Here is a 57,671-nt window from a genome sequence, read left to right as displayed (position 1 = left end):
ACGAAAAATATCTGCTAAAATTACTTATTCAATAGATAACCAGATTATAGATATCTACTATTATTGTGATGGTTTTGGGTATCCATTAAAAAATAAAATATTAATATAAGGAAATGGTTAATTATGTTTGGTTTATTTAATCTATTCAAAAAAAAGTACATCTATCCTAAACGAACTATTCCTCAATATTCTGGTTACAATCTTTTACTTGCTGAAGAAATAGTACTGTTAAGAGAGTCACTAAAACAGCATGTTTCTCCCCCTCCCCCTGATCTTATTGAGCACACTAGTACACGCTTAGTATGGCGTATTTCTCTTACTGGTAAAGAAGATCAGTATATGAAATATGATAAGCCAAATTATGTTCATGATAACGATTTTTTAGTATATGTTGATACTGAACTGCTTTACTTGCTCTTGCTAAATGATGCACTAATTTCTAATGATAAGACGAATTATTCTTGTAAGCTCAGGAGAGATTTACCAGATGATGACAAATACCCATATGCAGAAGAAGGATTTTCTAAAGGTATTACATGGCCTGTTTCTTTAGCAACTATTAATATGGATGTAGTAGAAAATAAACCTTCAATATCTTTTACAGATGGTATAACTAGAACTATATGGCTTATTGCTAACTATGCCTCATCATTTCCTGTGTATACTAATAGTTTAGACAGTGCTAATAACTTAAATATTATTGCAGGATTAACCGATGAGCCAATATCAGTGTGTGACATGTTTAAAAACACATAATATCTCGTGCTAATCATTAGTATATCCACTGTTTGACAGTGATCTATTTATTTAGATACTATGCCAAAGCATGAATACGCATTTTTTACTTACCTTCTTCAATAAGATCGGCCTAAGTATTAGTATTAAGAATATAACCATAAATAGTTAACACTAGATAATATGAGGCATATCTATGTTTAAGGCGACTAATAGCATCCATTTTAATGGGAATGGGTTAGATACTTCTGCTAAGTTACAAGCAAAGCATTATTCTAATAAATACATCATTTAAAGACTATGCTATGCTAAAACAACAACTTTATATATTTTTTCTTTTATGGTGTTTTATTTTTTCAGTAAATGCACAGTCAATAAATAAGGTATCATGGCCAATAAATTGGTCTCAGCAAGAAATTGGATTAGATATAAAGCTTACTACTCATATTAAAAAAGACTCAAAACTAGTTGCCACCCAGATTCCAGATAAAAGAAGTGAAAAACTCTATGTACTAGATGAGTTTGCACTACTACCTAATATCAAGAGTACCTTATATGCTGATAAAAATAAGCTTGTGCTAGTAAACTATTCATCTAGTGGAAAATATATTGATCACCGTATTGTTGCTGCGACATTAAAAAACTATCCAGATACACCTATATATTCCATACTCAATACCCAAGAAAAAACCATTATGCTATATGCCTACAATAATTTTGGTTCAGATTATGATGAAACTCCAATAAAAATACATTCAGATGGCCACTTTCAAGACCTTATTTCAACTATTAATATGGAGCTAAATGTAACTTCTAATGTTGCTCTTATTGGCTGTAATAGCTATGGTTTAGATGGTTTATATCCTACCCATGAGAGATGGTTATTAGTTTCACCCTATCAACAAATAGCTAAATCAATAACTACTTTAAGGTATGGTTATGATTTTATTGGGTCACACATTACCTTAATAGACGAACCCTATGAATATCCAGGTGACGATACACCATACCTTCTAGCTTTTAAAGGGAACGATACACCAGAAGATATACTGTTTTATCAGTCACAAAATATGTCCCTGCAACAACTAAATCAGCTAAAACAACAGCTTAAACACACTCAATGGTCAGAGCTTATAGATGGTAGAAAGGATGGTAATATTATTTCAGAAACTAAAGCTACTATTCAGCAGATTAATGAACAATTTCAATTAATATACCTTCAATATAATGAAGGTGGTTTTCTGATCACTAGAAATAAAGATACTATTTCATCTGTTACTCATGTACAACGATATGACTTATTTAAAATAAATAATAAATTATATCTTGTAACACACCTATCCTCAGAAGGTGCAAGATATGTTGTTTATGAGATTACTAATAATAGTCTTATACAACTAGAAGATTTTACAATTGCTTGTTGTTAATGTGGTAAATAACTGCCTATTAGACGATGTATTATGATGAGATATTTACTATTTACCCTACTCCTAATTTCCTCCATATCTTATGCTGACACAATCAATTGTAAAGTAGTTGGTGTGAGTGATGGAGACACTATCACTTGCTTAACTACTCAAAAAGAACAAATTAAGGTAAGACTCTATCAAATAGATGCTCCAGAAAAAGGCCAAGACTTTGGCAATCGTTCTAAACAAGCGTTATCTGATCTAATTTTTAATAAAGAAGTCAGTATAAGAACACATGGAAAGGATAAATATAGAAGAATATTAGGAACTATTTATTATAAAACAATAGTATGTAGCTACCCTGCTGCCACAAAATCTAACCCTAGCTGCACTATAAAGAAGGATATTAATCTAAGCATGATCCAATTAGGTATGGCGTGGTACTACCCATTTACTAAGAAAAATGGTAGTTATGATAAAGAACAAGCGATAGCTAAACACAATAAAGTTGGTCTATGGTCTCAAAAAGCCATTGCTCCTTGGGAATTTAGAAAGAGTAAAAAAGTAAAAAATAAATAAAATTGGATGCTCTTTACTTCTCAGCAAGTATTTGTTGTATTTTGTCCATGTCTTGTACACTTGCAATAATTAGCACTATATTATAATTATTAACTTGTCTATTATACTAAAATAGTAGTTTGCACTTTTTACTTTCAATCTTCAACCAGATAGACTTTAGTATTAAGGATATGATTATCTATTCTATTGGATTAAATAGGGAGTACCGATGTTTGAGGCAGCCAATACTAGCCATTTCTATTTGGATGTACAAGGATTAGATACTAAAGCAACATTGCAGGTATTATCATTTAATGGTTTGGAAGCCATCTCCAGTGATTATGCTGTTGAGATCACTTTGGTCTGTGATCATCTTCGCTATGATATCACTCAGTTATTAAGTAAACCTGCTTTTTTATCTTTTGATAGTAATAAAACCACTGGCTGTCATGGCGTTATTCAAAACGTTAAGCGAGCTGCTGTTGGTAAGCATTATGCTACCTTTAAAGTTGTACTTACCCCTACTCTTTCTCATCTCAAAAAACGGGTCAATCAACGGGTATTTCGTAATAAAACTGTTCCAGAGATTATCAGTACGGTATTGTCTGAATATGGTTTAGCGCAAGGTCATGACTTTTCTTTTAAATTGAAAGAGTCTTATCCTATCCGTGAATACTGCACTCAATATGATCAGGACGATTATAGTTTCATTAATCATTTAGCTGAATCTGAGGGTATTTTTTACTTTTTTACACATAGTAAAGAAGGTCATACATTAACTTTTGCGGATGCTAATCCATTTTTTTCTAGTTTGTCTCAAGCAATTAAGTATGTGAGTGATACAGGCTTTGTGGCTGATGAACGGGTGATTAAGTCGTTTGATATTGGTCTATCCAGTTGTACTACTGAAGCTTCTTTTAGAAATTATAATTTTACTAATATGAAGATTCCTGAAGGCAATGCCCAAGGCTTACAAAGTGATAAAGCTAATGAAGCCATAGAACCCCCATTAGAAAGTTATGATTATCCCAGTAGACATGATAATAAACAAAGAGCCGATCAGCTTGCTAAGATTGAAATAGAGCGTTTAAGAGCTACTCAAGTGTTAGCCGAAGCCAATAGTGATGTCATAGGGCTTCATCCAGGGTTGTTTATTACGGTAACAGGGTATCTCTTAAAAGATGTGGAACAGCCTTGGTTAATTCGTGAGATTTGTCATGCAGGGAAACAACCTGCGGTATTGGAAGCCTTTGGTGATATGCATACTGCTAATAGTGCTACTACTAATAGTCAATTATATCGGTATATTAATTATCCCTTTTCTGAAACATTACAATTTCCTTTAGAGGATTTTGCTCAAGGCTATCGAAATGTGTTTGTATTGTCTCCCCAAGATGTACCTTATAGACCTGAGAGGTTATACCCTAAGCCTAAGATATTAGGTGCACAGACAGCTATTGTGTGTGGTCCTACAGGGGAGGAGATTTATTGCGATGAGTATGGCCGCATAAAAATTCAGTGTCACTGGGACAGAGAAGGTAATTACGACGAGCACTCCTCTCATTGGGTAAGAGTAGCCAGTAATTGGGCACATAATTCTTATGGCACCGTTGTCATACCTCGTGTGGGTATGGAGGTTTTAGTGGAATATGAGGAAGGTGACCCTGATTTTCCTCTTGTGGTAGGTGCACTACATAATGGCATTAATAAGGTACCTTATGAGTTACCTGCTAATAAAACCAGATCCGTATTTAAAACAAGTTCTTCTAAAGGTGGTGTAGGTTCTAATGAGTTTAGAATAGAAGATAAGGCAGGTGAAGAACAAATCTTTGTGCAAGCTCAGAAGGACTTTGATCAGCTAACTAAGAATAATCATATAGTGCAAGTCAATAATAACTCACACCTTCAGGTAAACAACGAACATAGTGAAACCATTAAAAAGAACCGTTATCAAAAGCAAGAAAGTGAGGAGCATCATTTAACAGAACTTGACCGCAAAACTCAAATACTGATGAATGACTATAAAACAGTAGGCATCTCAGAACATGAAACCATAGGTACCATTAAAACCGTAGAAGCAGGTATGGAGATCCATCTTAAAAGTGGTCTCCAGACAGTGATAGATGGAGGTCTTAGTCTTACTCTTAAAGCGGCTGGTCAACATATCGTGCTTAATCCAATGGGTATTTGGATGACTCAACCCCAATGGACAGGTGGTATACCTATGATGGGTACACCTTCTGTACCATTACCACCTTTAAGTAACGATAAAGAAGTAGCAGCCACAACATCACCCCCTGTGGTCTTAGCCCAACGCCAAGCATTATTAAAATCACAACCACGTTGTGAGATTTGTGAAAAAATGGCAGCAGAACAGACTAGAGTGAGTGCATAATGACAATAAATACCTATGCATTAATAGATGGCGTAATGCGTCAAACCGCTATAAAAGAGGTGTATAAGGCAAAACAGCCTATACAAGTTATTCCACTTTATATAGGAACATGTTTTCAAGATAATTACGACTTAGGACCAATTCTGGTGGCAGCACTAAATGGCTCGCATCTCATCACGCAAATCCAACAAGATTGGGCAGACAGTGCCACTATTTTACAAACTGATCAATCTTTACAGACTGTAGCAGAACACCTTAAACAATTTATCACGGTAACTGATGATTCAGGTAGTAATGCCTTATTTCGTTTTGCTGATCCATTAACCACATGGTATTGGCTAAACAGCTATCATGGAAATATCCCACTGGATATTTTTGGCCCAATTAAAACATGGCAAGTCAGTAACCCCATACCTGATTGGCAGCAGCCACAAACTGCACAATGGCAAATATTTGCACCTCTACCAGAGGCAACGTTTACTCACATTAGGCTAGACTATTTAAACGAACCACAAGTACAGGCATTAGATCAAGCGGCTGACTTTCGTTTTAAAAATAAACTATACCAATGGTTACAAACTGAGCGTGCAGACATATTACAATCCAAAACAGCTGAGCAAATTAGTCAATGGTTTGAGCTAGCAATGGTTAAAGTAAATACTTATAATCTAACCAATCAACGTACTATTGCACAATGGGTAGACCTGTGTACAGATTATGGACTAGATTTTATCAGTCAGGAAAATAGCCCCTATCAACAATGGCTACAACAAAATAGTCAATACAAAAGTTTACCTATTGATATAAAAATACAACACTTTTATGACTATACTATAGAACTAAGCTAACAGGATTAATAAGGAAATACTAGCATCATGACACAAACAACCTATACCGTAAAAAAAGGTGAATCCTTAGCCCAAATAGCTGCAAAATTTAACCTCTCTGTTAATGACCTTAAACAAGCAAATAACATCCCTGTCAATAACAACCTAATACACCCTGCACAAACACTTATTATTCCTGATAAAACCACCAATCAACTAAATAACCCCTTATCAACAAACCGTAAACAGGCTAGAAAAGACAGCCTTAATACCGCATTCCAACCCGATCCTAAAGGTATAGGCACTTGTCCTATACTAGATAAAATCAGAATCTTTCCTGTACGCTACGCAATAGACGAATCCCCAACTAAAAAAGGAACCTCACAAGGAGCGCATCCAATTCCTGATGATTGGGATTGGCCACTCACCCCTAAAAAATACTTTCCACAAATAAATACCCGTAGCTATACCTTACGTCAACTAAGAGATGGTTGGCTTTATGTTTACGACTGGACAGATGATGAACTCCATGAATACGAAATTAAAGGCGATACCTTTACCTTAATCAATATTTTTGACCGCAATGCCAAAGAAAAACAGCGTGACCCTAAAAAACAAAATGATAACCAACAAAAACCACAACAAGGTGACACAAAAAAATACCTTGAATACCAAGCCCACAGAATATTTTTATCCTATTCAGCGGTGCGCTGTACAGATAGAATAAAAATAAAACTGTGTACACCATTCTTTAGTAAATGGGCAAGACAGCTAGATTTAAATACCTACTGTACAGATCAAGACAGAACACTACCACATACTAAGTCCATTGCTGAACTAGGTAAATATGTTGCAGATATAAAACCAAATGCGTTACACCACAAAAGCTATATAGAAAAAAATCCTTACCCTAATCCTAGCTTTGCCACAACCAGTACACCTACGGTTTCACAAGCCAGTGATGCAGCAGAAACACAACATATAAAACCCATCATAAATGAAACCACCATCCAAGGGGCTATGCCTACTATGGATACAGGTATCTTTGTGGCACTAGATGACCCACTGGCCATAATAGACGACCTTACCATCAACCTAGCAGGCAGATGGGGCGAAGGCTACCAGTTTGAACAAGACAACGCCCATAAAGCAGGTGTAGCAGAACAATGTCTAGGGCTTATAGGGGCAGAACTAAAAGACTTTGTACCCGATAGAATTAGCCATAATGAAAATAAGCCAGAAGAATACTATGAATGCTTAAAAGACATCTATGCCCTACTAGAAAAACAAACCCGTACATGGGAACCTGGCACAGTTAATCCCAATATAGACATTATGAGCGAAAGTGGTCGTTACAAAATTAGACAGCGTGATGAGCTCGCTTGGCAATATGTAGACTTCAAAAAGAAATGGCATTACCGTGTAGAAGAATATCAACCAGAAGATACCAGTACCCACCATACTATAGCACTAGACGATATATTCCCTGCTAGTCAAAATGCACCTACCATACACCTATCCGAAAGATGGCGTGCAAAATACAAAGAATGGGATACCGTAAAAACATGGCGAGAAGACCTTCGCTTTGATGAAATGGTAGACTACCTTATCCAAATAGCCAAAGACAAAAAACGCTATCAAGACCATATACACAAATACCAACCTGACCTTATCGCATGGCTCAATAAACTAGATGGCAATGTAGAATCTGTATTCTTAGACCCCATTGATGAAGACCAAGCAAAAGAACTGCTTGAAACAACAGAAACCATCACCGCCTTCCTAAACCAAACTGCCCAAGGAAAAGAATGGATAAAACTACAATTCAATGATCCCCAAGTATTTATTGGACTAGCCCACTACAACTTTAGCAAAGAACTCTACGAATTTATCAAGAACATTATTGCTGAGATAGAAGCACTTACAGAAAAACAACTAGCACAAAAAATAGCTACTGCGAAACAAGGTCAAACACCCGAACTACAAGGATTACTAGGAGAAAGAGAAGGCATTCTGAGAGCCTTAGACAAAGTCAGTGCAGTTAATCGGGCTAATGAAATTGCCAGTGTTATCTCATTAGACATGGTAAAAAACCATGCCCTCTACAAAACCCTAGATGACGTAACCCACAAGCTCTTTGACACGCTCTATAAAATGAGCAATAACAGCACCAAATACCTCCTACAAGGTATTGCTAACAACACAATGGCTCTCCTAGACAATGTCAGCCTGCTTGCCTATGCTGCTAAAGCAACCATTGTTAACTTAGGCCCCTCTGGAGAAAAAATATACCTCACCCGTAATCAACGCTTTGCCACAGAAATGGCAGATTGGCAAGCAGCGATAAAAGCAAAAAAACAAGAAATTACAAAACTGACCGATAAAAAAGCCATAACCCTTGCCAAACAACAACTCAACCTTTTAGAGTCAACCCCACCGTACAAATGGTATATAGAAATAGGCACAAGCCACCAAGGGGTACCTATTATGAACTATAGACCACTGCTAAATGCCCTACTCAGCAGAGCCAGTGACACCAAAACACTGGCCTTAGTAAAAGAATGGACAACCCAAGGACGCCATATAATCAAAGGCTCCGAACTACCACTGATTGTATTAGCAGCCAACCTCTACAACTTTGGCTCTGTTGCCAAAGAACTACAACAGAGCTATACCCCTGAAAAAATGAAAGAATTTGTAGCATCGGCAGGTTATGCTATAAACACAGCTATGTCTATTTGGGTTTCGCCTGTTGCTAGTTCTATTAGCCCTCATTTATTTAACAAAAAAATAAGGGTTGTTTCCAGAAGCTTAAATTATTGGCTTGCTCGAACCAGTGGTACAAGGGTAGAAATAGCTAATTTAATGTCTAGTTTACGTAGTGGTTTTATGATGATGTCATTAGTAGGTACTGTTGCTGCTGGATTTGAATTATGGGGAGCAGTAGATGAGCTTAAAAACACAACCAGTACAGAAGAACATTACTGGGCTTGGGGTAAAGTTTTTATACTAGGCCTTATGGCAGGTAGTATGGGCATTCAAACATTATTATCATTTACTGCGGTGTGGTTTAAATTTGGTTGGTTTGCTTTACATCCTGGCTTTGCGATAGCTGCTTTAATTTTAGGTGTAATTTATTTAGCCGTATCAACTTATGCTAAATACTATAAACGTGATGGCGTTCGTTTATGGTTACATCGTTGCAGTTGGGGCAAAAATGAAAACTTTTGGCCTGATACTGAAAATGGGCATCTACAAGAATACCATGCGCTTTATAAAGCTGTACTACAACCTACAGTTATTGTAAATCCATTAGCTAAACAATTATTAAGCCCTGATGAGCGAACTAGGGCAATGTTAGGCAATTCCCATGAAAGTATTTGGGTAGGGATTGCACTTCCAGAAAAAATGGAGGGACATAATATTATAATAGATCTACTTTTAGTAGATACTAAAACCCAGAAGAAACTACCCTTATCAACTACATTTTATCAGCAATTAGAACAAACTCGTTATTGGGCAAAAACTTCTAAACCAGATCAGCCATTACAACTACCGAAGTATCCCTTAAAAACAGTTCAAGCAGATACATATTATAGTGCAGACAATAAACATAGACTTTTATATATTTGGTTAGATACAGCAAGTATTGATAAAGATACTCATATTACTTTAGAAGTTAAAATAACTTACCCTAAAATAGTATTTAATAGCCAAAACAATGAGCAGTTAACAGATCACTATCTATATCGGTTAGAACTGAATGATAAAACCTATAATACTCCCTGTAAAATGGTATTAGATGATTATCATCAAAAGTCTATCCCTAAAGAACAACAGTTAGGTACCAGTTTAACTCAAAATAGCCCCCAAATTATTTGGGTACCCACTGTTACAAGTAGTTAATAGGATATTTATGTTATTCAACAAAAAAACTAAACCAGATTATTATAATCAAGTTAAATGGTATCACACACAGTACCCTATGTTGAAAACATGGGATATTTGGGCGGTTAATAATAATCTTATTGTTGCTAGAATCATTTTTAGTTTTATAGTTTTTATATTTTTAATAGTACCTATAACAGGATTTTTCTTTTTAAGAGAACCAGAAGACCCATTTGGTTGGCCATTGCTAATTATTTTTTCTATACCTATACTTCCTATTATTTTATTTTATTTTATTTTGTTTGGAAAATTTTTATTTGTTTATCGTTGTACAGAGTATGGATTAGAATTTTATAGTGGTACAGATCTTAATAGAAAATTTATAATAGGTACTATTATTATTATTGTTGTTGGCGTTATTGTCATATTGTATGCAGCTATTGATACTAATCAACCAGAAGTGCTTTGGTTAGCCTTAATAGGACCTGGAGGTATGGGGTTAGCCGCTTTATCTCGCTTAAAATTTAAGGAAAACTTATCTAAAAAAGTTTTAACTAACCATAAGCAACGATTATGGAAAGAAGTTACTCACATACTCATTGATAAAAAACGTAAAATCATTACGTTACAAAGGCAAAAGAAAAATAATCTCAGTGGTCAATTACAGAATTATAAAACTTTTGTATTTTGTCCTAAAGATCGATTTGATGAATTACTTATCTTCTTTAAAGAGCAAATGCCTAATATCCCATGCATAGAAGAACCTGTAAAAATAGAGTGGCGTAATTAATTCTAAGATTAGCTACCAAGAGGATTTCTCTTGGCAGCTAAATACAATGTCCTAAGTTAATTAAACACTAAAGCATTTGTTCAAATTCATTGATTGCTCTGCATAATGCCTCAATATTTTCAACTGTTGGGCCATAGCCTTTACCTTGAAAAAATATACAAAACAGATCCAAACTTGGGTTATTTACATTAGTATATTCATCATATACTAGTGCTTTTCTCAGTACTTCTCTGTTTTCTACTTGGACTAAATGACATTCAATGTATGTTTTTAGTCTTTCTCGTTGGTCTACGTTCATGAATGCTGCTATTTCATTAGTAGTCACTTTACCATTAACGCTACAACAAGCATCAAAGATTAACTCTAATGTATCCTCATCATCAGGAATAAGACCTGAATCTGCTAAAAATGGATAAATACTTTGTGCAATATGAGCACCTTTAAATTGACACAGTGTGTAGTAAAGTTGATTTGTCATAGTGATTTCCTAATTTGTATAGGATGCATAAAGTACTAAGAAATCAGGCTTATGTGCCTTAATCTCCATAAAGTTTGGAATATAATCACTGATTATTTTCCAAATACTTTCATAGTATTCTTGTACATTTGTACCATCACCATTTTGTTCAACTCGCTCTCTTAAATATCCTGTCTCAATAATATGAGTACTGGATACGCCACAGCTATAATCAACTATTGGCTCACAAATACCATCCGTATCTATTTCTTTTATCTTATTCACTGCCTCGGCAGGAACCGACAAAGTATAAGTATTAGCTACTACCACATTGTCTTGTAAATAAGTAAGGCTATAATTTCTAATGATTACATCAAGGGCCTCTAATTCTTCAGTAGAAGGATCTTGATAGGTTATTCCAGCAAAGCTAATTTTAAAACTATCATTACTAGAATCCTCCTCACAGAAATTTTCCTCAATTCTTAGCAATTTTTTAGCTTGCTCATAGATAGGTGTACGAACACCACATAATAAAATATGTTGTACACGCTCTATAAACAATCTATTTAGCTTATGGCCATATTCTGATAAGTTACCTGCATTGTCTTTAAATAACGCTATAACTTCATCTTCTTCAGGTAAATTACCCTCAAATTGAATATACTCATAAAGACTATCCGCAATAGGTGAGTAGCCAGTTTCTGTTAATGCCACGATGACACGACTCATCATTAAATCTCCAAATAAATAATAGTTAATTTGGAGAAACACAACGCCCCACTGGGAAGTTGTATTTCCCCAGTGGGTGTAGTGTTTGACTTATTAAGCTTTTATATTGATCACAATAAATTCTGCATTAAAAGGATGTGTCACAGAATCATCTCTTAAATTTCCCATATAAGGGCGTATTAAGCTATGAAGCTGTGATAACTTTTCAAAGCTAACTTCTTGTGACTTCCATGATTGCCTAATAAGTCCTTGGTGCAAAATGTACGTTTCATATTCTCTCTTATCCGATGGTTCAACTGCTGTTTGATAAAGAAAGGTATTTATTCCTTCTATTTCTAACAGCGAATCTATCAATTGATTAGGAGCTTCAAATGAAAACGTTACTTTACTAGTAAGGTTATTAGCTAGGTAATCTCGCTCATATTTTTTCAATGAAAAATAAAAGTCATCCAGTACAGCAGTATCTACATAGTCTAACGTTCTATCTAAAAATCGAATTTCAAATTGATCTTCAGTAGAGTTATCTTGTAGATCTTCCCGTATTAGTAGCATAGCACGTACTTTTTCTCTGTATTCCTGAGACACTGCATTTAATAATGCTTCTCTGGTACATTCTAAAAATACATGGTTTAGCTGATTACCTACTTCATTAAAATCAGTACTCTCTTTAAATATCTGTAGGACTGTGTCTTCATCAGGTAATTGTCCCCGATTCTTCACAAAATCATACAAATCATAGGCTAGTAACGAATAACCTGTATTTACAATGTTTGCAATTGCTTTTGACATAATAATCTCCAAGATAATAATAAAATTGAAGATACTCCCACTGGGGAGTATCCCCAATGGGTGTGTTAAAGTTTTTTATTCTTCAGCTAGGTTAATTATCAGATAATCTGGTAAAAAGCTTTCTACATGAGGAATAAATCGGTTGAGCTATCACCATTTTTAATTACACTAAGAAGTTGATCATCATTGGGTAATGAATAACGCAGATCAGCTAAGCTTCGTGCAATTAAATAAGCTAATTTTGTATAATCACTGTTATACACAGTGTTCGATAGATCTAACATATTTTTTCTCCTAAAAAGAAGGAGAAACTTCCACCAGGGAAGTTTCTCCCTGGTGGGTGAGTTGTTTATTAAGCCGCTTTTGCCAGTAGTTGTTTAGCTAATGCCATTTCTACTGACTCACTGTCTGGATTTAAGCAATCTAAACCGCTATCAGGTATATCACCCGATGTACTTTGGGTAACCGCTATTTTTTTGGCCATGAGTTCTAAACAGTTTATCTGTGTCGTATCTCTATAACCTAAAAATAGCACTCTAACAGCCAGTGTTTGCCCTATCCGCCAAGACCTTCGGCTGGCTTGCATCATGGTGTACACACTCCAACCCGTCTGCATGAATACAATGGTAGGAAAGTCCAAAAGATCGAGTCCCGTTTTAACTTGTTCTGGATTGCAGATAAGTATATCAATGCCCTCATCTACTCGTGCCAAAATCCAGTCTTCGCGTTCCTCTGGTTTACACTTTAGGACGCCTACCTTAAAGCCTTCTCGCTCTAATATTGTCTTGAGTCTATGCGTTGTATCTCTGGTCTGTGTGTAGGTCGTATACACAAGAACACGTCGATTATTCGCTTTTTCCTCTCGGCAAATTCGGATCAGTTCCGCTTCTTTGGGCATGATGTCCACTGAAGTAAATAGGCTTTCAACTGTCGCCAATACTTTGTGTGTACCATCATCGTTTGTATCCCTTGGATGCGTTACTTCTTCCTCTCTAAAACAACAATCAGGCCATGCTAATAAGGTATTAAGTACTACACCTAGCAGCGAGGTATCCCCTCGTGCTAATGCTTTTTTCAATAAGGTAGTTAAGGTACCAACAAGGTAGTTATAAGCTTCTTGTTGGTCGTCTGTCATATCTACTTCAACAAACTCCTCGGTATAGTCAGGTAGTATATCTCCACCAATTTCCTTAAGTTTCAAGAAAACAGTGAAAGGTAGTACATACCGTAAAATACCTTTAGGACCAAAACCAGGAGCCTTAGAGGTACGATGGACCATTTTATTGCCCTTCGCTGTCTTGTGGCTTTCCCCTTGTTTTTCAGTAAAGATGTCTTTTAATACACCATGATCACGTTGGAATGCTGTTGAGGCTGTAGCTAGACTACCGCGTTCATTGGGCTTATACCCATCTTCAATCATTCTGCTCGTGATGACTCGAAACAGTAAGTAAAAGAGATCTGCTGCATAGCCTCCCATCAAGGTACCTGTCAGTAAGACAATTTTTCTTACTTTACTGGCAAGTACTCCCATTGCTTGGCCTTGAGCTGAACCTTCGTTCTTGTATTCGTGACCTTCATCCACGATCATTAGATCAAAGTAGCCTTGGGGTAAATAGCGTTTAATAAACTCTGAGGCTTGGTATCCACCCTGCCCAAAACTAAACTCTATTTTGCCCAAAGCACGTTCCATACGTACCGCTTGGCTATCATTAAAGACTAAGTCGCCTTGTTCATCCATTAGGTTAATAAAGTTATGTACATTGTCTACCAACATTTCCGCAATAAATTCAGTACCAAACGTATTGATGAGTTTGTTAGCTGTTGCAGAACCAATAGTAGGAATCTTGCACATTTCTTTAACCAGTTGCTTCCGAAAATCATGTTGCTCGATTTCTTCAGCCTTTGAACCTTTTTGTTTAACCTCGACTTTTTTGCCATTCATTAATGTCCAAAGCTTACTACCACAACTCTCACACTGTTGTTGATTTTTAATGTCATAAAACTCTTCAGGTGTGTAAGGTTGCTCTGTTTTTGGATTAATAATGTGACTAAAACAGTCTGGACAACAGGCTGCTGGTCTTATTTTAGTAAAGGTTTTTTGTGAAGCTTCATCCAAGTAACGTTCAACAAATCGTCCCTTTCTGCATACAGGTTGCCAATGGTAGCCCATACGCATTCTGACACGACCAAGAATATAAAACTCTGGCACATCTTCACTTTTAACCTTTAACGCTTCTCTGGCTTGCAGAAGCTTTGCTAATGTATCAGGACCATTCATTACCCATACTTTGGCATGGGGTACTGTTTCTAGTATTTCACGTCGCCATTTGTAAACTAAATGGGGTGGTGAAATAATTAATGATCGTTTATAACCTTCAGCAAATAATACTGCTGCGATCGTAATAGCCATCATCGACTTCCCAGAACCCATTTCTGCATTGATAATGGCCGCAGGTTCATTACGCTCTATTAAGAGCGCACAAACTGCTTGCACTATCTCTGCTTGGGCAGGAAATGGCTGACGACTCAGGTTATCCATTATCGCTTGGCGAATAGGATTGGCTTTTTCGGGTGTGTACACAGGTGGATTAGATTGTCCTAATGAGTCTAGTAGTTGGCCTTTAAAGGTATTAATAAATACACTAAGGTCTTGTACGAGTCCCTTACCTGGTATGTTTTGTATCGTTTGTAGTGCTGTGTTCATGTTGTTTCTCCAATAAAATAAGAAAAACAGGGCATGAACACAGCTACCCATAGGGTATTGTTCATACCCTGTGGGTTTATAAATGTTGTGTACACTGTACACAGTTTTTTTCATTAACCTATTGCTTCTATATCCCAATGGCTATAGTAAACAATTGATCTAGCATCACTATTTGGAATAGCAACGTTGGTCACTATATAATTATTAAAACCTGGCATAATCAGTGATTTATCATTATATTGTTCCCATCCTGTTTGGCGTTTAGCTTCTGCTAATGACTCTTTTGAATCAAAGTAGAGCCTAATCGTTAGATTGCAATAAGCTAACTTAGTGATACCTGTTAGCATAGGGCCTAATAACACACTACTTTGCTCATCTTCCTCATTAAAACGACCATACATTAACGTTAATACTTGTAACGCTTTAGTATTTTTTGTACTCATTGTGATGCCCTCTCTGCTTTTACATCAGGAGATACATCTATTTTTTCATAAACAATATCAAATACTCTTACCGCACCTTCAGTACAATTAATACCTAGACTATGATTATGATTCAAAGACAGTCTCCAATCAGTCTGCTTTAAAGCTTGTTGATAGGATTCTTCAGAATCAAATTGCACTGTTATGCTACTGTCTGTATCAAACATATAATTAAATGAAATATGTTTAACACCCATAAGTACACATTCATCTGCAACAAACTCACCTTCTAGGTCATGTCCATTAGATAAGGTAACAATAAAATTTTTTTCATTAGCACACATTACATACTCCAAAATAATTAGGGTATGAATGTACCCAAGGGTAATCACATACCCTGTGGGTTGTTAGTTATTTCATTCCTAATGATCTTGCTCTTACACATAGAGCATTATCAAAAAGAATTTTATGTTGATTACAGATGAGGAATTCTCCCTGTCTGTAAGTTTCAATGAGAGTAGGTTTATCCTCTGTATAAGTCCAACCTGTCAACTTAAGGGCTTTCAGGCAATCCTTTTTACTCCAAAAAGTTAAACGTACTCTATGTTTTTTAATATTAATGTATTTAATACCATCTAGTATCATTGCAGGTTTTTTATCCACACCTTCTCTTATACGTCTGTTAAACGTAACTTTAAAAGGCTGTGTCCAAAGCCCCCACGTTAATACTGTTTTAGTATTATCAATCATTTGTTGTAATTCAGACATTTGTCATTCCCTCCGATAAATTGGATAGAAGATCAAAGTCTCTATAAAAAGTCCGCTTAACTCGGATACCTTTCTCATGGATATCTGCAACTACGGTGTTAGCTTCTGCTGGTAAGCGTGCCCAATGAGTATGCTTTAATGCAAGTTTCATGGTTTGCTCACTGTTAAAAGTCACCCTTAGTTGCTTACCGTGTCCAGCTTCATTTGTAACACGAACACGTATAACACCATTAAGAAATATATCTACTAATGATATTTTTCCATCAAGCTCCACTGCATTAGTTAAATGAATACTATTACAGTATTGTGTTGCTATAGTCATTTTCATACCTCTTATTTCATTAAAATAAACATAAAAAAAGGGTATGAATCTCCTCACGGGTATTTTCATACCCGTTGAAGGGATTGCTTTGTAGTGCTTTTTAGTGAATAGCTAGTATTCTGAAGGCAATAACACGGTGGTTATATGCCCATCTTCATCACCATGCCATTCAGTGATAATCCAAATTTTCAAGCCAGTTTCTTGACTAAGGGTATAAGTGGACATAACACGCTCATAGAGGTGCCCATCTACCATCGCCTTAATGGCTCGATCATTTTGCTCGTTATCAGACGCATAACCATCGCCCCAATCACCTTGACCATGCCTTGTAACATAGGGCAATAAATCAAGACCTTGTTGAACAAGCGCATCAATACCTCTGGTCATTAGCAATCTACCTATTGGAAATAAAGTAGATAGACCAATTTCATCATTATTGACGTTTAGTTCTGGCTCTGGTTCTTTTACTGTAGTGATCGTGATGATTTTGCCTTTATAGGGTGAACCATCGGTCATATCCCATGCTTTGATGACTGGTACAAATTTATCTATCAGTGTTCTGATAAATGTTTTACTGCCATCTTGTTCGGTTTTCCACTCTGTGTGTTCTACCTTTTCTTTATGGGTATCACCTTTTACGATCAGTGTTTGGCCTGTTTCAGGTGAGTGAATAGGGCCTGATATTTCACCTGCCGATAGAGCCATTGCAATATGCCAGTCTCTAGGTTTGGTTACAGGTGGTCTTGGTACACTTTGTTTGTATTTCATGTGCAGATTAAAGTCTGGCCACAATCCTTTTAAGTTAGCTATTTCTCTGGCTAGTTCAGCAGAGTCCATAGTGACTTGATAAAAGTGTTGTAGTTCAGCTTTACTACTGGGTACAAGATACGATTCATAAGGCCAATCTTGGGGTAGTTCTTCTGCTTTCATTTCACCCTGGTATATTGCTTTGAATACACCAAGCATTTTTTTACGATCAGCTAAATCAAGATCAGATTTTTTAGTGCGTACACCAAAAATCACCACTTGTTTAAATTGTTTATCAACAGCTTCATAAACTCTCAATTGGGAGAAGTGGTTACAAAGCCAGGTGCTTACTTCATCGTCCAGTTGGTTGTAGGGAATAATGTAGGTCAATATTCCTCCATACTGGAGCATCGGATAGCTCTTTTGATAAAACAGTTTTTCTAACCGTTTTCGCCCTTTGCTTTGGTCATAAATAGCTCCGTTGTAACCAGGAGCCATATCACCATAGGGCGGATTTAAAAATAGGAGTCCAAAACTTGTGTTGCTGATCACTGTATCCATTAGGTCACTGCGTAAACAGTGGTCTACAAGGGTACTAGCATGATCAGCACGTTCACGGTTATATTCCACAGCATAAGCTTCAACGTTTTCACGTCCTAGATGATGCGCTATTTCTGCTATTGCTACACCTTCACCTGCGGTCGGATCGATGATCCTGATGCGTTGGTTTGGGTCTTTAGCAGCTAGTGCATTTAGAATACGCTCAATAGTAGCTTCATCTGTTGGGTAATAACCATTTCTTGCAAAGTTTGCGGCGACTCTTGGAAATATTAATGCCATACAAGCCTCCTTATTAATGCTGTAAGCCAGTATGGTAGGATGGATAAGTGGTTAATCTATTCCGTAGGATAAGATCACCAATAAGTTGTTCGAGCTTTGCTACATCCAGTTTTAGATGCATTCCCCCCACTTGTCCGAAAAGGGTTTTCAGATCCTCACACATTTTATGATCAATCAATAACGGTGTGATTTCTGTTTCCCAATGATCAAGCAGTGGTAATGGGCATAACTCTTTAATGACTGACCAATTATATTGCACAAATTCTTCTATAGGTATTTCACCACAGAGTAGAACTGATGCCGTATGATTAGCTTTGTCAGGCTTAATACAACTTTTATCAAATATCCAGGTATGTAATAAGGTGCCAAACTTGGTTTGTTTGTACGTTCTAGTAGAACGCTTTGTTAGCTCTTTAACATTGCCAACATAAACCCGTGTACGTACATCCTTTATTTTAAAAGTAAGGTATTCCAATCCAAACTCTTTGTCTTTTTTAGCTAAGGTAATGCGCGAATAAAGCTCTTGTAGTGCTGTATCACGTCCCCAAACTGATAAGAAGACTAGGTTATTGTATTTGTCTACCACACAAGCATCACACATGAGATCAGGTATTTCTTCTAATCTGTGGATGTGTTTTTCAGTAGAAGATGGTATTTCTTCTTTTCTGACTGCATTTGTTGTATTCATCATCTGCTCCAATTAGTTATTAATAAATAAAAGGAGCATTTACCCAGAGGCAAATGCCCCTAGAGGGTTAATAAGATGAAATTTAATTTATAGCCGCTTAATTTTGAATAAGCTGCATGATAAATCTTTGTTTATTGCGTAGTCTTCGATGATATGTTTTTACTTCTTTTCTCCACTCACTATTAATACCTGCATTAGCAAGTTTTAAATAGCTAACTGGACAACGGTAGTAATATGGACCTGCTGATTCAGTCATTGCATTGAATCCCCAACTGTTCCAACCTGATGAATAGTCTGGATGTTGAGAAATAATAATACAATGAATCTCTGTGGCCTTATCACCCACTTGTCGATTTCCATAAAAATCACATGCTTTTTTTAAAGTATACTCATTAACGGACCATAGGATGAACTCTCCTCGTTCTTTACGAATACAATGTTTAATTGTACGTACTGAACAATCGTCATCTTCCCAAGGCTTAGTTAATCTTTCTACTAAAGACTGTTTTGAATGTTCACAATATAACCATCCCATGATTTTTCCTCATAGTGTGGTCAGGATAATCCCGTGCTCGTGTCAGGGATACCCTGACGGGATTAATAATTATGAAGTGCTTTGGTTTAGTGGTTAATTACTAAATCCCAAAATTGTGTACGATAGTCAAATTCATAACCAAGTGCATTTAACCGAGCTTTCTGCATACGGATTGTTTCTCGATTACAAGTTGAATCTAGTTTTACACTAGTACCAAGTGGCCATAGTAAACCAAACAGCTTTTCATCATCAGATGAATTATCTGTTGTAGCTTCTACTGTAGACACATTAGTTTGTTTTGAATCTGCTTTATTCTTAGCAGGTTGAGAAGCTGCTTTAGAATGTTTTTTTGAAGTATCTGAAGTAAATGATTTTTCTTCTTCTAACGGATCTTGTGCATTCGTAGAAAAAGCTGCCTCATCTTCAGGTGTTAAGTCATCATTTTCGTTAAGTTCAAAGCTATTTAAATAAGCACGACACTCAACTACAAAACGATTACCATAACTATAATGTGAAGGTTTAATCTTATCTATCACAAATTGGCCTTGATACTTGCCCGATTTATACTGGTCAAGTTCTTTGTCTTTGACAACAAATTCGCCTATTGAGGTAGTAAGTTTTGCTGTATTAAATGGACCAAAACGTCCATCCAATGTAACAATGGTAAGTGTACCTGGGATAGTAATCATTATTAACTCCAATAAATAAAAAATAGATATTGGAGAAACACGAGTCCCAGTATTGAGGAAAGTATTTCCCCAATTTGATGGAATAATTTTTGTAAACACTGTTTACAAAATATATTTGTATGTAGAAAACCCCCATCACTGTAAAAACAGCAACCGCTGACGCTTCCGAGAGCTTTAGTCAGCTTACATTGACCATACAACAACGTTGTATCTGAACCTCAAAGGTCTAGGTTCACTGGGCATATGTCATCAACGATGACGATATGTACCTATTATTCTTAAAGTTATTATGAAATTTGTCAAGCATAAACTAAAAAACCGATCAAATGATCGGCTCTGTAGGTATTAATATTACTTAGTTAACGTCCAGTAATTACAACTTTTAGGTCAGTAATTAACTTATTTAGTTTAATTGGTATGAGTGCTATTACAATATCTTCCAATATTGACCTAATACCTCGCCAAGAGATACATCACATAGCTCTCTCTCATCCTCAAATAAAATATCAACTAGAATACTATCAGGACATTCAGTATACACTTGAGTAATGATACCTTTTCCATATTCTTTGTTAGATACTCTAATTTCAGCACCATTTTTAATCTGTTGCATAACATATTCATACGTTGATACTGGTTCTAAAATAAGATTGAATTGCTCCTCTGGTGTATTACCTGCTTCATCCATATCCTATAATGCTAATTGCTCTAACCAAAATTGTTTAGGCTCAATTTGATCATGTAATATATGTTTTAAATAGAGAGTATCGCTCATTTTTGTATTCCTATTTATTGCAGGAATATACCCCATCAGGGCATATTCCTGGTGGGGTAATGTATAATAATTAAATAAGTATAATTTCAATTCAAACATCAAAATAAACACTACTGGGCTTCATTCCTTTCTCAGTAAGTTGTTTAAAATGTTCTTTAATTATTAAATCTAAAGCTCTAGGCTTTACATTCTCTGCCTCCCAAACATCTAAATCAACTTTACGAAGTCGCTTTATAGCAGGGATTTCATATACATCATCTTCAATTACTAAAGGGGGTAGTTGTCTTAATCTTCTTTTCTGTGCTGAAGATTTTTTAACATCTACTACCTTAGTTTCAGCTGATATATTGGCAGATCCTACATTACCTACAGCTATATATTTGCTACCTATCCAAAGACCTGTTAATAGGCGTTTTAATAAGAGTATGATGGCTTCAATATCTGCACTTGTAATTCGCATGGTGTTTCTCCTTTTCACATAAATAAAAAAAGGGAAATACCCATCCCATAAGGAAAAAGTATTTCCCTTATGGGCAAGCAATTGCAAATTAGCAATTTTATATTTTTAGCTTTGGCTCTGGCTTAACTCTTACCAGTCCTCGTATTGATAAAAAATCATCTGTTGTAAAATTATCAGGTAATATAAAAATACCCTCTGAACACTCCAGAAACTTTTTACCTTTTACTTCAGATTTGGGCTCGTCTGCAAACATTTCACACTCAATAGCACAAATCCTTCTGAATGTAGCATCTAGTCTTTTTCGTTCTTCATCACTAAATGATTGTTTTTTAGTCTTAAAAACACTTAGCAATAAATGTTTAATAAAAAGATAAACCGATTTAATTACTTTCATGATCTTTCCTCTTAAATAAAATATTAAGGAAACACCAATCCCATAAAGGAAAAAGTATTTCCCTTATGGGGTTAAGCAATTACAAAACTATATTTATCATCCAAGAGATAGATGAGCAAATAGGTTTTTAAAATAATGGTTTTGGATTTTATACCCGACTCCATCTACTAAAGCTCCATGAAGCTCTATATCTGAAATCAGTTCCCAATCCTTATCACCTAGAATATCTCTTGCCATTTGACAGGAAATTGCATCAGTAAAACTTATATATATACTTGTTTTACCAATATCATGCTTATCAACATTCACTATGGTGATAGCAATTTTTCTAGGTTCAGTTTGATTAGCTTGCTCTATACATCCTTCAAAACACAAGCTATAAGATGATACGTTATCCATAAGTTTCTCCATATAAAAAACGGAGAAACACCTCACCGCATGGAAACAGGGAAATATTTCCCCGTTTGGGTGAGTAGATAATTTTTGTAAACACTGTTTACAAAATATATTTGTCTTTAGAAAACCCTCATCACTGTATAAAACAGCAACCGCTGACGCTTCCGAGAGCTTTAGTCAGCTTATATTGACCATACAACAACGTTGTACTGAACTTTAAAGGTCTTTAGCTCACTGGGCATATGTCATTAGCAATGACAATATGTAGCTATATTTTTAAAAGAATTAATATATTTGTCAAGCTCAATTCAAAAAAGAGTGAGTTAATAATTCTGTGTACACTGTACACAAAATTATTACTCTAAAAAACTATCCAATAAATTACTTTCTTTTACATTTTTCTTGTTGGAACCACTTTATTCAGTAGCTATTTTATGTTAAAAAGACAATAAGGATTTTTAATAATAGGAATTATCGTCATGATTACACAAGCAAAAGGAACATTACTACAAAGAACACGTAGAATGCTAGGTCGTGGCTATCAATTATTAACTATCCAAGAAATCAAATTAGCCAATGCTCTACAACGTAAGTTTTCATTCGGCTATCCTTTAGTTCGTATCTTAGGCTTTATTGTTAAATTAGCACTGGTTGCTGTTTTACTCTTTTTATTTGCATGGCTTTTAGTTATTGTATTAGCTATAGTTGCTTTTTTTGTTGCAGATTTCTCAAAAGAACGTCAAGAAAAAGAGAGAAAAGCACGAGAAGAAACTTATGGCACTATTGAGCATATGACAAAATACCCTACAATGTATGACAACTAAAAAAAGGCTGAATTGAATTCAGCCTTTTTTTATGATTTAAATTTTTAATTATTTAGGTTTACCTGTGGCAACTGTTTTTACTGCTGCTGTTGCTATTTGCTTTGTAACATTTGCTCCTGAAGCTGCTGCATCTCCTGCTGCACCAGATCCTTTTTCCATTAACCCTCCTACTGCACTACCCACATGATATCCTGCCCACGCCATTGCTGATAAGAAGAACATAGGTAACACAATAAATAATGAACCATTAACAAAATCCATTACCTGTGATTGTACAGTACCATCCATTGCTAAATTGGCTACGGGTATATAAGATTTTGCCATAGATCCCCAACTCTCATTTTTATACAGTGCGGTTAGTAGCGATGAATCCGCCCATCGTGCCAACTCCCACCAGAATGTTAAAAAATGTAAAGTGAACATGCCAAAGGTTATAGTAAATACAGTTTTTAAATTATAGGTACTGATGACCATTAATATAGGTAAAGCAATTATCATGGCCATAATTAAAAATGACTGTATCATGGGTAATGCAGTACGTATGGCATTCATTCTAGGATAGTATTGTGCCTTATCTACCAATAAACCAACGTTACTCACTGAATTATTAATACCATGACCAATACCATTCATATACCCTGGTCTACCACTTGCTCCATAGCCTTTAAATATTTCACCTGTGGACATGGCTTTCTTTTGGTGTTCAGGACTCACCAGTTGTCTTAAGGTAGCATTTTCTATATCTTTGGAACTGGACCAAGTAATCCATCCTTTTAGCCTTGTCCATAAGGTAGGATCTACTGCACTAACTAATCTAGCTCTAAGTCCAATGCCTGAATCAGCCCACCATTGTTTGCAGGTGGGATACCCTGCTCCATTGGCTACCCTTGCCCTACCTGAGTCTCGTGTCTCATTCCAAGGCCAACTTTTACGAGGAACCTTTGAGTAACTGGAGTCATAGTAGCCTGATGTATTGAGTAAGTAGTCAGAACCTATCCATTTCACATCATAGGCTTGTTCATCTGTTAAAGTAGGTTTGTTATGGAACAGTCTAGCTCGTGTTATGCCATAGCAGTCATTAGTAAAGTCATAAACTTCTTGCAATAACATGGGATCTTCAATACGAGTAGTATCCACTTCCATTGAGATTTGTCGTATATCTGGACTACAAGGAATTGAAGCGGTAGCTGCTGCGCTTATCCCTTTGCTGATGGAGTGTACTAAGAACCACCAAATAGGTACACTGGCTGATTGATCACCTATCATTTCAAAGCTTGTAGCATAACCTGTTTCACTCGGTTCAGGTACACTCACACCACAGGCAGTACTTCGACTGGAATCAAATTTCATATGTTCTAATGAAATATTTATGGTAGGCATACAACAAAAGATGATCACGACATAAGCAATAAAGAGTCTGTTTTCAATACGAGCAAGAGCTAATACACCTTTGTTACCCTCATCAGCTCCTTCCCCTCGTGCAGTTATCCATTCTTCTATCAAGATAGCTGCCAGTGGTAAGGCAAAAATACCTGAAGCAAAGAGTGTATTCCAGATACTATTATTGATTATCCAAGCCAGTAAGGTGAGGTAGTATTCTAAAAAACTATTAGTAGTCATTGATTATCCCCCATAGTTTGGAGCCTTCTACAGTAATAATCACTACGAATGCAATAATACCGAGGCGTTTTGTTTTCTCTATACCTGCTTGATTTGCTTTATTTCGATAGGTTTTAAATGTTGAGTACCAAATACTTGCAAGAATGACATAGATAAACAGTCGCCATAAATAGAGGTAAGGTGTTGCTGTTTTCAATGCTGTTTGCCATTGCAGTAGCCCACCAGATAACAATGTACCCAGTGAAGCCACTATGACTGCTGTAAACAACATTAATATACAAAGTCCTGTTAAACTCGTTAGGAGCTTTTTAGATATTTTCCATACGTTATTCATGGTTTACTCCTCTGATATACCAGAGCCTTTTTTGGTAGTATTTAGCTGATTAAAACGGTCTTTATTAGGATCATCGGCTTCAATATTTTTGGAGCTAACCGCATTGAGAGCATGTCGTTCAAGCACTGTTCTTGCTGTGTTATTAGCCAATGTTTGTCTTAAATCCAATTCCATTTTAATCAGTTCCATTTCATCTTTTAGATGTAAGATATTGCCTGATACTGCATCAGCGATTGGTTTCATTTCTTCAATACGTGGATTTTTAGAACCTGCTTGTAGAATACGTAGCAGCATAAAAGCTTTTTCAAGGACTGAAGCTAACGCTGTTTCAGAGGCAATACGTTGCGCTAAGATATTTTGATCGGGGTCGTCTCTTAAGGCTTCAATCACCCCTCTTGTTACAGGGAGCATACTACTGGAAACGAGTTTTAAGTTTTCTGCTGTCAGTGGTTTAGTACCTGATAGAAGCTCTTGCATAAGTTCAAGACGCTTTTCATATTCTTCTTGTACCAGTGGCGTTAAACCTGTACCACCTGTTGAATCACTTGTTTTACAGCCTTCACTACGACAAGTTTGTCGCTCTGATTCACCCAGTACTTGTTGAGCAAACTTTTCAGCATCTTCGGGTGATTGCCATAATGTACAGGCAGCACCTCCTTTACAATCGCCACTACTAATAGATGATTTATCATCTTCATCTCTGCTGTTAATTGCGTTGTAACCTGCTCTTACTGTGTCAGCTGTCACTCGAATAGGCTCTTGATTCTTACCACCTGCGGATAGTCCACCTAACCATGCAAGACCATTATCACCTAGATTTTTTTCAATACCTTCCATTGCTGAGACAGCATCTATACCTGATCCAGATCCGATGACTTCACTGATTCCTCCACCTGAAGCACCTAACATATCTTGCATAGCAAAACCATCAGCTGCTCCACCAAAAGCAACACTAGTTACAACATCAGCTAACGCAGCAGACATGGCCTGACAACCCAGTTTAGATTTATCAAAATCTAAACGTCCTTGTAATACACCATTAGAAAGTAATTCATAAAGACCAGGATTAGCGCGTTGAATTAACATGGCAGGTAAACTCGATACTGCACCTGTAGCCGCATCGACCACCTCTCCCATTAATTGCTGAAAGCCATTAGTAACGCCATTTAATTGATTTTGAACTGTGGCCATCATATCCATGTTTCCACAAATTAGATTACCGTTCCATTCAAGGCCTAACCCAATACTATTAGGCTTGGTATAAGTCAGTGGTACACCTGTAGCATTCCCCCCGCCAATGCTATACATCACATAGTCATCTATCACATCACCTGAAGCTGAAACTGCGTAATTATCAGCTAAAGCACCAGTAGAAATTAAAGTAGCCATTACGACTGTGAGTATCTTTTGTTTTTGCATGATCTTGTTTCCTTAACAATACATTATTTAATTAAAAACCTGTTGAACCTAAAAACTCTTGCCCTACTTGTTTGCAACAACGATAAGGTCGCCATAGAGCAAATACATAACTATCCCCTGCACTACGTGTAGTCATTTCACGATCTGGAAAAGCAGAGCAACTATCTTTTTGTTCTGGATAGAGTTGTTGCCAACGATGATTACTGGCGTCGTTTTCCATTACTGGGTCATTAGGTGGCCAATAACCATCTTTAGCAGAGGAAGCTTTGATTGGGGTATAGACGTGTGCTTGACCAGTACGCGTGGTTATATCTGCTGCTTTTTGAGCTGTTACAGCTGCTGCTTTAAAGTCATCTGTTTGGGTAATTAACCCCTCACGTGGAAAGATATTGCCCCACATATTGCCACTGGCCATACTGCCTACTTCACGTAGACCAGGAGCAAGTGATTCAGGATAAACCATCTCTGGAATACCAAATCGCCAACCTATAATATCTAAAGTACTTAAGAAGTAAGGATAGTAAGCAGTGGTAGTACTTTCACAGGTATAACCTAGTCCAACAGTCCCCAATAACGATCCACCAGGATGACCGATTACATCTGCGTTTTTAAAACGTGTTTGTGTATTTTTACCACTTGATGCAGTAGTAACATCCCCTCCACCTTCAGCACCTATACTGGTCGGACTCATCCCTGCTACGTCTGTCCAAGGATTTTTACCTGTATCAGCATAGGTAGATACAACTGCTTCTGGAACAAAATGTTTTACTTTTACAGAAGTACGTACTTTGCATTTCTTATCACAATCAAGCCAATAACAAACACCTACTGTTTGATAATCCATACAGGATGTTGAAGCTGCTGATTTCATCACTGTGGCAGTATCTAATCCACCACCGCTAGAGATACCTGGTATTTGAGCCAATGAGGATAAAGATAAGCCTATTAATAAAAAGAGTATTAATCGTTTCATGACCTACTCCTTATATTGTTTTACTAGTTGTATAGCTTGATTAACATCATTTATGCCATATACAACATACTGTTCATCTACCACTACAGCTGGCAGTTTAGTAACACCTAGTTGCCATGCCTTACTTAATCCAATGTAAGCATTCATTAGCTGATGTTGCATATTGGGATCTTGGATACGTTGTAGAGCTTGCTGCTTTGCTTCTACAGGGTCATTAGATAAACCTTCAGAAAGCTTTGCTTCTATGTGAGAGGGAGTATCTAAATAAATAATGGCGTGTTTACCAGTATTAGAAACAGGATGAGATTGATCAGTAAAAATTACTGTATCTGCATAGCTCAATATATTCATAAACACACTGAGCAGTGCCAATACAATTAAATGGATGGGTTTAAGTGGTGAAATAGTGTCAACCATAAGGCTTACCTCAAGATAGTAATATCAAAAAGATAAGCTTAGAGATTGGCAAAAAAATAACAGTAGCTAAATGAAAATTGCCTATTTTTATTTAGATGCTTTAGGTATTCTTCTGCAATTTTTTATTAGATAAATAATGGCATTGATTTTTGAACTGATTCTTACTAAACTAGGAACATATGAAGCATCAACACTATGCTTGTCAGCCCATCACTCAATTTAGAGTAGGCGAATATCCCTTCGAGATAATGTGTATTTTTCAATATCAACTAATCCTTATTAATTGCCATATAAGGGTGAAATGGGCTGCACATCCAACATGGCTAAACATAAGAGTTAGTTTATTATGTCAGATATAATCTTTCCCTCTGGTCTATCGAGCCAAAGAGCAAAAAAAAGAGCCAAAGAGCTTGTAAAATCAGGTCAATTTAAAAACCTATCTAAAGCCTTGGACTTTATTTCATTTAAAGAAATAGGAATGCCTTGGGCACTAGCAACTTATCAATTAAAATCAAATTATACAATTCCTATCAATCAAAACTATCTGATTACAACTACTGATATCGAACGTATCATGGAGCAAGAACCATTATTAACTCATCATGGTTTTGAATACGAAGATTTTTTTAGTGATTCTTTCTATCAAAGATATGAATATAGTTCACGAGAAAACTATCGTCAACGCTTTAAAGAAAAAAGAGAAAATTTAAAAAATGCTCTTGAAGAGTGCCAAAAATGCTGCTTATATTTACAACACCTTAATAAATTAAAAACTATACGTTATAGACTAGGTAGTTATGGTTTAAAATGGAGTGTTGAACAATATCATTACCAACGTGGTCTATCACATGATGATGCTTATGTTTCTAATGGATCTTTTATTTGTGCCGCAATTCATATGGGATTTAAAGTCATTCGAAAAACCTCCACTAGTCCGAATGCTTGGATTTGTGCCAGCGTAAACTCTGACATAATTTTATGGGAGAAATTTACACAAGACTGGTATACCTTATCCCCTAAAGAGGAAATACTTTTAAAAAAAATTAAGCAAAGGATTGGTATATTATAAATATGATATTCTATAGATAATATCTTAATATTTTTACGTTGGGCAATAAGCCCAACTATTTTTTAATCAGTTAATAGATTCCCTTATATTAATCCACACCTAAAAATCAGTAAACTTAAATTATGTGAATTGTTTTATCGCTAAATAACAAGAATGACTCATTATACGAGCAAATTCACAAGGTAGTGCATTACCAATTATTTGGCACGCTTGATCAATATAATCCGTAGCGAACTGATATGTATCTGGAAATGTTTGCAACCTAGCAGCCTCTCTTACAGAAATAGTTCTCATCTGAGATGGGTGACCAAATCTACCTTTACTCAGAGCTGTACACCCTCCAGTAATTGTAGGAGATATATTATCCCACTCCATTCTTGTATATATATTACTAAATCCTTTGTTATCACCTTGATGGCATTTAGGTCTTAAATGATCAGGAATAGTAAATCTTGTACCACCAGCTTTAAGGTATTTAAGTCGTGTTATATTTATATCCGAAATGTTTCTTATAATATGCCAGTTATATTTTTGAGGTCCACCTTTTGAATAGGATTGCTCTAACTTTAAGGGCTTTTTCAATCCAGATAATGCTTCTCTAACAGTCTTCCACTTTGGTAGGTTTTTACCTGTACGAGAATGTGTAGGTTTAGGAATCTTAATTTCAAATCCAAAACCTGCAAGTAATACAAAGCGTCGTCTATCTTGTGGTACACCATAATCAGCAACTTGCAATATATCAAAATTTACGATGTACCCTAATTTTTTTATATTATCAATGAACTCATTTAAATATGATGCCCCTCTTGTCAAAATACCTGGTACATTCTCAATCATTATTGCTTTTGGTTTAAGATCTTTTGTAAGTCTGAAAACCTGCATAATCAAAGCATTTCTTTGATCATCATTATTATACTTAGCTGTTAATTTAGAGAAGCTTTGACATGGAGGACAACCTGCTAAAAGATCTAACTCTCCCTTTTTAATATTAGCCTGTTTTAGAATTTCTGTAGAAGAAACAAATCGGATATCTTTTTCAATAACAAGGCTTTTTTTATGGTTAATACGAAAAGTTTCAGCAGCAATTGAATTGTTTTCAATAGCAGCTAAAACATTAAACCCTGCTTGACGAAGCCCTTCAGACAAGCCTCCTCCTCCAGAAAACAGGTCTATAGATGTAAGTATCATTACCTATCCTCCAAATCTTTCTTCACAACTTTTTTCTTAGTTTTTTCATTTATTTTTCTTTCTGTTCTATCAAAGATATCTTTTAATACTGAATCGGCATTTGCCATACGCATTAATAGTTCTTTTGCAGAATCTCCACCATACGCAATTACATCTTGTATACGTGCATCTTCATAATACTCTGATACGCCATGAAGCATAGAGGCCAATAATTCAAGATAGTCTTTTCTTGATTCTTTACATAATAAATCCCAAGTTATGATTTTATAATCAGGATCATTCGTCCTAACCGCATTCCCTGGATTTTCTCCAATTAGATAGCCCGTTACTTTTGCATCGGGATATATTTCTCTTAACCAATTAAAATATGTTTGTAATTGAGATAAGTGCTTATATTGTAATGGAATCAGAGGACTTTTTAGCTCTACAACATCCAATATAGTCTCATTATCATTTGAAAAAAAAGAGAAATCTGGTCTAGTATCAGAGTCTGGCTGTATAGCCAATTCCCCTTCTGTACCTCCATGTGATGGTAATGTACGATCTAAGCTAGCTTGTTTGGCCAAATTTTTTAGTGATATATTTGCATACATTTTTCCTTTATCTGAACCTAAAATCCATGGAAAACTTTCAAGTAGAGCCTGTAATTGGGGCTCAGTTCCATTTTTACTTAATTCATATAGTCGTGTGAGTGCATATATTTTTTGTGCTACAGTTACTGATAAAGACAATGATTCTGGTACAAGATGTTTATGTATTTTTTTAAGTATATCTAAAAACTCAGTTTCATTACCTTCTGAGTTTTTAATTTTATCCCAAAGTGATTGAATAATATTTCTAGTGGGTCGGTGCGTCCAAGCAGAAGTCAGATTATGTATTACTTCATTTTGTAATTGTTCATCCCTATAAATTTTAGGACTCATATTACAAACCATCTTTGTTATGGCCTCTCTTTCAGTTTCAGTAACTCTTAACTCACTTGGCAGCTCTCTAATTTTTAGATCAATTTTACCTTTATTGTTTTTTTCTTGATATTTTCTATAATCTTTTATCCATTTAGCAACTAAACCTGCTCCCCATTCATACATCAGAGCTGCATCATTATTATTCCAATTAATACTGGTTCGATCAGTAGAAATAATATCTTCATTTTCTAATTCATCTAACCAATCAGCCTCAATAACACCATACATATATCTGGTAGTAATTTCCCTTCCTTTTAAACCAAATACAAAGGGTCTGTCTTGAGCTATTTTTCCATGAGCATAAACTCCAACACCAGCTTGATCTTGGGGCCAATCTGCTTTATCTATAAAACCTACCCAGTATCTAACAACTCTATCTTTGTTATTTATATTAATAATTTCTTCTGTAGACCCTTGTTCTGGATATCTTACTACAAAATGTGGTAATGCTTCATTTTCAGTAACTTTTTTGTCATTAATATATACTGTAAAGTCGTCTCTTAGCAATGTCACTGTGAAACGTTGCCCTATTGATTCCATTAACGTACTAGGTGGTATACTACGTTTAATAGATAGATTATCCATAATAATTAATGTTCCATGACTATTCTCTATATCATCTATAAATTTTTTAACATAACCATGTGTATCATGTTGATGTAGAATAGATAACATCTCACTTATAGGAATACTTTCGGCTATTATTTTAGGTTCATAAATAGAATGACTATCAGTATTTTGTTGTGGGTTTTGTAATAATTCAGATAAATTTATTTCTAACCAGCAACATTTTTTATCTAGAGCGCTTACAGTTATTAAAGAAACTTTAGAGGCAATACCAAAGGGAGCTAATTTCCCTATTCCCTTTCGCCCCATCATCTTTCGACCTTTAGATGTTTCTTCATCAATATTATTTTCAGATCGTTTCTTTTTTCCGATAACTAAGTAATTATTAGCGAGTTCTTCATGGGTCATACCCAAGCCATTATCATATACTGCTAAATAATTATCATTTAGATCAATCCAAACTTTTTCTGCATCAGCATCCCATGAGTTTGATATTAACTCAGCAAGCACATTAGTAGGCTTATTTTGATATAGCTTCAAACCTAAGTGTTCAATTATATTATGGCTATACTTTAATTCTAATTTTGTTTTTTGCTTGCTATTCATATGTATTCCTTAACAGTTATTAAAATAAGATTTGTCGCTAATCAAATAATATTTCTTATTTACTCCCCCATAAAATGACATCAACAACATTCCTTAGTAGTTTTTTAAGCTTAATTTCTAATTCTGGATTAGACTCAACTATCTCATCAAATTGTGAAAACTCTTTCATAAATAGGGATCCTTTAGATTGTTTGATCTCAAGATCAACATTAAGAAATTCGCATAATTTTACGACACGCAAAGAAATAACTTTAAATTGATTACTTGTAATTCTTTGGACAAAATCTTTGTCTAACTTTACCACATCTCCAGATTCAATTTCTTTATAATATCTAGCATTAAAATAACTACAACAGCTTCTTAAAGACCATCCTTTCTTATCTATTGCCATAGATACAAGCTGACTAATTTCATATGTACTATACAAAAATTGATTCATATTATATTCATTAGTTTAAAATTTAAGTCTTAATATTATAAGACAATATAAAATCTTTTTCTACTTCTATAAGTAAATCTCTACTAACTTAACAAAATCAAGTTACGCTTAAATCAACAAGATATGTATCTAAATAAAAATCTCCAATATTTATTTAACTGTGTTTTTAAGAAATTAAAAGGCGTAAAAAGGCATTCAAAAGATTTGAAGGGAAAGGGCTATTTAAGGGAAGGGTTTATAAGGGAAAGGGGCTTACCCTTAAAAGGCTTTTTACGAGGTAAAAGGCTTTTGGCTCCGCCTCGCTACGCTCGTCGGAGAATACATGCTTAAGAAACTACTGGGAAAAATTGGAATCAATGTTGGTAAATCATTTACAGCTGAACCACATACTCTATCTGAAGGCTATTTATTACCTCAGTCTGCTGATCAATTACTAGCTACTGAATTACGTCAAGCATTGATTAATCATATTTGGCAGCATACGTCTTTATCTCGTGATAATTTCCAGAAGATTTATGTTAATCCTATTGAGAAATATGCTGCACTGGTGCAACAGTTCCCTGCTTCTGAAACACATCATCATGCGTATTTAGGTGGACTTCTTGATCATGGCTTAGAATTAGTGGGTCATGCGTTAAAGCTAAGACAAAGTTATTTATTACCCCCTGGTGCAGCACCAGAAGATCAGGCAGTACAAGGTGATGCTTGGACAGCTGCTATTGCTTATGGTGGTTTATTGCATGATATAGGTAAAATTGCAGTAGATATTGAAGTGCAATTACAAGATGGTTCACAGTGGCATCCTTGGTTGGGAGCTATTAAACAACCCTATCGTTTTAGGTACTTACAAAATAGAGATTATCACTTGCATGATATGGCAGTGGGTTTGTTATGCCATCATATTATTGATACTGATATGCTCAATTGGTTATGCAGTTATCAAGAGCTTTGGAGTAATTTTCTTAATTTAGTGGCAGGTAATTATGAGAATGCAGGGCTTTTAGGTGAGATCGTAGATAAAGCCGATAGAGTTTCTACTGCTAAAAATATTGGGGCTAATCCTGAAAAAGCTATTGCTGCTCCTGTTAACTCTCTCCAGAAGAAGTTGATTACAGGCCTTAAGCAGTTAATTAAGACTCAGTTTAATATTAATAAAACACCTGGTAATGGTTGGCTTACTCAGGATGGTTTATGGTTAATGAGTAAGACCACAGCAGATAGTTTAAGAGCTTATTTACTGTCTCAAGGGTTTGATGGTATTCCTTCTAAAAATAGTATTTTATTTGATGAGTTACAATCCTATCAAATTATTCAAGCTAACCCAGTGGATGATAGAGCTATTTGGACAGTTGCAGTGAGTGATGAAACGGGTAAATGGCAACAAGAGTTTAGTTTAATTAAGGTGAATCCTTCTCTCATTTGGGCTTCCGATGAGAAACCAGAGTTATTTAAAGGTCAAATTGAAGTTATCCAAAAAGAGGAAACTAATCCAACAACTACAAAAGCTGTTAATAAAACAGTAACTAATAAGAAAGTTGCAGATAATTTTAATTTTGATGAATTAGCTAATATAACTAATACAGTTAATGTAGCTAGCCCGTCCCCCACCCCATTAAATTTGTCTAAGACTAATGCAGATGATGATACTGATGATATTTTATCGTTGTTTGATATGGATACTAATGAAGTAGTTGCTGAAAATACTTTAACGGTAAGTATTGATAATCAATCCATAGAAGAACCGTCAATTGAAGTTAGTTTATTTGATAGTAATTTTGATGGTAATAATGCCACTGAAGTGGTTGATGCTTGTGTAGATTTATATCTTAATGATAATTCTACAGCTGCTCTCGACTCTTCCAATCTAGTCTTTAACTTAGATGAACCTTTGACTAAGACTTCATTAGGGGAAATGTTTATTCAGTGGTTAAAACAACGTATTAGTACACATAAACTAAAAATCAATGATGCCGATGCTAAGGTGCATATCATCCAAGATAAATTATTTATTGTCTCTCCTAGTATTTTTCAACGCTTTTCTTTTGAATATCCTGAATTAGCAAAGGTGATTGATAACAATAAAAAAGAGCCTTGGAAAGTCATTCAAAGCAGTTTTGAACGACTAAAAATACATATTAAACGAGAAGATGATCTTAATATCTGGCAATGCAGTGTGATAGGACCTAGAAAAAAAGGACAAATCATTAAAGGGTATCTACTTAAGACTTCTTTAGTGTTTACCGAGTTCACACCAAATAACAATCCATTCCTTGAATTAATAACAGAGGCCTGATCTAATGCAATGGTATAGCTTATTAAATAAATTGGCAGTCTGTTTTATCTTATCTAAAAATAGAGTAATTATTCAAGTAAAATATTCTTATTTACATGTAATTTTTATCTTTTATTACAGGTATAAAAATAGTATAGTAAAACCATCGGATAACCTGATAATCAATCAAGGAGGTCAATATGATTATGATGTTATTTTCTCCTTTTATTTCTCTACTCAACATAGTGTCTACGCAGCAGTAGATACACCCACCCTTGTAGAAATTTTTGCATGGTTGGATATAGCAGGTAGTAGTAGGCCTTCTCTTTTCACCAGGAGTATGCAACGAGACAAGCCAAGGAAAACGGGCAGGGATTGCTGTCGTCAGCTACTTAAGAAATACCGCCTTATCTGTCAATCCACCGATTTGACTTTGAATTAACTGTTAAATTGGAGGAATTGCTATGACTTTTTCTAGCATTTTAACCTATCAAATGTTACTTGAAAGCTATCTCGCTACTCGTGTTATTCGCCCTAGTACTGAAAGCAGTTACAGAGCGAGTATCAGAAAGCTTGAAAATGGTTTAGCGAGTTATTGCGCTGATAAATGGATTAAGTTTGATACTGACGTAAACAGTCTTACACAATCTCAAGTAGCGAAATGGCGAAGCTATGAATTAGTAAATGGACTCTGTGCCAATAGTTGGAACACTCATGTGAGGCACTTAAAAGCTATTTTTAATCATGCTATTGATGTGGGCTTATTAACAATGGATCGCAATCCATTTTATAAGATGGCCATTACTTCACCTAACAAAAGGAAAAAGACGCTATCGTTGCATCAGGTAACACAAGCGAGACTGTTTTTAGCAGGTGCACAACTGGATGAGGAGAAAGGCAAAGAGGTAGGAAAACTACATCCTGTGTGGTTCTGGCAAACAGTCTTTGAAACCTTTTACTATACTGGGATGAGACGTAATCAACTGATACACTTAAAAGTGGGTGATGTTCACTTGAAGAACCAGTTGATTAAGATCCGTATAGAAGGTTCTAAAACATGGCGTGAGTATGAGATTCCTATTAGCAATCAACTACTGCCCTATTTAGAACAATTGTTATGGCGAGCGAGTTTATTGAGCTTTAAAGCAGAGGATCAGCTGTTTAATGTGAATCGCTTTAGTGAACATAAAAACTCTCGCATGAGTAAAGTAATGACAGTGGATCGGGTTTCTAATGTGTTTGAGTATATATCAAAGCGAATAGGTATACAGGTTTCACCTCATCGTTTTCGACATACACTGGGTACGGATTTAATGAAGGAGCCTGAACGTAATTTACATTTAGTAAAAGAATTATTAGGCCATACCAATATCAAGACAACCCTTGAATATGTAGAACCTGATTTAAATTCTATTAAAACGTTACTTGATCACAGAGGCTAACATAAAGCCTGTTTATAGGAGGATAGCATCTATTGAAATTAATTGATTAATGGGATAAGTTTAATAACTTATTAATTACACTAACATTGTAAAAAGAAAAACGCCTACAGAAATATCTTGATAAATTTCTGTAGGCGTTATATTCTGAAAGGGCACGTTTTATACAGAGACACGTACAGCTTTCTTTAGACATAATAGACCGCCATCCATTATGTTAAAAGTGGTGGGTCGTATAGGATTCGAACCTATGACCAATTGGTTAAAAGCCAACTGCTCTACCGACTGAGCTAACGACCCAAATCTTTTAAGATTTGGTCGGAGTAGAGAGACTCGAACTCCCGACATCCTGCTCCCAAAGCAGGCGCGCTACCAACTGCGCTATACTCCGAAATTTGGCTCCGCGACCTGGGCTCGAACCAGGGACCCAATGATTAACAGTCATTTGCTCTGCCGACTGAGCTATCGCGGAATCATTTAAACTTACCTTAGAAAGGTTGTTTTATGTTGCCTCTCAAGGTGGGCGCCATTTTACGGATTTTTAAAAATGTGTCAACTCTTTTTTTAATTAAATATAAAATTTTTTAAAAATCATACTAATTGATATACTCTGTTGTCATTATACCTTTATTTGAGGAATAGTTGTGACACGTATTAAAATCTGTGGGATCACTCGTGTAGAAGATGCTTTAGCTGCTGTTGAAGCAGGTGCTGATGCAATAGGTTTAGTATTTTATGCTCCCAGCCCACGCGCTGTAACCATAGACCAAGCGGAAAAAATCTGTAAAGCATTACCTCCTTTTATTACTACAGTAGGTTTATTTGTTAATGCTTCCTATGAGGAAGTATCTGTTATATCTAGTAAACTGTCTTTAGGCTTATTACAATTTCATGGCGAGGAATCAGCAGCATATTGTGAGCAATTTAATCAACCATGGATAAAAGCATTAAGAGTACAACCTTCTACTAATATCAGAGAAGCTATGCAACCTTATAATAAAGCACAAGGTATTTTATTAGATAGTTATGTTGCTGGTGTACAAGGCGGGACAGGTACTACTTTTGATTGGTCATTAATTCCTCAACAAACAGAAAAACCTATTGTATTAGCAGGCGGTTTAACTATAGAGAACGTCCAACAGGCTGTACAAATAGTTAAGCCTTATGCTGTCGATGTAAGTGGTGGCGTTGAAATCACTAAAGGTATTAAAGATCATAATAAAATAAAAGCCTTTATTAATAAGGTAAAAAGCAGTTTATAATGATTTAATTAAAGATTTATAACAGAAATAAATAACTTTTTTAGATAATTCGGGTTAAAATAGCTCTTTTATAATTATTAGGTGTACTATCTTATAGAAATAGTTCTCCTAAAGCTTATACCCATAACGAGAGGAATAGATAAGCATGAGTAACTGGTTGGTGGATAAACTAATTCCTTCTATTATGCGTTCTGAGTCAAAAAAGAGCTCAGTTCCTGAGGGACTTTGGCACAAATGCCCATCTTGTGAGGCTGTGCTATATCGCCCAGAGCTTGAAAAAAACTTGGATGTATGCCCCAAATGTGGACACCACATGCGTATTAAAGCACGCAAACGCTTAGATATTTTCTTAGATGTAGAAGGCCGTGAGGAAATTGCTAAAGACCTAGAGCCTGTTGATAGACTAAAATTTAAAGATTCTAAGAAATATAAAGATCGTTTAGCTGCTGCTCAAAAAGAAACTGGTGAAAATGATGCATTAGTAGCGATGAGTGGTACTTTACTTAATAACCCTATTGTTGCTTGTGCTTTTGAATTCAGCTTTATGGGCGGTTCAATGGGTAGCATTGTAGGCGAAAAATTTGTACAAGCCGCCAATGTTGCTATTGAGAAAGGTTGTCCATTTGTTTGCTTCTCAGCATCAGGTGGTGCGCGTATGCAAGAAGCCCTTCTTTCATTAATGCAAATGGCTAAAACTTCAGCTGTACTTGCCCGTATGCGTGAGCTAGGTCTACCTTATATTTCAGTATTAACTGATCCTATCTATGGTGGTGTTTCTGCTAGTTTAGCCATGCTAGGTGATGTAATTGTTGCCGAGCCTAATGCATTAATCGGCTTCGCTGGACCTCGTGTAATTGAACAAACAGTACGCGAAAAATTACCAGAAGGATTCCAACGTAGTGAGTTCTTATTAAAACATGGTTCAATTGATCTAATTATCAAGCGCAATGAGTTACGCGAGCGTTTAGCGAAAATCTTAGCTCAATTACAAGGTTTACCATCACCCACTGCTACTTCTGAAATCACATTTGTACCTGTTACTCATGCAGAAATCCCTACCATTGATGAAGTAGTTGAACCTACTAAAGAATGATTAAGCATAACCTTAACGAATGGTTAGCTTATCTTGAACAACTGCATCCCAGCTCCATTGATATGGGGCTGGATCGCCTCCAGCAAGTTGCCCAAAAACTCCAGCTAACCAACCCTGCTCCTCTTGTCATTACCGTCACTGGTACTAATGGCAAAGGTTCTACCTGTGCATTTATTACTGCTTTGCTAGAAAGCCAAGGCCTAAAAGTTGGGCTTTATACCTCACCTCACCTGCTACACTATCAAGAACGGGTTACCATTAATCAACAATCTGTAACTGAAGTAATGCTTTGTGATGCATTCACTGCCATTGAAAAAGCGAGAGGTGATATATCACTGACCTATTTTGAATTTGGTACATTAGCGGCTTTTCTATTATTTAAACAAGCTAATTTAGATGCCGTGGTATTAGAAGTAGGATTAGGTGGTCGTTTAGATGCGGTAAACTTAGTTGATGCAGATATTGCGGTTGTTACCAGTATTGGTATTGATCACCAAGAATGGCTAGGGAATACTCGCGACTCTGTAGCTTTTGAAAAAGCAGGTATTTTTAGAAAAAACAGCCCTGCTGTTTGTGGTGATAATAATCCACCAACAACACTTATTGAACAAGCAGCAACAAAAGGCACACCTCTTTATATTCGAGATAAAGATTTTAATTTAATCATTGAGCAAGACCATTGGCAATGGCAAGGTAAAGATAAACAAGGTAACTTGTTAACTTTAGCTAATATTCCTTTACTAAATCTACCAATGGCTAATGCCTCTGTAGCCTTACAGGTTTTTGTATTATTAGATTTACCATGGCAACCACAAACAATTATTAATACCCTGCAACAAGTAAAAGTAACTGGACGTTTAGATCAATATCAACTTAACTATCAAGATAAAACGATTAAATTGTTATTTGATGTAGGCCATAACCCCCATGCTGCTGATTTTTTAGCTACCTATTTACAGCAACATCCTATTAAAGGTAAACGTTATGCTGTATTTGGATTATTGGCTGATAAAGACTTAGAAGGTGTAATTACCCCATTACTGCCTTTAATAGAAGATTGGGCAGTTGCCCCCTTAAATACACCCCGTTCTAATACTGCTGAACAACTAGCCGCTATGCTTGTACAAAAACAGCAACAAGTTACTACTTGTACCTCTATAGAAAAGGCTTTACTCTTACAAGCAGATAAAGCAACAGCAGATGACGAAATCCTTGTTTTTGGCTCATTTTATGTAGTGGCAGAAGGATTACTCTGGTTGGCGAGTTTAAATAGGAAATAGATATGTCTATCTTTGATGGTAATCTTAAACAACGTTTAATTGGTGCAGTGGTACTCATTGTATTAGCCGTAGTCTTTTTACCAATGATCTTTAATAATAAAGGCGAAAAACTACCTGAAACAGTAGTCACTGTTCCTTTAGAGCCTACTAAGCCAGCGCAACCCGCTACACAACCTACTCCAGATATAGTAACAACTACATCTGAACCTATTACAACACCTAATGAACCAACACAACCTGAACAACCTATTGTAGACAATAACACTACTAATAATACGGTTTCATCTACTACACCTGCTACTACAACGGAACCCACTTCTACAGCACAAACAAATAGTAGTAATAACAGCACAACTGCTCCAAAAACTACTACTAAACCTGTGGTTTCAAAGCCTGATGCTCAAGGTATAACACCTAGCTGGACTATCCAAGTAGCGGCTGTATCCAATTTACAAAATGCTGACGCATTTACTAATAAACTACGCAAGGCTAACTATAATGCCTATACACGCACTGAAGGCAATATCCACCGAGTATTTGTAGGCCCATTTATCGAAAAAGCTGAAGCTACTCGTGTACAACAATCCATTGAGAAACAATTTAAAGAAAAAGGTATTGTTCGAGAATTTAAACCTGAAAAGAAATAAATAATTTTCATTCTTATAGAGGGCTTAATGCCCTCTTTTTTATACTTATCTACAATATTATATCAACGCCTGTTTTAGTTCTTTTAAAAACGCTTGTATCTTCATTGGCAATAGCTTCCTACCTGAAGTAATCGCCCACATTGTAATCGTAGGCATTTCCCAATCAGCTAATAAATGAACTAGCTTTCCTTCCTCTACGCATTGCTGAACAAGAGTTGAGGTAATAGAAATAATACCAACACCTTGAGTAGCTAATAATCTAATCATTTCAATGGAGTTAGTAGTTAATGGCCCTTGCGGTATACCTTGCCAACTCTCTTTACCACATTTTAATTGCCAATTTTGGATTTCTCCTAATGAATTGGCTAAATGAATACCTATATGGTTTTCAAGGTCTTGTGGTGTTTTAGGTATGCCATGTTTTTTTAAATAAGTAGGGCTAGCATAAAGCCCACCTGATAAGTCTTTTAGTGGTCTGGCTACTAATGTAGCATCATCAGCTAATTTAAAAGCTATTCGAATCGCTAAATCATAACGCTCAGCTACAATATCTACTCGACGACTTGAGAAATCTAAATCTAAACCAATATGGGGATAGTCATTGATAAATTTTTGGAAAAAGTCTTTCTGAATAAAATCCATATAGTTAGGCGGCATCGATACTTTTAAATTACCACTAGGCGTAATTTGTCGATAATTAGCCAAATCAGCTACGGCTAATGCCTCTTGCTCAATAGCATGAGCATGATCTAAAACAGCTTGCCCAAACTCAGTAATAGCCAATCGTCTTGTATTACGAATAATTAATCGTTCACCTAATTGCTGCTCTAAATGAGTGATCCTTCTTGATAAAGTTGATTTAGGCAAACCTATATGCTCAGCGGCTGCTGTAAAACTACCATAATCGATGACCTTAGCAAATAAAGCCAAATCATTTACATCAATAGTCATCTGTTTATCTATCATCTTAATGGCGGCGCTCTACAATATAGGTGGCTAAATCTCTAAGCACATTAGCAGACTCAGAAAACTCATTCAGAGCATCCAGTGCTTGTTGATGAAGTTGTTTAGCGTATTTTTTTGCCCCATCTAACCCTAGCAATGCTGGGTACGTAGGCTTGTCATTAGCGATATCTGAACCTTGCGTCTTACCTAGGATTTGCGTTTCACTTTCAATATCTAAAATGTCATCCTGTACCTGAAACGCTAGGCCAATCGCTTTGGCGTAATCTGCCAATAATGCAATTTGTGGTATAGATGCTCTACCACTGGCTAATGCACCTAGCACCACACTTGCCTCAATTAAGGCACCTGTTTTATGGCGATGCATAGTTTCTAACGCCTGTTGATCTAGCTTCTTACCCACTGATTGTAAATCTATTGCTTGCCCACCCACCATTCCCTGTGATCCAGCGGCCTGTGCTAGAATTTGTACCATTTGCAAAGTTATTTCTGCTGATTGTATATTTAACTTAGGACTGACTAAAATTTCAAAAGCCATTGATTGCAAACCATCACCCACCAAAATTGCACAGGCTTCATCATAAGCCTTATGAGTAGTTGGCTTGCCTCTTCGCAAATCATCATTATCCATAGCAGGCAAATCATCATGCACTAGCGAGTAAGCATGAATAAGCTCAACTGCACAAGCAACACCATCAGCTTGCTCTAAAATACCACCTAGCGTTTCACAAGCCCCATAGGCTAATAATGGCCTTATTCGTTTACCACCGATCATTACACTATAACGCATCGCTTCATAAAGACGCGCCATTTCTGGGCGTGGCGCTACAAATAACCTTTCTAATAACGCATTAACACGTTCTTGGCAAACTTTCTGATAAGCCGCTATTAAACTCATGACTGGCTTTCCGCATCAAAAGGGATGGTTTCTACTTTATCATTCTTTTCTAACAGCATTTGTACTTTCTGCTCAGCATCTGTTAGCGCTGACTGACATTCACGGGTCAAACCTATGCCTTTTTCAAAATCAGCTAATGATTCCTCTAAGGTTAATTTACCTGACTCCATACGCTCAACTAATGTTTGTAACTCAGCTAATGACTCCTCAAAGCTGTTAGTACTCTTTTTCTTTGCCATGTATCTATCACCTACTTTTTAACTGATCACGTACTGCCATTAAAGCAAATCCCAATAGATTTTTGCCACGCCATGTTAAAGGATTTTCTATATTATCGGCTGTTTCTGCCAAGCCAATTCCCCAGATTCTATCTACTGGGCTAGCCTCTACCAACACCCTATTACCTGTATTGATTAAATACTCAGCTAACTTAGGATGTTGTGAAAATTTAGCAAAATTACCTGCTATCACTATTTGTGAACAATGTTCATCCCATATAGCTTGTTTAAATCCTTTTACCTGTTTACCCAAAGCCTTTGCTTCACCAGATGTTTTACTCACTAATATCTTTGCTAATACTTCTTGATCATTAAATAATCTAGCTTTACCAGCCATCATAAAATGTTCAGCTGAAGAATAATGTACACCATCTACCTCAAAACTAATAGGATACCATTGGCTTAGACAAGCCTTAGAAGTAGGCGCATTATTAGCTTCTGTATGCCCCCAAAAGAATACATACTCAAACTTTTCACCTGTCTGATAGCGTTTACAAAGTTGCTTAATATCCAGCAATGTCATTTTATTCTCCTTGATTCTTTAAAAACAGGCTATTTTTCACACCAGCCAATGACTCATAGCCTTTATAGAACGCTGTAAAGTAATCATCAAATAACCATTTAGCATCTTCTTTATAACGTTGCATATGCTTTAAATTTCTAGCACGCTTACTTTGTGATAAGGCTGAAGATTGTTTTGCCATATCCGCAAAATCAATCAGGCCAAGCCTGTTATCAGGTAATACCAATACATTACCTAAATGAATCGAACGAAAATAAACGCCCTGTTGATGCAGTGTAGCTAATAGCTGGCCAAATAACATCATAAAATGCTGTTGCTGATCTTGATCTACCTCTGACATTACTTGTCTTAAGGTATTACCAGGCAAAGGCTCATAATGAACTGCTGTAAAATCCAACTCAGCTAAACTAAAACGATAAAGATGCAGAATATTGGGTGTTGCTATAGCCAATTTATTTAAAATAAGTGCATTATCTGCAAATCGCTGTACGTAAGGGTAAACTAACTCAGAAGAAAACCAACGTTTACGACGAAATAATTTAAGAAACTTACCATCAGCTAACATCAATACTTTAGGTGCTGTTGTATCTTGTTCTAAAACTTTGGCATCTTTAGCTAATGCTTGGTAGGCTTCTGTCGTAATAGGCTGGATTTTTAGCTTAGTCATAGCAACTACTTATTAATTTTAAATAGGCTAATTATAACTGATCACCCAATATTTTTTGTATAGAATATACTTTAAATAATAATATATTATTTCTTCTCTATAATCTGATCACGATAATGCTCAACCCACATTGCCGTGGAACCACAAACAGCAACTGGCATAATAATCAGATTTAATAAGGGAATCATGGTAAAAAGACTCACCAATGAACCAAATATAATATTATCTACCCTATCCTGAGCAAGCATTTGCCGCATCGTTGAAAAACTAACTTTATGGTTATCAAAAGCATAATCAGCATATTGAATATTAATCATCCAAGCGGTAAAAATGAACCAAATAATGGGGGCAACTGTTTGCCCAACAACTGGCAGAAAATAGAGCAATAATAAAGGTATTGCCCATAAAATATAATAAACCAACTTATAAAGTTCGCGTTTTAAAATACGAGGAATATCTTTTATCACCCTCCAAATAGTGGTTTCTGGCGCAGGTTGATTAGTTAGTTTTGCTTCAACCTGCTCAGCCAGTAGGCCATTAAAGGGGGCGGCAATAATATTAGTTATCAGACTAAAAAAGTAGCAGAAAAAAATCGCCATGGTGACAACAATAATAAAAGAAGCGACATAACTTAACCATTGTAGCCAACTTGGCAGATAGTGCATGCCAATATCAAGCAAGCTGCTAATCTGTGCAAAAAACCACCACAGTAACAACGACATAACCACGATATTAGCTAACATTGGCAATATTACAAAACGCGTGATACCAGGTTGCTGAATAAGCTTCCAACCCACAATAAAATAATCTATGCCTGTTTTTTCACGCTGTATCTGTTGCATTTATTTCTTTATCAAATTATAACCATCATTAACGCTTAGGCTTTCTTTTTGCGGTAGTAGGCCGCTCAGCAATAGTTGTTGCCCTCGATCTCTTAGCAGGTTGCCCTTTAGCTGGCTTAACTGGCTTTACCATTTTACGCTGCAAACGTTGTATTTTATCTTTTACCTTAGTCGTTAACTGTGGTAATGCAACGGACTCTAGTCCTACCTCTGCACTTAAAATATCAACCTCTCGTTGATCCATTTCACGCCAACGGCCAACACTTAAACTAGCGGTTAAAAATACAGGGCCAAAACGTACACGTTTTAAGCGACTAACCACTAATCCTTGTGACTCCCATAAGCGACGAACCTCACGATTACGACCTTCCATTACCACACAATGATACCAACGGTTTAAACCATCACCTTCTGGTGCAGCTTGTATATCAGAGAACTGAGCCATGCCATCTTCTAGCATTACTCCTTTCTTTAAATTCTCTATCATCTCTTCAGTAACTTCACCACGAATACGCACTGCATACTCTCTATCCATCTGTGAAGAAGGATGCATTAAACGATTGGCAAGCTCACCATCAGTAGTAAATAATAATAAACCAGAAGTATTAATATCGAGACGACCAATGTTAATCCAACGCCCTACTTTTAAACGAGGTAAACGCTCAAATACTGTAGGTCTCCCTTCAGGATCACTACGTGTACAAACCTCACCTTCAGGCTTGTTATAAATAATTACACGACGTAATGGTGTTAACTCTTGCACGCGAACGGGACGATCGTCCACCGTAATCGCTTCATTACCTACAACACGTTGCCCTAAGGTAGCAACCTCACCATTAATTTTAACACGACCATCAACAATCCATCGTTCAATATCACGACGTGAGCCAATACCTAGATTAGCGAGTACTTTTTGGATACGCTCTCCAGTTTGGTTAGTTTCTATTGGTAATTCATCAGTCATCAGGGCACCTCCCGGCGTTCTTTAAAAATATTGAATAGATATAATATAGCCTATCTTAGCACTTAATTCGGCTAAAAAACTATTAATAAAAGATAAATAAGAAAAAATCAGGTAGGAAATCTGGTAGGTTAACAACCTACCAGATTTTTAATACATTAAGCTAAAGCAGCTTTAGCTTTTTCAACGATAGCAGCAAAAGCTACTTTTTCGTTAACCGCTAAATCAGCTAATACTTTACGATCGATTTCAATCGCAGCTTTCTTAAGACCAGCAATAAAACGGCTATAAGAAAGACCGTTAATACGAGCACCAGCATTAATACGCGCAATCCATAAAGCACGGAATTGACGTTTACGTTGGCGACGGTCACGGTAAGCATATTGACCAGCTTTAATAACAGCTTGTTTAGCTACACGGAATACACGCGAACGTGCACCATAGTAACCTTTAGCTAACTTTAAAATTTTCTTGTGACGAGCACGAGCTATCACACCACGTTTTACACGAGCCATTTATTTATCCTCTCCAATTAACGTAAACGTAAAGAACGTTTTACAGAAGCTACATCTGATGGATGTAACAATGATGCACCACGTAGCTGACGCTTACGCTTAGTAGTCATTTTGGTTAAGATATGGCTTTTGTAAGCATGTTTAAATTTTACACCACCAGCCGTTATTCTGAAGCGCTTTGCAGCACCACTTTTGGTTTTCATTTTAATCTTTGGCATGTTCATACTCCAAACAAATGAGTTAATAATGATAACAGCAAGGCCTGCCAGTGCCCTGGTTGTTATTTCTTTTTAGGACCCAACACCATAGTGAGTTGACGCCCTTCCATTTTAGGAAACTGTTCAACAGTACCATATTCAGCTAAGTCTTCTTCAACTCGCTTCAACAGTTCCATTCCCAGCTCCTGATGAGCCATTTCACGACCACGGAATCGTAATGATACCTTAGCCTTATCGCCATCTTCTAGGAAACGTTTCAAGTTACGTAATTTAACTTGATAGTCGCCTTCTTCCGTCCCTGGACGAAACTTAATTTCTTTTACTTGTACTTGCTTCTGATTCTTTTTAGCAAGTGCTGCCTGTTTTTTCTTTTCAAACAGGTGCTTACCATAATCCATTATCTTACATACAGGCGGAACAGCATCTGGTGATATTTCAACCAAATCCAATTTTGCTTCTTCCGCTGCGCTAATCGCCTCGGCGATAGGCACAATGCCTACCTGTTGCCCGTCTGCTCCGATTAAACGCACTTCGCGGGCAGTAATATTTTCATTAATAGGTGCTTTTGGCTGACTTTTTTTGTCTTGTCTCATTTCGCGCTTAATAGTTCTTTACTCCGTAATTATTCAATACGACCACGTTGTGCCACTGCTTTGGCAATGAGTACCTTAAACTCAGCAATAGTCATAGAACCTAAGTCTTTACCATTATGAGTACGTACTGCAACGGATCCCGTTTCAACTTCTCTATCTCCTACGACGAGAAGATAAGGAACTTTCTGCAAAGTATGCTCGCGAATTTTAAAGCCGATCTTCTCATTTCTCAAGTCCGTTTTTACACGAAACCCACTTTGAGAGAGTTCTTTAGCTATTTTTGCAACATAATTTGCTTGATTATCTGTAATATTTAACACTACTGCTTGAATTGGTGCAAGCCATGCAGGGAAAAATCCTTCATAATTTTCAATTAATATACCAATAAACCGTTCAAAGGAACCCAACACTGCTCGATGAAGCATCACAGGTACTTTGCGGCTATTATCTTCGGCCACATATTCAGCACCTAGACGTTGTGGTAAGTTAAAATCGCACTGTATTGTACCACATTGCCACACTCGACCTAAACAATCTTTTAATGAAAACTCAATTTTAGGGCCATAAAAAGCGCCTTCACCTGGCTGTAATTCCCAAGTTAAACCAGCTTTTTCTAACGCTGCTTGTAAAGCATGCTCAGCCTTATCCCATAACTCTTCAGCACCTACACGTTTTTCAGGACGGGTGGATAATTTTAACTCAACATCTTTAAAACCAAAATCAGCGTATACCGCTAAAGTCAAATTAATAAAAGCTGATACTTCACCTGCAATTTGATCTTCAGTACAGAAAATATGTGCGTCATCTTGAGTAAAACCACGTACCCGCATAATACCGTGTAATGCACCTGATGGCTCATTACGGTGACAACTACCAAACTCCGCTAAACGCAGTGGTAAATCACGATAGCTTTTTAAGCCCTGATTAAATACCTGCACATGGCAAGGACAATTCATTGGCTTAATAGCGAAGTCATGGTTCTCTGAATTAGTAGTAAACATATTTTCAGCATAGTTAGTCCAATGACCAGACTTTTCCCACAACACTCTATCTACAATTTGTGGGGTTTTAATTTCATCATAACCATGCTCTTGCTGTACTTTACGCATATATTGCTCAAGCACTTGATAAATAGACCAACCATTGGGATGCCAAAACACCATACCGGGCGCTTCTTCCTGAGTATGGAATAAGTCTAATTGTTTACCAATTTTACGGTGATCGCGCTTTTCTGCTTCTTCAATACGCTTAATATATTCTGCTAACTGTTTCTTATCAGCCCATGCAGTACCGTAAATACGTTGCAACTGTTCATTTTTAGAGTCACCACGCCAATAAGCACCAGAAAACTTAGTGAGTTTAAAGGCTTTTAAGAAACGTGTATTAGGTACATGAGGGCCACGACACATATCCACATATTCTTCGTGATAATAAAGCCCCATTGCCTTCTCATCAGGCATATCATCGACAAGACGTAGCTTATATTCTTCACCACGTGCTTGAAAGACTTTGATCACCTCATCCCGTGGTGTCATTTTTTTGATGACATCATAGTCTTTAGCAATCAACTCATGCATACGCTTTTCAATAGCAACTAAGTCTTCAGGAGTAAAAGGACGCTCATAAGCAATATCGTAATAAAAGCCTTCTTTAATGACAGGGCCTATTACCATCTTAGCGGTTGGGTATAACTGCTTTACTGCATGCCCGACTAAATGCGCACAAGAGTGACGAATGATCTCAACACCCTCTTCATCTTTTGCTGTAATAATCTGTACAGTAGCATCTTTATTAACGATGTCACATAAATCAACTAGATTACTATCTACACGACCAGCAATAGCCGCCTTAGCTAAACCAGTACCGATTGACTGAGCAATCTCTAAAATACTAACCGGATGATTATAAACACGCTGACTTCCATCAGGAAGAGTAATAACGGGCATGGCGCCTCCTATACCTAGTGGTGATCCCTACCAAAGATCACATACGGTGGATGAGCCAGTAAAGTGCCCAAGAGCTAATCAACCATACATGGGTTGTTCAAGTAAAACTTGCAAAGCCCTCAAGCAAGATCACTGGAGGTAATTGTTAAAGCTCGCGATTATATAATAATTAGCTTTATCTTTCTAGAAAAATATTACTAAAAAGAATACTGTACATTTATTCGTATTGCTTAATTACACAATCATTTATTTTCTATATTATCTTATCTAATGATTATAAAAATTTTATTACCTAAGGAGTTATCATGCCTTCCACAATAATTAAAGCTGTTTATTTAGATGGTGCTAGCTTACAAGCGGATAAACAAATATTCACCCCCTTAATAAATTTATTTAGTGAATGGCAATGCCACCCACAAACGAAACCCTCAGAAATTATTGAACGTTTACAAGGTGCACACGTTGTCATCTGTAACAAATCGCCGATCTCTCAAGAAGTAATAGAAGCCTGCCCAGAACTTAGACTGATTTTGGTAACAGCTACAGGCACTAATAATGTTGACTTGATAGCAGCCAAACAACATAACATCACTGTATGCAATTGCCGAGGTTATGGCACAGAAGCTGTTAGCCAACATACACTAATGTTAATGCTAGCATTAGCCACACGCCTTATTGACTATAATAATGCTGTAGCAGCTGGTGAATGGCAGCAGTCTACTAATTTTTGCCTAATGAATTATCCTATTATAGAGTTAGCAGGTAAAACATTAGGCATTATAGGCTATGGTGAACTAGGTCAAGCTGTTGCTAAACTAGCAGAGGCTTTTGGCATGAAAGTCTTAATTGGGCAAATCCCCAATCGCCCTATACGCAACAATACTATTCCTTTATCCGAACTACTACCTCAAGTAGATGTACTTACTTTGCACTGCCCGCTTACAGAAGACACTAAAAACTTATTAGCAGAAAAAGAATTACGCTTAATGAAAAAAGAGGCCTTACTGATTAATGCGGCAAGAGGTGGCATTATCAATGAGCAAGATTTAGCTAGTGTACTAAAAAGTGGTCATCTAGGTGGAGCAGCTACTGATGTATTAACCGTAGAACCCCCCAAAGAGGGAAATCCACTCCTCGATCCCAGTATTCCAAGATTAATTATTACTCCACACTGTGCTTGGGCTACAAAAGAAGCACAACAACGAATAGTCGAACAAGTGACAGAAAATACTAAAGCTTTTTTAGCAGGCAATCCTATCCGTACTGTATAAATAAACATTAATATCTATCAACTGTTCAACCTATTAATTATTATATAATGGCGTTATTCCTTTCTCTAAATGAGAATGGAATAATGTGCTTGCTTGAGTTATTAGCTGAACAAATTTTATCTTTAATTTAACTAAATAAATATAATCACATATTGATCACATGTAATATTTATGTATAATTACATGTAAATAAATTTTAGCTAGAGAGAACTATCATGAAATTTCTTGTTATCTTAGTCGTTATTGTAATCGTTGTTGTTGGTGGTATTGCTTATCTTTACAACCAATTGGTTAGCTTAAAAGAGCAATTTAAAAATGCCTTTTCACAAATTGATATCCAATTAAAACGTCGTTATGATCTTATTCCTAACTTAGTGGAAACAGCAAAAGCTTATTTAAAGCATGAGAGTGAAACCTTGACCAAGGTTACAGAAGCTCGCAACAGTGCTTTAGCTGCACTCAAAGCGGCCTCTGCCAATCCTGACAGCCAAGCAACTATCAACGCTTTAAATGGTGCTGAGCGTCAGCTTTCACAGGCATTAACTAGCTTCAATTTACAAATGGAAGCTTACCCTGAACTAAAAGCAAATGAAAATATGCTACAACTTTCTGAAGAACTCTCTTCTACAGAAAACCGTATTGCTTTTGCTAGACAAGCTTATAACGATTCCGTAATGGCTTACAATATTCAACGTAAATCATTCCCTACTAACTTTTTTGCTGTTAGTTTTGGTCATCCTACAGATGCAGTTCTGCTATCTTTTGAAGATGCAAAAGAAATTCAAACTGCACCTAAAGTTAGCTTCTAATTAGTGGGATTCACTATAAATGGACTTTTTTGGCCAGCAAGATAAAGCAAAAACAAAAACGTTTTTGCTTGTATCTTTGTTTATTATAGGCCTTGCTCTACTCTCCATCGTAACAACCTTTGCCATTAATCTTGTATTAGTGGCTACTTTAGATACTCGTCCAACCGATTATATTTCATATTGGCCAATACTGGGAGCTATTGTAGGGATTACTTTATTAGTTACTTTTTTCAAACACCTTAGTTTACGGGCAGGCGGCAAAGTTGTAGCTGAAGCATTAGGTGGCCGATTAATAACTAGAAGTACCCACAACACAAATGAAAAACGTTTATTAAATCTTGTTGATGAAATGGCAATTGCGGCAAGATTACCTGCACCACCCGTCTATTTACTAGATAATGAACCTAATATTAATGCTTTTGCTGCCGGCTTTACTCCCAATAATGCTGTTATTGGTATTACCAAAGGCTCACTTGAACTATTAACTCGAGATGAATTACAAGCGGTAATTGGCCATGAGTTTAGCCATATCTTAAATGGTGATATGCGGATTAATTTACGCTTTACTGCCATGATTTTTGGTTTCCTTTATATCACGCAAGCTGCCTCAATAATCATGAGGGTAGGCCGACACTTAAGACTTTCTGGATCAAATAATAAAAATGCTGGCGCTGTTATCGCCGCAGTTTTCTTAATAAGCATTATTTTATATATAGCTGGCTGGCTTACTTCGCTGTGGGCTAGAGTAATGCAAGCGGCTATTAATAGACAGCGTGAATACTTGGCTGACGCAGCCTCTGTACAATTCACAAGGCATGGAGAAGCTTTAGCTTCTGCCCTTAAAAAAATTGGTGGTAGTGCTTCAGGATCAACTTTACAGACCTCCTCTGCTCAAAGTTATAACCATTTCTTTTTTGGTCAAGCAGACGAACACCTATTAGCAACTCATCCATCTTTAAGAAAACGCATTTTACGCTTAGATCCTCGTTGGGATGGTGAGTTTATAATACCTATAAGAATAGATTTAGAACCCAAAACAGAAGATCAAACAGAAAAATCTAAAGAAACTATAACTAAAGAAAATATTGTTAAAGCCATTACCACAGGTGCGGCTATCTCTATGGGATTGCCAACTGCAACAGAATCAACATATGCTAAAAATAGCAGCGAAGAACAAACACCATTAGTAAAAATCGAAGCTATATGCCGAGAACCAGTAGGTGCTTGCTACTTAATTTTTGCTTTTTTATTAGATAACAACCCTGATAACCAATCTAAACAAGTTTCATTAATTAACAACACAGATTTACTCAATACTTGCACTGAGCTATTAGCAACTATTCCTAATACTCAACATTTAGCTTTTATTGAAAAAGCTATTGTTACGATAAAAACATTATCTCCAGAACAGTACCAAAATTTCAAAAAGATAATGATGCAACTGATTAGTACAAATGGTGATATTTCACTACATGAATGGTTAGTTTATCAATTAGTTACTCATCAGATAGAGTACTTGCCCTCTTCTGAAATAAAGTATCATTCATTAGATCAATTGAAAGAAGAAATAACAACGCTATTATCTGCGATGGCTTACTTATCGCCCACAAACAATACTATCAAGTCTTCTTTTGGTATGGGGGCGAATATTATGGGATTGTATACTATTCATTTACAACCCAACCCACCTATTACTGAATTATCAAGCTGTTTACAGAAACTACAGCTATCTTCTACCTCTGTTCGTTATAAATTTTTGCAGGGTATATTAAAAGCTATTCAACAAGATAAAACCATTACTGTAGATGAAGCTACATTTTTCAGAATTTTATCACTTTGTTTAGATTGCCCAATGGAGCCTAATGATGCTACCTCATCAGTTGGCTAAGCCGTATAACTTAATAATGTTAATTAGATATTGCTAATATGAATTTTTTTAAACTACAAAACAAAGCTAAAAGCCAAACATTTTGGCTCGTTATCCTATTCTGCCTAGGTTTAATTATCTTACCTTATATTGGTGCGCATATTATTACGTTTTGTATAGACTTCTTCACTTTACCTAAAAATCGCTCTCCTGCCACATTTCCATTGGTTCTAAAATGTTTAACCGTAATTATTGTAATGGTTTCTCTGTACAAATATATCTCTCTACGCCAAGGTGGTAGGGTTATTGCTATTGCTTTAGGTGGACGATTAATTGATAAAAGAGCATCCAATCCCAATGAACGTCGTTTATTAAACGTTGTAGAAGAAATGGCTATAGCCTCTAGCGTGCCAGTACCTCACGTTTACATATTGGATGAAGAAATTCATATTAATGCCTTTGCTGCTGGTCATACAATTAATGATGCAGTGATAGGCGTAACGAGGGGAACAACTGAATTATTAACTCGTGATGAGCTACAAGCTGTTATCGCTCACGAATTCAGTCATATTCTAAATGGTGATATGCGTTTAAATTTACGCTTTACCGCCTTTTTGTTTGGCTTTATCTTTATTAGTCAAGCTGGCTTTGTATTACTCAGATTAGGGTTTGGTATAGGTAATAAAAAAGGTGGTGGTATTATTCCACACTTCCTTGTTCTTGCTGTGGCATTGCTAGCAGCTGGCTTTTTAGGACAACTATGGGCCAGAATTATGCAGGCTGCTGTTAATAGACAACGTGAGTATTTAGCAGATGCTTCCTCTGTACAATTTACGCGTCATGGACCTGCTCTAGCATCAGCCTTAAAGAAAATTGGTGGTTCTGAAGGTGGTGCTACACTAGAAACAGCTATGGCCAGTAGTTATAACCATTTTTTCTTTAGTCAAGCAGATACTAACCTCTTAGCCACTCACCCCCCTTTGGAAAAACGTATTAAACGGATTGAACCTTGGTGGCAAGGTGGCTTTATAGAAGTCGACTTTAGTAAACTTATTAAAAAAGAAGAAGGTGAACCACAAGAAAACAGCAATATTAGAGATAAAAAACTAACTGCTGCTATTGCTGCAGGTATAGCTATTACAGGAACAGACGCAATTCCTTATTTAAAACCTGTTACCCTATTAAATACTAATGTAACAGATAAAGAACAAGCCACTGCCAAATTAGAAGCAATTTGCCATGAGCCAATGGATGCGTGTTATCTAATGTTTGCGTTCCTTGTGGATACTATTCCATCAATTCGTGCAAAACAATTTATAGCTGTTAAGAACACTGATTTAATTACAGACTACTATCAAACTCTATCACTTATTCCTAAACAAAAACATTTAGAGTTTATCGAAAAGGCAATTCCTGCTTTAAAAAATTTATCTGAAGAACAATATAAAAAATTCAAAACTACTTTGATGCATTTTATTCAAGCAGATAATGAAATTTCTTTATATGAATGGCTAATCTATCAACTTATTATTCACCAAGTGGATGGACAATTTAATTCTAAGGCAATTATCACCTCTTATAATTATAGCAATTTAGACCAACTTAGAGATGAAGTCGCTATAATGTTAAGCGGTATAGCTCATTTAACAGAAGATTCAGATTATCAGAAGCGTGCTTTTGGGTTAGGCTCTAATGTCATGGGACTGTATACCATTCAACTACAAGAAAAACCCAATATAAGCCAATTAACAACAAGCCTACAAAAACTACAGAAAGCGACAGAACCTGTTCGTAGAAAATTTTTACAAGGCGCATTACGTGCTATTGAGCAAGATCAGCAAGTGAATATGAAAGAAACCATGTTCTTTCGTATTTTATCCCTTTGTTTAGATTGCCCGATACCAACATTGGATTGTACAGTCCATTAATCGCAATATGGCATTATTCAGTTTCACCAACAATGCCATATTCTACAGGCGTTTTTACATAGAAAACACGTAGTTTTGACTGAGCAATATGCTCTAAAAAACTATCCGCCTGTTACTCATTAAGGGCCATTTTTACCTCTAGGGGTTGCTCAGTAAGCTCAAAAAAACTGACACTTTATAATAATAACCCTTATTTTAATAAAAATTTAAATAATGTGACTGTAGCCATTCCCAACAAAGTCATTGCAATACTACCTATAACATGAATAGATACTGCAGCTCCTGCCCATAATATACGGCCCTGTTGAAGTAACGTTGTTACCTCTGCCGAGAAAGTAGAGAATGTCGATAATCCACCTAAAAAGCCAGTGATAATAAATAATTTCCATTCAGGTGCAATAGTGGGATTATTCATAAAAATGACAAGGAATAAACCTATTAAGTAGCCAGCTAACAAATTGGCCACTAATGTGCCTGGAGGAATAGTAGGAAAGCATGAGTTTAAAAATAGTCCAAAAAACCAACGTAGTATGGCACCTAACCCTCCGCCAAGACCTATAATTAAAGCAGCTTTCAACATTAACTTATCTCCAGTAATAATTTTTCATTAGGATACTGATAACAACCTACTCTGTATCCTATTGGACAAACAGTAGACATCATTAGCCAAAAAGGCGGTTATAGGAGGAATACCATCTCCTATCAAGAACTAATAGAACAAACCAACGCGCCTAAAATACACGTTCTTTTTATTATTTTCCATATATCATCAGTTTAATGGTATTTATTATACAATTTTTTTAATCAAACAAACGCCCTTTAGCCTATCTTAGTAATTAAGATGCTATTTATTATTTTTATTGAAGGTATTTTTAAAATGCACACTTATACAAGTATGCATTTTTAGTAGAAGAACTCTATTTTTCTAAACTCGCAGTTAACTGCTTTATATTGCTTTCTACTCTAGCCCTAAGCTTTTGACCAGGGTGGAAGGTAACTACTCGTCTTGCAGTAATTGGAACTTCCTCGCCAGTGCGTGGATTACGTCCTGGTCTTTCGTTTTTATTACGTAGCTCAAAATTACCAAAACCTGATAACTTAACAGATATATTATTAGCAAGAGACTCTTTCATTTCTTCAAAAAAATCTTCAACTAATTGTTTTGCTTCCTGTTTCGTCAAGTTTAGCTCGTTAATCAAGCGCTCGGCCATTTCCGCTTTGGTTAAAGTACTCATATTTTTTTACTTCCTCAACGTAGCGTTAAACTGCTCTTCTAATACAGCTATGATATTTTGTAAGAAAGTATTGATTTCATCATCAGTTAAAGTACGCTCAGGATGTTGCCAAGTAAGGCTCACAGCTATACTCTTTTGATTATCATCAATGCCTTTTCCCTGATAAACATCAAATAGTTGTACACTTGTTAAATACTCACCTGCTGCCGTCTTAATAGTTGCCATACATTTTTCTGCTATTAATGATTTGTCTACTAAAATAGCCAAATCGCGACTGACTTCAGGGAAACGGGATAATTCTCTAAATTTTGGTAAATTTCCCAGTTTCATTTTACTTAGTGATAGTTCAAATAAGTAAACTGGAATATCTATATCCAGCATTTTTGCCAATTCTGGATGAAGTGCACCAATATAACCAACATCTTGACCATCACGGACTATTATAGCACTTTGTCCAGGATGTAGGGCAGTATGTTGGTGTGGAATAAATTGATATTGATCTAAAGCACCAGCCAAGCCTAAAACAGCCTCAACATCGCCTTTAATATCATAAAAATCAACAACTTCCTTAGCATTTGCCCAACCTGATGGCAAACGACTCCCCATAATTAATCCAGCTATCATATCTTCTTGTACTAACTGAGGTAGTTGACCTTCAAAGCGTAAGCCAATTTCAAAGATACGAACTCGATTTTGTTGACGATTCAAATTATGCTGTAATGTCTTAATAAGACCTGGCCATAAGGATACCCTCATAGCAGACATATCATTAGAAATCGGATTAGCCAACATTAACGGTTCATGTTCTGGATTAAACAATTTAAATAATTTAGGATCTATAAAACTATAGGTAATACTTTCCTGATAGCCCCTCGCTACCAATAAATCTCGTAGTGATTTTTTATTAACTTCAGCTTCTTGTTTATTAGCATGTGGTGCTAAACGAGCTTGTGGATAACGTACCGGTAAACGATTATAACCATACAAACGAGCAATTTCTTCAATTAAATCTTCTTCAATAGCTAGATCATAACGATAGCTAGGTACTGTTACTTGCCATATACCTTCGGCTTTGACTTGTAATGTTACCCCTAAAGGCTTAAGTAATTGCTCTACCTCTTGATTAGTCAGCTCAATACCTAATACTTTCTCAATACGCTCAGCACGTAATGTTACGCTATTAATGGTTGGTAAATTCTGCTCACTTACCGCTTCAACAATAGGTCCTGCTTCACCACCAATAATTTCTAATAAAAGAGTGGTTGCACGCTCCATAGCAGGACGAGCTAATTGCCAATCAACACCACGTTCATAACGCTGTGAGGCATCAGTATGTAAACCATAAGAACGTGCTTTACCTGCAATAGTAATAATATCAAAGAATGCAGACTCTAATAATAAATCCTTAGTTTTATTACTAATACCA

58 protein-coding genes, 3 tRNA genes, 1 pseudogene and 1 riboswitch (2 of these 63 running past the window's edge) are annotated in these 57,671 nt (G+C 36.2%); of the genes and pseudogenes, 20 read left to right on the top strand and 42 right to left on the bottom strand.

Features of this window, described 5'->3' with window-relative positions; genetic code table 11:
• The 8 genes from ACQVD9_RS08100 to ACQVD9_RS08065 all read left to right on the top strand — a co-directional run.
• Positions 1 to 109, top strand: the 3' end of a protein-coding gene (locus ACQVD9_RS08100; RefSeq protein ID WP_264745544.1) for a hypothetical protein. 293 nt of this gene lie to the left of the window's left edge; the window shows 109 of its 402 coding nt (coding positions 294-402); the start codon falls outside the window, past its left edge; the stop codon is at positions 107 to 109.
• A 14-nt stretch (positions 110 to 123) separates the two neighbouring features.
• Entirely contained in the window at positions 124 to 756 is a 633-nt protein-coding gene (locus ACQVD9_RS08095; RefSeq protein ID WP_264745543.1) for a plasmid fertility inhibition factor family protein, read from the top strand.
• A 284-nt stretch (positions 757 to 1,040) separates the two neighbouring features.
• Positions 1,041 to 2,162 (top strand): hypothetical protein, encoded by a 1,122-nt coding sequence (locus ACQVD9_RS08090; protein ID WP_264745542.1) that lies wholly within the window; start codon positions 1,041 to 1,043, stop codon positions 2,160 to 2,162.
• A gap of 114 nt (positions 2,163 to 2,276) precedes the next feature.
• Entirely contained in the window at positions 2,277 to 2,723 is a 447-nt protein-coding gene (locus ACQVD9_RS08085) for a thermonuclease family protein (protein WP_264745541.1), read from the top strand.
• Between the two features lie 208 nt (positions 2,724 to 2,931).
• A complete protein-coding gene (locus tag ACQVD9_RS08080; RefSeq protein ID WP_264745540.1) occupies positions 2,932 to 5,097 on the top strand; it encodes a type VI secretion system Vgr family protein in 2,166 nt (721 codons plus the stop codon).
• Positions 5,097 to 5,945: a DUF4123 domain-containing protein gene (locus tag ACQVD9_RS08075; protein ID WP_264745539.1), complete on the top strand. Its 849-nt coding sequence runs from the start codon at positions 5,097 to 5,099 to the stop codon at positions 5,943 to 5,945. Before ACQVD9_RS08080 ends, ACQVD9_RS08075 begins: the two co-directional genes overlap by 1 nt.
• Before the next feature lie 27 nt (positions 5,946 to 5,972).
• Complete coding sequence (locus ACQVD9_RS08070) at positions 5,973 to 9,830, top strand: toxin VasX (RefSeq protein WP_264745538.1); 3,858 nt, start codon at positions 5,973 to 5,975, stop codon at positions 9,828 to 9,830.
• A 10-nt stretch (positions 9,831 to 9,840) separates the two neighbouring features.
• Entirely contained in the window at positions 9,841 to 10,602 is a 762-nt protein-coding gene (locus ACQVD9_RS08065) for a hypothetical protein (RefSeq protein ID WP_264745537.1), read from the top strand.
• 67 nt (positions 10,603 to 10,669) lie between these two features.
• Here the strand turns inward: ACQVD9_RS08065 and ACQVD9_RS08060 are convergent, their stop codons facing one another.
• The 17 genes from ACQVD9_RS08060 to ACQVD9_RS07980 form a co-directional block, all read right to left on the bottom strand.
• Positions 10,670 to 11,080 (bottom strand): hypothetical protein, encoded by a 411-nt coding sequence (locus ACQVD9_RS08060; protein ID WP_264745536.1) that lies wholly within the window; start codon positions 11,078 to 11,080, stop codon positions 10,670 to 10,672.
• A 9-nt stretch (positions 11,081 to 11,089) separates the two neighbouring features.
• Positions 11,090 to 11,791, bottom strand: a complete 702-nt coding sequence (locus ACQVD9_RS08055) for a hypothetical protein (RefSeq protein WP_264745535.1) — start codon at positions 11,789 to 11,791, stop codon at positions 11,090 to 11,092.
• A 90-nt stretch (positions 11,792 to 11,881) separates the two neighbouring features.
• A complete protein-coding gene (locus ACQVD9_RS08050; RefSeq protein ID WP_264745534.1) occupies positions 11,882 to 12,577 on the bottom strand; it encodes a hypothetical protein in 696 nt (231 codons plus the stop codon).
• Between the two features lie 122 nt (positions 12,578 to 12,699).
• The gene (locus ACQVD9_RS08045; RefSeq protein WP_264745533.1) at positions 12,700 to 12,861 is read right to left on the bottom strand and encodes a hypothetical protein; all 162 of its coding nucleotides are present in this window, start codon (positions 12,859 to 12,861) and stop codon (positions 12,700 to 12,702) included.
• 68 nt (positions 12,862 to 12,929) lie between these two features.
• Positions 12,930 to 15,281: a DEAD/DEAH box helicase family protein gene (locus ACQVD9_RS08040; protein WP_264745532.1), complete on the bottom strand. Its 2,352-nt coding sequence runs from the start codon at positions 15,279 to 15,281 to the stop codon at positions 12,930 to 12,932.
• Positions 15,282 to 15,394: 113 nt separating this feature from the next.
• A complete protein-coding gene (locus tag ACQVD9_RS08035) occupies positions 15,395 to 15,724 on the bottom strand; it encodes a hypothetical protein (RefSeq protein WP_264745531.1) in 330 nt (109 codons plus the stop codon).
• Positions 15,721 to 16,047, bottom strand: a complete 327-nt coding sequence (locus ACQVD9_RS08030; protein ID WP_264745530.1) for a hypothetical protein — start codon at positions 16,045 to 16,047, stop codon at positions 15,721 to 15,723. Before ACQVD9_RS08030 ends, ACQVD9_RS08035 begins: the two co-directional genes overlap by 4 nt.
• Positions 16,048 to 16,114: 67 nt before the next feature.
• Entirely contained in the window at positions 16,115 to 16,471 is a 357-nt protein-coding gene (locus ACQVD9_RS08025; protein ID WP_264745529.1) for a hypothetical protein, read from the bottom strand.
• Positions 16,464 to 16,793: a hypothetical protein gene (locus ACQVD9_RS08020; protein ID WP_264745528.1), complete on the bottom strand. Its 330-nt coding sequence runs from the start codon at positions 16,791 to 16,793 to the stop codon at positions 16,464 to 16,466. Before ACQVD9_RS08020 ends, ACQVD9_RS08025 begins: the two co-directional genes overlap by 8 nt.
• Before the next feature lie 111 nt (positions 16,794 to 16,904).
• Complete coding sequence (locus ACQVD9_RS08015; RefSeq protein WP_264745527.1) at positions 16,905 to 18,380, bottom strand: DUF6094 domain-containing protein; 1,476 nt, start codon at positions 18,378 to 18,380, stop codon at positions 16,905 to 16,907.
• A 13-nt stretch (positions 18,381 to 18,393) separates the two neighbouring features.
• On the bottom strand, positions 18,394 to 19,071 hold the full coding sequence (locus ACQVD9_RS08010) for a hypothetical protein (RefSeq protein ID WP_264745526.1): 678 nt from the start codon (positions 19,069 to 19,071) through the stop codon (positions 18,394 to 18,396).
• 94 nt (positions 19,072 to 19,165) lie between these two features.
• Positions 19,166 to 19,603: a hypothetical protein gene (locus tag ACQVD9_RS08005; RefSeq protein ID WP_264745525.1), complete on the bottom strand. Its 438-nt coding sequence runs from the start codon at positions 19,601 to 19,603 to the stop codon at positions 19,166 to 19,168.
• 86 nt (positions 19,604 to 19,689) lie between these two features.
• A complete protein-coding gene (locus ACQVD9_RS08000; protein ID WP_264745524.1) occupies positions 19,690 to 20,292 on the bottom strand; it encodes a DUF3275 family protein in 603 nt (200 codons plus the stop codon).
• A 427-nt stretch (positions 20,293 to 20,719) separates the two neighbouring features.
• Positions 20,720 to 20,980, bottom strand: coding sequence for a hypothetical protein (locus ACQVD9_RS07995; RefSeq protein ID WP_264745523.1), 261 nt, complete (start codon positions 20,978 to 20,980; stop codon positions 20,720 to 20,722).
• A gap of 178 nt (positions 20,981 to 21,158) precedes the next feature.
• A complete protein-coding gene (locus ACQVD9_RS07990; protein ID WP_264745522.1) occupies positions 21,159 to 21,527 on the bottom strand; it encodes a hypothetical protein in 369 nt (122 codons plus the stop codon).
• A gap of 97 nt (positions 21,528 to 21,624) precedes the next feature.
• Positions 21,625 to 21,921 carry a hypothetical protein gene (locus tag ACQVD9_RS07985; protein ID WP_264745521.1) on the bottom strand — a complete coding sequence of 99 codons (297 nt, stop codon included), beginning with the start codon at positions 21,919 to 21,921 and terminating at the stop codon, positions 21,625 to 21,627.
• A 96-nt stretch (positions 21,922 to 22,017) separates the two neighbouring features.
• Positions 22,018 to 22,320: a hypothetical protein gene (locus ACQVD9_RS07980; protein ID WP_264745520.1), complete on the bottom strand. Its 303-nt coding sequence runs from the start codon at positions 22,318 to 22,320 to the stop codon at positions 22,018 to 22,020.
• 476 nt (positions 22,321 to 22,796) lie between these two features.
• On the opposite strand from ACQVD9_RS07980, the gene ACQVD9_RS07975 reads away from it, so the two are divergent.
• Positions 22,797 to 23,141 carry a DUF3742 family protein gene (locus ACQVD9_RS07975; protein WP_264745519.1) on the top strand — a complete coding sequence of 115 codons (345 nt, stop codon included), beginning with the start codon at positions 22,797 to 22,799 and terminating at the stop codon, positions 23,139 to 23,141.
• Between the two features lie 48 nt (positions 23,142 to 23,189).
• Here ACQVD9_RS07975 and ACQVD9_RS07970 read toward each other — a convergent pair whose 3' ends face one another.
• From ACQVD9_RS07970 to ACQVD9_RS07950, 5 genes are read right to left on the bottom strand one after another with little or no spacing between them, the layout of a single operon-like run.
• Positions 23,190 to 24,761, bottom strand: coding sequence for a conjugal transfer protein TraG N-terminal domain-containing protein (locus tag ACQVD9_RS07970; protein WP_264745518.1), 1,572 nt, complete (start codon positions 24,759 to 24,761; stop codon positions 23,190 to 23,192).
• Complete coding sequence (locus ACQVD9_RS07965; RefSeq protein WP_264745517.1) at positions 24,751 to 25,095, bottom strand: hypothetical protein; 345 nt, start codon at positions 25,093 to 25,095, stop codon at positions 24,751 to 24,753. Before ACQVD9_RS07965 ends, ACQVD9_RS07970 begins: the two co-directional genes overlap by 11 nt.
• Before the next feature lie 3 nt (positions 25,096 to 25,098).
• A complete protein-coding gene (locus ACQVD9_RS07960; protein WP_264745516.1) occupies positions 25,099 to 26,514 on the bottom strand; it encodes an integrating conjugative element protein in 1,416 nt (471 codons plus the stop codon).
• A 31-nt stretch (positions 26,515 to 26,545) separates the two neighbouring features.
• Positions 26,546 to 27,487 (bottom strand): TIGR03756 family integrating conjugative element protein, encoded by a 942-nt coding sequence (locus ACQVD9_RS07955; protein WP_264745515.1) that lies wholly within the window; start codon positions 27,485 to 27,487, stop codon positions 26,546 to 26,548.
• A gap of 3 nt (positions 27,488 to 27,490) precedes the next feature.
• On the bottom strand, positions 27,491 to 27,904 hold the full coding sequence (locus ACQVD9_RS07950; protein ID WP_264745514.1) for a TIGR03757 family integrating conjugative element protein: 414 nt from the start codon (positions 27,902 to 27,904) through the stop codon (positions 27,491 to 27,493).
• Positions 27,905 to 28,250: 346 nt separating this feature from the next.
• Here ACQVD9_RS07950 and ACQVD9_RS07945 point away from each other — a divergent pair, with 346 nt between their 5' ends.
• Positions 28,251 to 28,973, top strand: coding sequence for a hypothetical protein (locus tag ACQVD9_RS07945; protein WP_264745513.1), 723 nt, complete (start codon positions 28,251 to 28,253; stop codon positions 28,971 to 28,973).
• A gap of 120 nt (positions 28,974 to 29,093) precedes the next feature.
• On the opposite strand, the gene ACQVD9_RS07940 is transcribed toward ACQVD9_RS07945, so the two are convergent.
• From ACQVD9_RS07940 to ACQVD9_RS07930, 3 genes are read right to left on the bottom strand one after another with little or no spacing between them, the layout of a single operon-like run.
• On the bottom strand, positions 29,094 to 30,161 hold the full coding sequence (locus ACQVD9_RS07940) for a DNA cytosine methyltransferase (protein WP_264745512.1): 1,068 nt from the start codon (positions 30,159 to 30,161) through the stop codon (positions 29,094 to 29,096).
• Positions 30,161 to 32,299 (bottom strand): ATP-binding protein, encoded by a 2,139-nt coding sequence (locus ACQVD9_RS07935; protein WP_264745511.1) that lies wholly within the window; start codon positions 32,297 to 32,299, stop codon positions 30,161 to 30,163. The genes ACQVD9_RS07940 and ACQVD9_RS07935 overlap by 1 nt, the downstream gene beginning before the upstream one ends.
• Positions 32,300 to 32,354: 55 nt before the next feature.
• Positions 32,355 to 32,738, bottom strand: coding sequence for a hypothetical protein (locus ACQVD9_RS07930; RefSeq protein ID WP_264745510.1), 384 nt, complete (start codon positions 32,736 to 32,738; stop codon positions 32,355 to 32,357).
• Between the two features lie 322 nt (positions 32,739 to 33,060).
• On the opposite strand from ACQVD9_RS07930, the gene mobH reads away from it, so the two are divergent.
• Together mobH and ACQVD9_RS07920 are read left to right on the top strand one after the other, a co-directional pair.
• Positions 33,061 to 35,031, top strand: coding sequence for a MobH family relaxase (mobH, locus tag ACQVD9_RS07925; RefSeq protein ID WP_264745509.1), 1,971 nt, complete (start codon positions 33,061 to 33,063; stop codon positions 35,029 to 35,031).
• A 443-nt stretch (positions 35,032 to 35,474) separates the two neighbouring features.
• Positions 35,475 to 36,452 carry a tyrosine-type recombinase/integrase gene (locus ACQVD9_RS07920; RefSeq protein WP_264745508.1) on the top strand — a complete coding sequence of 326 codons (978 nt, stop codon included), beginning with the start codon at positions 35,475 to 35,477 and terminating at the stop codon, positions 36,450 to 36,452.
• A gap of 221 nt (positions 36,453 to 36,673) precedes the next feature.
• Here ACQVD9_RS07920 and ACQVD9_RS07915 read toward each other — a convergent pair.
• The 3 genes from ACQVD9_RS07915 to ACQVD9_RS07905 all read right to left on the bottom strand — a co-directional run bounded on the left by ACQVD9_RS07915 (position 36,674) and on the right by ACQVD9_RS07905 (position 36,921).
• A tRNA-Lys gene (locus ACQVD9_RS07915) sits at positions 36,674 to 36,749 on the bottom strand.
• A gap of 15 nt (positions 36,750 to 36,764) precedes the next feature.
• Positions 36,765 to 36,840, bottom strand: a tRNA-Pro gene (locus tag ACQVD9_RS07910).
• Positions 36,841 to 36,845: 5 nt separating this feature from the next.
• Positions 36,846 to 36,921: transfer RNA gene (locus ACQVD9_RS07905), tRNA-Asn, on the bottom strand.
• Positions 36,922 to 37,087: 166 nt separating this feature from the next.
• Between ACQVD9_RS07905 and ACQVD9_RS07900 the strand changes: the two genes are divergently transcribed.
• The 4 genes from ACQVD9_RS07900 (at position 37,088) to ACQVD9_RS07885 (ending at position 40,731) form a co-directional block, all read left to right on the top strand.
• A complete protein-coding gene (locus ACQVD9_RS07900; RefSeq protein WP_264747872.1) occupies positions 37,088 to 37,711 on the top strand; it encodes a phosphoribosylanthranilate isomerase in 624 nt (207 codons plus the stop codon).
• Positions 37,712 to 37,856: 145 nt separating this feature from the next.
• Entirely contained in the window at positions 37,857 to 38,804 is a 948-nt protein-coding gene (accD, locus tag ACQVD9_RS07895) for an acetyl-CoA carboxylase, carboxyltransferase subunit beta (RefSeq protein WP_264745507.1), read from the top strand.
• Positions 38,801 to 40,084, top strand: coding sequence for a bifunctional tetrahydrofolate synthase/dihydrofolate synthase (folC, locus tag ACQVD9_RS07890; RefSeq protein WP_264745506.1), 1,284 nt, complete (start codon positions 38,801 to 38,803; stop codon positions 40,082 to 40,084). The genes accD and folC overlap by 4 nt, the downstream gene beginning before the upstream one ends.
• 2 nt (positions 40,085 to 40,086) lie before the next feature.
• Complete coding sequence (locus ACQVD9_RS07885; RefSeq protein ID WP_264745505.1) at positions 40,087 to 40,731, top strand: SPOR domain-containing protein; 645 nt, start codon at positions 40,087 to 40,089, stop codon at positions 40,729 to 40,731.
• Positions 40,732 to 40,788: 57 nt separating this feature from the next.
• On the opposite strand, the gene ACQVD9_RS07880 is transcribed toward ACQVD9_RS07885, so the two are convergent.
• The 11 genes and pseudogenes from ACQVD9_RS07880 to thrS all read right to left on the bottom strand — a co-directional run bounded on the left by ACQVD9_RS07880 (position 40,789) and on the right by thrS (position 49,135).
• Positions 40,789 to 41,697: a LysR family transcriptional regulator gene (locus ACQVD9_RS07880; protein ID WP_264745504.1), complete on the bottom strand. Its 909-nt coding sequence runs from the start codon at positions 41,695 to 41,697 to the stop codon at positions 40,789 to 40,791.
• 1 nt (position 41,698) lies between these two features.
• Entirely contained in the window at positions 41,699 to 42,592 is an 894-nt protein-coding gene (locus ACQVD9_RS07875) for a polyprenyl synthetase family protein (RefSeq protein WP_264745503.1), read from the bottom strand.
• Positions 42,589 to 42,831: an exodeoxyribonuclease VII small subunit gene (locus tag ACQVD9_RS07870; protein WP_264745502.1), complete on the bottom strand. Its 243-nt coding sequence runs from the start codon at positions 42,829 to 42,831 to the stop codon at positions 42,589 to 42,591. The genes ACQVD9_RS07875 and ACQVD9_RS07870 overlap by 4 nt, the downstream gene beginning before the upstream one ends.
• Before the next feature lie 7 nt (positions 42,832 to 42,838).
• Positions 42,839 to 43,393 (bottom strand): riboflavin biosynthesis intermediates N-glycosidase, encoded by a 555-nt coding sequence (gene ybiA / locus ACQVD9_RS07865; protein WP_264745501.1) that lies wholly within the window; start codon positions 43,391 to 43,393, stop codon positions 42,839 to 42,841.
• Position 43,394: 1 nt separating this feature from the next.
• Positions 43,395 to 44,060 (bottom strand): lipopolysaccharide kinase InaA family protein, encoded by a 666-nt coding sequence (locus ACQVD9_RS07860; protein ID WP_264745500.1) that lies wholly within the window; start codon positions 44,058 to 44,060, stop codon positions 43,395 to 43,397.
• A gap of 86 nt (positions 44,061 to 44,146) precedes the next feature.
• The gene (gene cysZ / locus ACQVD9_RS07855) at positions 44,147 to 44,902 is read right to left on the bottom strand and encodes a sulfate transporter CysZ (protein ID WP_264745499.1); all 756 of its coding nucleotides are present in this window, start codon (positions 44,900 to 44,902) and stop codon (positions 44,147 to 44,149) included.
• Positions 44,903 to 44,939: 37 nt separating this feature from the next.
• Positions 44,940 to 45,866: pseudogene (rluB, locus tag ACQVD9_RS07850) on the bottom strand (23S rRNA pseudouridine(2605) synthase RluB); the annotation flags it as partial.
• A gap of 155 nt (positions 45,867 to 46,021) precedes the next feature.
• Entirely contained in the window at positions 46,022 to 46,378 is a 357-nt protein-coding gene (rplT, locus tag ACQVD9_RS07845; protein ID WP_264745498.1) for a 50S ribosomal protein L20, read from the bottom strand.
• A 17-nt stretch (positions 46,379 to 46,395) separates the two neighbouring features.
• Positions 46,396 to 46,596, bottom strand: coding sequence for a 50S ribosomal protein L35 (gene rpmI, locus ACQVD9_RS07840; protein WP_264745497.1), 201 nt, complete (start codon positions 46,594 to 46,596; stop codon positions 46,396 to 46,398).
• A gap of 62 nt (positions 46,597 to 46,658) precedes the next feature.
• Positions 46,659 to 47,189 (bottom strand): translation initiation factor IF-3, encoded by a 531-nt coding sequence (gene infC, locus ACQVD9_RS07835; protein WP_264745496.1) that lies wholly within the window; start codon positions 47,187 to 47,189, stop codon positions 46,659 to 46,661.
• A gap of 29 nt (positions 47,190 to 47,218) precedes the next feature.
• A complete protein-coding gene (gene thrS, locus ACQVD9_RS07830; RefSeq protein ID WP_264745495.1) occupies positions 47,219 to 49,135 on the bottom strand; it encodes a threonine--tRNA ligase in 1,917 nt (638 codons plus the stop codon).
• A gap of 305 nt (positions 49,136 to 49,440) precedes the next feature.
• Here thrS and ACQVD9_RS07825 point away from each other — a divergent pair, with 305 nt between their 5' ends.
• The 4 genes from ACQVD9_RS07825 (at position 49,441) to ACQVD9_RS07810 (ending at position 55,010) form a co-directional block, all read left to right on the top strand.
• On the top strand, positions 49,441 to 50,406 hold the full coding sequence (locus tag ACQVD9_RS07825) for a 2-hydroxyacid dehydrogenase (RefSeq protein WP_264745494.1): 966 nt from the start codon (positions 49,441 to 49,443) through the stop codon (positions 50,404 to 50,406).
• Positions 50,407 to 50,621: 215 nt separating this feature from the next.
• On the top strand, positions 50,622 to 51,215 hold the full coding sequence (locus ACQVD9_RS07820; RefSeq protein ID WP_264745493.1) for a LemA family protein: 594 nt from the start codon (positions 50,622 to 50,624) through the stop codon (positions 51,213 to 51,215).
• A 19-nt stretch (positions 51,216 to 51,234) separates the two neighbouring features.
• Entirely contained in the window at positions 51,235 to 53,103 is a 1,869-nt protein-coding gene (locus ACQVD9_RS07815; RefSeq protein WP_264745492.1) for a M48 family metallopeptidase, read from the top strand.
• Positions 53,104 to 53,141: 38 nt separating this feature from the next.
• The gene (locus ACQVD9_RS07810) at positions 53,142 to 55,010 is read left to right on the top strand and encodes a M48 family metallopeptidase (RefSeq protein WP_264745491.1); all 1,869 of its coding nucleotides are present in this window, start codon (positions 53,142 to 53,144) and stop codon (positions 55,008 to 55,010) included.
• A gap of 190 nt (positions 55,011 to 55,200) precedes the next feature.
• Here ACQVD9_RS07810 and crcB read toward each other — a convergent pair whose 3' ends face one another.
• From crcB to pheT, 3 genes are all read right to left on the bottom strand, one after another.
• Positions 55,201 to 55,590, bottom strand: coding sequence for a fluoride efflux transporter CrcB (crcB, locus tag ACQVD9_RS07805; protein WP_264745490.1), 390 nt, complete (start codon positions 55,588 to 55,590; stop codon positions 55,201 to 55,203).
• Between the two features lie 66 nt (positions 55,591 to 55,656).
• Positions 55,657 to 55,719, bottom strand: a riboswitch (Fluoride riboswitch).
• Between the two features lie 208 nt (positions 55,720 to 55,927).
• Positions 55,928 to 56,245: an integration host factor subunit alpha gene (locus ACQVD9_RS07800; protein ID WP_264745489.1), complete on the bottom strand. Its 318-nt coding sequence runs from the start codon at positions 56,243 to 56,245 to the stop codon at positions 55,928 to 55,930.
• A 6-nt stretch (positions 56,246 to 56,251) separates the two neighbouring features.
• Positions 56,252 to 57,671, bottom strand: partial view of a phenylalanine--tRNA ligase subunit beta gene (gene pheT, locus ACQVD9_RS07795; RefSeq protein WP_264745488.1) — the 3' portion only. Its footprint extends 962 nt past the window's final position; 1,420 of the gene's 2,382 nt are visible here — the last part of the coding sequence; its start codon lies beyond the right edge, outside the window; the stop codon is at positions 56,252 to 56,254.

This window comes from Entomomonas sp. E7T21, from assembly GCF_058693955.1.
The sequence above is the reverse complement of the archived record's forward strand: the minus strand, read 5'-3'. Positions and strand labels throughout refer to the sequence as shown.

Excerpts from the sequence above, each read along its gene's own strand:
- ACQVD9_RS08095 (WP_264745543.1), top strand. The coding sequence starts at position 124 with ATGTTTGGTTTATTTAATCTATTCAAAAAAAAGTACATCTATCCTAAA.
- ACQVD9_RS08090 (WP_264745542.1), top strand. The coding sequence starts at position 1,041 with ATGCTAAAACAACAACTTTATATATTTTTTCTTTTATGGTGTTTTATT.
- ACQVD9_RS08080 (WP_264745540.1), top strand. The coding sequence starts at position 2,932 with ATGTTTGAGGCAGCCAATACTAGCCATTTCTATTTGGATGTACAAGGA.
- ACQVD9_RS08075 (WP_264745539.1), top strand. The coding sequence starts at position 5,097 with ATGACAATAAATACCTATGCATTAATAGATGGCGTAATGCGTCAAACC.
- ACQVD9_RS08070 (WP_264745538.1), top strand. The coding sequence starts at position 5,973 with ATGACACAAACAACCTATACCGTAAAAAAAGGTGAATCCTTAGCCCAA.
- ACQVD9_RS08065 (WP_264745537.1), top strand. The coding sequence starts at position 9,841 with ATGTTATTCAACAAAAAAACTAAACCAGATTATTATAATCAAGTTAAA.
- ACQVD9_RS08060 (WP_264745536.1), bottom strand. The coding sequence starts at position 11,080 with ATGACAAATCAACTTTACTACACACTGTGTCAATTTAAAGGTGCTCAT.
- ACQVD9_RS08055 (WP_264745535.1), bottom strand. The coding sequence starts at position 11,791 with ATGATGAGTCGTGTCATCGTGGCATTAACAGAAACTGGCTACTCACCT.
- ACQVD9_RS08050 (WP_264745534.1), bottom strand. The coding sequence starts at position 12,577 with ATGTCAAAAGCAATTGCAAACATTGTAAATACAGGTTATTCGTTACTA.
- ACQVD9_RS08045 (WP_264745533.1), bottom strand. The coding sequence starts at position 12,861 with ATGTTAGATCTATCGAACACTGTGTATAACAGTGATTATACAAAATTA.
- ACQVD9_RS08040 (WP_264745532.1), bottom strand. The coding sequence starts at position 15,281 with ATGAACACAGCACTACAAACGATACAAAACATACCAGGTAAGGGACTC.
- ACQVD9_RS08035 (WP_264745531.1), bottom strand. The coding sequence starts at position 15,724 with ATGAGTACAAAAAATACTAAAGCGTTACAAGTATTAACGTTAATGTAT.
- ACQVD9_RS08030 (WP_264745530.1), bottom strand. The coding sequence starts at position 16,047 with ATGTGTGCTAATGAAAAAAATTTTATTGTTACCTTATCTAATGGACAT.
- ACQVD9_RS08025 (WP_264745529.1), bottom strand. The coding sequence starts at position 16,471 with ATGTCTGAATTACAACAAATGATTGATAATACTAAAACAGTATTAACG.
- ACQVD9_RS08020 (WP_264745528.1), bottom strand. The coding sequence starts at position 16,793 with ATGACTATAGCAACACAATACTGTAATAGTATTCATTTAACTAATGCA.
- ACQVD9_RS08015 (WP_264745527.1), bottom strand. The coding sequence starts at position 18,380 with ATGGCATTAATATTTCCAAGAGTCGCCGCAAACTTTGCAAGAAATGGT.
- ACQVD9_RS08010 (WP_264745526.1), bottom strand. The coding sequence starts at position 19,071 with ATGATGAATACAACAAATGCAGTCAGAAAAGAAGAAATACCATCTTCT.
- ACQVD9_RS08005 (WP_264745525.1), bottom strand. The coding sequence starts at position 19,603 with ATGGGATGGTTATATTGTGAACATTCAAAACAGTCTTTAGTAGAAAGA.
- ACQVD9_RS08000 (WP_264745524.1), bottom strand. The coding sequence starts at position 20,292 with ATGATTACTATCCCAGGTACACTTACCATTGTTACATTGGATGGACGT.
- ACQVD9_RS07995 (WP_264745523.1), bottom strand. The coding sequence starts at position 20,980 with ATGGATGAAGCAGGTAATACACCAGAGGAGCAATTCAATCTTATTTTA.
- ACQVD9_RS07990 (WP_264745522.1), bottom strand. The coding sequence starts at position 21,527 with ATGCGAATTACAAGTGCAGATATTGAAGCCATCATACTCTTATTAAAA.
- ACQVD9_RS07985 (WP_264745521.1), bottom strand. The coding sequence starts at position 21,921 with ATGAAAGTAATTAAATCGGTTTATCTTTTTATTAAACATTTATTGCTA.
- ACQVD9_RS07980 (WP_264745520.1), bottom strand. The coding sequence starts at position 22,320 with ATGGATAACGTATCATCTTATAGCTTGTGTTTTGAAGGATGTATAGAG.
- ACQVD9_RS07975 (WP_264745519.1), top strand. The coding sequence starts at position 22,797 with ATGATTACACAAGCAAAAGGAACATTACTACAAAGAACACGTAGAATG.
- ACQVD9_RS07970 (WP_264745518.1), bottom strand. The coding sequence starts at position 24,761 with ATGACTACTAATAGTTTTTTAGAATACTACCTCACCTTACTGGCTTGG.
- ACQVD9_RS07965 (WP_264745517.1), bottom strand. The coding sequence starts at position 25,095 with ATGAATAACGTATGGAAAATATCTAAAAAGCTCCTAACGAGTTTAACA.
- ACQVD9_RS07960 (WP_264745516.1), bottom strand. The coding sequence starts at position 26,514 with ATGCAAAAACAAAAGATACTCACAGTCGTAATGGCTACTTTAATTTCT.
- ACQVD9_RS07955 (WP_264745515.1), bottom strand. The coding sequence starts at position 27,487 with ATGAAACGATTAATACTCTTTTTATTAATAGGCTTATCTTTATCCTCA.
- ACQVD9_RS07950 (WP_264745514.1), bottom strand. The coding sequence starts at position 27,904 with ATGGTTGACACTATTTCACCACTTAAACCCATCCATTTAATTGTATTG.
- ACQVD9_RS07945 (WP_264745513.1), top strand. The coding sequence starts at position 28,251 with ATGTCAGATATAATCTTTCCCTCTGGTCTATCGAGCCAAAGAGCAAAA.
- ACQVD9_RS07940 (WP_264745512.1), bottom strand. The coding sequence starts at position 30,161 with ATGATACTTACATCTATAGACCTGTTTTCTGGAGGAGGAGGCTTGTCT.
- ACQVD9_RS07935 (WP_264745511.1), bottom strand. The coding sequence starts at position 32,299 with ATGAATAGCAAGCAAAAAACAAAATTAGAATTAAAGTATAGCCATAAT.
- ACQVD9_RS07930 (WP_264745510.1), bottom strand. The coding sequence starts at position 32,738 with ATGAATCAATTTTTGTATAGTACATATGAAATTAGTCAGCTTGTATCT.
- mobH (WP_264745509.1), top strand. The coding sequence starts at position 33,061 with ATGCTTAAGAAACTACTGGGAAAAATTGGAATCAATGTTGGTAAATCA.
- ACQVD9_RS07920 (WP_264745508.1), top strand. The coding sequence starts at position 35,475 with ATGACTTTTTCTAGCATTTTAACCTATCAAATGTTACTTGAAAGCTAT.
- accD (WP_264745507.1), top strand. The coding sequence starts at position 37,857 with ATGAGTAACTGGTTGGTGGATAAACTAATTCCTTCTATTATGCGTTCT.
- folC (WP_264745506.1), top strand. The coding sequence starts at position 38,801 with ATGATTAAGCATAACCTTAACGAATGGTTAGCTTATCTTGAACAACTG.
- ACQVD9_RS07885 (WP_264745505.1), top strand. The coding sequence starts at position 40,087 with ATGTCTATCTTTGATGGTAATCTTAAACAACGTTTAATTGGTGCAGTG.
- ACQVD9_RS07880 (WP_264745504.1), bottom strand. The coding sequence starts at position 41,697 with ATGATAGATAAACAGATGACTATTGATGTAAATGATTTGGCTTTATTT.
- ACQVD9_RS07875 (WP_264745503.1), bottom strand. The coding sequence starts at position 42,592 with ATGAGTTTAATAGCGGCTTATCAGAAAGTTTGCCAAGAACGTGTTAAT.
- ACQVD9_RS07870 (WP_264745502.1), bottom strand. The coding sequence starts at position 42,831 with ATGGCAAAGAAAAAGAGTACTAACAGCTTTGAGGAGTCATTAGCTGAG.
- ybiA (WP_264745501.1), bottom strand. The coding sequence starts at position 43,393 with ATGACATTGCTGGATATTAAGCAACTTTGTAAACGCTATCAGACAGGT.
- ACQVD9_RS07860 (WP_264745500.1), bottom strand. The coding sequence starts at position 44,060 with ATGACTAAGCTAAAAATCCAGCCTATTACGACAGAAGCCTACCAAGCA.
- cysZ (WP_264745499.1), bottom strand. The coding sequence starts at position 44,902 with ATGCAACAGATACAGCGTGAAAAAACAGGCATAGATTATTTTATTGTG.
- rplT (WP_264745498.1), bottom strand. The coding sequence starts at position 46,378 with ATGGCTCGTGTAAAACGTGGTGTGATAGCTCGTGCTCGTCACAAGAAA.
- rpmI (WP_264745497.1), bottom strand. The coding sequence starts at position 46,596 with ATGCCAAAGATTAAAATGAAAACCAAAAGTGGTGCTGCAAAGCGCTTC.
- infC (WP_264745496.1), bottom strand. The coding sequence starts at position 47,189 with ATGAGACAAGACAAAAAAAGTCAGCCAAAAGCACCTATTAATGAAAAT.
- thrS (WP_264745495.1), bottom strand. The coding sequence starts at position 49,135 with ATGCCCGTTATTACTCTTCCTGATGGAAGTCAGCGTGTTTATAATCAT.
- ACQVD9_RS07825 (WP_264745494.1), top strand. The coding sequence starts at position 49,441 with ATGCCTTCCACAATAATTAAAGCTGTTTATTTAGATGGTGCTAGCTTA.
- ACQVD9_RS07820 (WP_264745493.1), top strand. The coding sequence starts at position 50,622 with ATGAAATTTCTTGTTATCTTAGTCGTTATTGTAATCGTTGTTGTTGGT.
- ACQVD9_RS07815 (WP_264745492.1), top strand. The coding sequence starts at position 51,235 with ATGGACTTTTTTGGCCAGCAAGATAAAGCAAAAACAAAAACGTTTTTG.
- ACQVD9_RS07810 (WP_264745491.1), top strand. The coding sequence starts at position 53,142 with ATGAATTTTTTTAAACTACAAAACAAAGCTAAAAGCCAAACATTTTGG.
- crcB (WP_264745490.1), bottom strand. The coding sequence starts at position 55,590 with ATGTTGAAAGCTGCTTTAATTATAGGTCTTGGCGGAGGGTTAGGTGCC.
- ACQVD9_RS07800 (WP_264745489.1), bottom strand. The coding sequence starts at position 56,245 with ATGAGTACTTTAACCAAAGCGGAAATGGCCGAGCGCTTGATTAACGAG.